Origin of the sequence: Chitinophaga rhizosphaerae, assembly GCF_003958645.1 — a bacterium.
Classification (GTDB): domain Bacteria; phylum Bacteroidota; class Bacteroidia; order Chitinophagales; family Chitinophagaceae; genus Chitinophaga; species Chitinophaga rhizosphaerae.
Window position 1 is genome coordinate 173,015 of record NZ_RXLO01000004.1, and the last position, 57,671, is coordinate 230,685.

Consider the following 57,671-nt stretch of genomic DNA (forward strand, 5'->3'; position numbering starts at 1 on the left):
GGGTCCGAACAGCCCGACTCCGGCAAAATCAACGTGGGAGACACCGTGGTTTTCGGGAACTATTCCCAGCAAGGGCTCGTCATCAAGGAAGACATGCGCGTCATCGAATTCGTGAAAAATATCGCCGAAAACTTCCCCCTGGCAGACGGGACAAAAGTTTCAGCCGCTCAATTCCTCCAACTCTTCCTCTTCCCGCCCGAAAAACAATACACCTACGTGTCCAAACTGAGCGGCGGGGAAAAAAGAAGGCTTCACCTCCTGTCCATCCTCTTCCGCAACCCCAATTTCCTCGTGCTCGACGAGCCCACCAACGACCTCGACCTCCCCACGCTGAGCATCCTGGAAGATTTCCTCCTCAATTACCAGGGCTGCATCATCATCGTAAGCCACGACCGTTATTTCATGGACAAACTGGTAGATCACCTCTTCGTTTTCGAGGGAGACGGCGTAGTGAGGGACTTCCCCGGCAACTACACCCAGTACCGCGAATGGGAAAAAGACCAGGAAAAAATCAAAACCGCTCCCCACAAACCCGCTGAAGTTGCAGCCCCTGCGCCCGCCCAACCCGCGGAACAGAAAGGGAAAAAAATGTCTTTCAAGGAGAAAAGGGAACTGGAGCTCCTCGAAAAAGAAATCGCAGCGCTGGAACAGGAGAAAAAATCGATCGACGAGAAGATGGCCACCGGGTCATTATCGTACGACCAGCTCCAGCAGGCCGCAAAACGCGTCGGCGAAGTGATCGGGCTGCTGGACGAAAAAGGGATGCGATGGCTGGAGCTTAGCGAAATGGCGGGCTAACGGTAACGTTAACGGACTAGCATTTTTCGGGATTTTGGTTTAGATTTAACGGATAAACCCGTGCCAATGAACCAAAATCAACGTTTTCTATCCTTAGATGTATTTCGCGGATTGACGGTTGCCTGTATGATCCTCGTGAACACACCGGGCAGCTGGCAGTACGTGTATGCGCCGCTCAACCACGCCAAATGGAACGGCTGTACGCCTACCGACCTGGTATTCCCGTTCTTCCTTTTTGCCGTGGGCAACGCCATGAGCTTTGCCATGAAGAAGTTTAACACCCTTAGCAATGCGCAGGTGCTGGGCAAGATCTTCAAGCGGACGGCCCTCATTTTCTTCATCGGCCTGTTCCTGAACATGTATCCGTTCGGGCGCTACGACGCGGAAGGGCATTTCAATTTCATGGACTTCAATAACCTCCGCATCCTCGGCGTGCTGCAACGCATCGCGCTGTGTTATTGCATCGGGGCATTGCTCATCCACTACCTGAAACCCAAAGGCGCCGCCATCGCTACCGTCCTGATTTTGCTGGGCTACTGGGCCGTGATGTATTTCTTCGGCGCACCCGGAGACCCTTACAGCATGACCGGCCACGCAGGCCAGGCCATCGACCTCGCCATCCTCGGGGAATCGCACATGTACCATGGCGAAGGCGTGGCTTTCGATCCCGAAGGGCTCCTGAGCACCCTGCCCGCCGTCGGGAACGTGGTGTTCGGCTACCTGGTAGGCGCTTATGTGCAGAAGAACCGCCATGCCCGCGGCATGCTCCTCAAACTGGTGATCGCCGGATCGGCCCTCATCGCCATCGCACTGCTGTGGAGCGCCGTTTTCCCCATCAACAAGAAAATCTGGACCAGCTCTTACGTGCTCTACACCGTAGGCCTGGCCACCCTCGTGCTTTCCGTCCTCATCTACCTCATTGAAATGAAAGGCTGGCAGGGCAAAGGGACCTATTTCTTCGAAGTGTTCGGGAAAAACCCGCTGTTCATTTACGTACTGTCCGGCATGCTGGTAGACACTTACACCTATTTCCGGCTCGGCCCGGACCATGAAGGGCTCTACAGCTGGATGTACCATCATATTTTCCAGCCCGCCCTCGGCGATTACCCCGGCTCCCTGGCCTTCGCGCTCTTCCACGTGCTACTGCTGTGGCTCGTGGGATGGTGGATGGATAGAAAGAAAATTTATATACGTGTGTAACGACCGATAGTTGCGAACCGCCCGGCAGATTTGTCCGGGCGGTTTCATTTTTCCCCCGCCGATACCCGGGATAATGCTATTTTTGCCGGGATAAAATCCGCCCAAACAGATGAAAAAAGCTTTAATTACGGGGATCACCGGGCAGGACGGCGCCTATTTAACGGAACTGCTCCTGAAAAAAGGGTACGAAGTGCACGGCATCAAGCGCCGCACCTCCCTGTTCAACACAGACCGGATCGATCACCTATACCAGGATCCTCATGAACCTAACGTCAACCTGAAACTGCATTACGGCGACCTTACGGACTCCACCAATATCATCCGCATTATCCAGGAAGTACAGCCAGACGAAATCTACAACCTCGGCGCCATGAGCCACGTGCAGGTAAGTTTCGAAACGCCGGAATACACCGCCGACGTGGATGGCATAGGCACCCTCCGCATCCTGGAAGCCGTGCGCCTGCTGGGATTGACGGAAAAAACCCGCATTTATCAGGCTTCTACGTCTGAATTGTACGGCCTGGTGCAGGAAATCCCCCAATCCGAAAAAACCCCGTTCTACCCCCGGTCTCCCTACGCCGTCGCTAAAATGTACGCGTACTGGATCACCGTCAACTACCGCGAAGCCTACAACATGTACGCCTGCAACGGTATCCTCTTTAACCACGAATCTCCCCTCCGCGGCGAAACTTTCGTGACCCGCAAAATCACCCGCGGCGTCGCCAAGATCGGCCTCGGCATGCAGGATAAACTCTTTATGGGCAACCTCGACGCCAAACGCGACTGGGGCCATGCCAAAGATTATGTGAAAGCAATGTGGCTCATCCTCCAGCAGGATAAACCTGAAGATTACGTGATCGCCACCGGCGAAACCAACACCGTACGCGACTTCATCCGCCTCAGCTTCGCCGAGATCGGCGTGGAACTGGAGTTCACCGGCGCCGGCGCAGAAGAAAAAGGTATCGTGAAATCCGCCACCCACCCCGATTTCCCCCTCAAACCCGGAACGGAAGTGGTAGCCGTGGACCCACGGTATTTCCGCCCCACGGAAGTGGACCTTCTCATCGGCGACCCTACCAAATCCAAAACCCAACTGGGCTGGCAACCGGAACACGACCTGTATAGCCTCGTGAAAGACATGATGCAGGCCGATATCGAACTTTTCCGCCGCGAAAAACTCCTGAAAGACGCAGGGTACAAAGTCCTGAACCAATTCGAATAACACATGCAACCGACCGACAAAATATACATCGCAGGGCACCGTGGCATGGTAGGCTCCGCCATCACGCGGAGACTGCAAAAAGCGGGCTTCCACAACTTCGTGACCCGCACCTCGGACACCCTCGACCTGCGCAACCAGGCCGCCGTTGCGGCTTTCTTCCAGGAAGAAAAACCCGATTACGTGTTCCTCGCCGCCGCCAAAGTGGGCGGCATCGTGGCCAACAACACCTATCGCGCGGAATTCCTGTACGATAACCTCATGATCCAGAACAACGTGATCCATCATGCCCATCTCAACGGTGTGAAAAAACTCATGTTCCTCGGATCGTCGTGCATCTATCCCAAACTGGCGCCACAACCCCTGAAGGAAGAATACCTCCTCACCGGTACGCTGGAACCGACCAATGAGCCGTACGCCATCGCCAAGATCGCCGGCATCAAACTGTGCGACGCTTACCGCAGCCAGTACGGTTCGCAGTTCATTTCCGTGATGCCGACCAATCTCTACGGCCCCAACGATAACTATGATCTGCAGAACTCCCACGTGCTGCCCGCCCTCCTCCGCAAATTCCACGACGCGAAAACCAATGCGCAAAGCGAAGTGGTGATCTGGGGAACGGGATCGCCCCTCCGCGAATTCCTCCATGCAGACGATATGGCCGATGCCTGTTTCTTCCTCATGCAGGGCTACAACGAGCCCGGCCCGATCAATATCGGCGTGGGAGAAGACCTTAGCATCGCCGACCTGGCGCGGATGGTACAGAAAATCGTGGGATACGAAGGGAAACTGGTGTTCGACACCACCAAACCCGACGGCACGCCCCGCAAACTGATGGACGTTTCCCGCCTCCACAGCCTCGGCTGGAAAGCGCAAATCCCGCTGGAACAGGGGATCAGGCAGGTGTACGAAGAAAAATTCCTGCAAAAGGCTTAACAGGACAGCCTTTGCTGAAAATACGACGGGGGAGACAGCTTACTGTCTCCCCCGTTTTTTATCTCCGGCGGATGGATGATCAATCTTCTCCCGGTCCGCCGTCGGCCATGCGGACGATCTTCGGAAGGAAAGATCCTACCACGTCTACCAGCGGCTTTTGTGCGGCCATCACGGCGCGGATGTCTTTGTAGGCACCCGGCGCTTCGTCCAGCCCGCCGCCAACGAGTGTTACGCCTTTATCGCGCAGCAGGCGGCTCAGTTCGTGCATCGTAAAGGTTTGCGTGGCCTTGGAGCGGCTCATCTGCCGGCCCGCGCCGTGCGAAGCCGAATCCAGCGAAGCTTCGAAGCCCCGTCCGCGTACGATGAATCCCGGTTCGGTCATGGATCCGGGGATCACGCCGAGTGCGCCTTTACCCGCAGGAGTGGCGCCTTTCCGGTGAACGATAAGGTCTTCCCCACCATGATTCTCTTTCCAGGCGAAGTTGTGGTGGTTTTCCACCCTTGCCAGCAAAGTAGCGCCCATGGCCTTGATCAGCCGGCGGTGGATGTGGTGGTGATTCGCGGAAGCATAATCTCCGGCGAGGTTCATCGCCATCCAGTATTCCCGTCCGTTATCGGAATCCATATCCAGCCAGGCGAGGTGTTGTACTTCCCGCGGAAGCTGGCAAACTTCACGCGCCACTTTGGTGTAATGCCCGGCGATCTGGGCGCCCAGGCCTCTTGAGCCGGAATGCGACAGCAAACCCAGGTACGTTCCCGGTTCCAGGTTCCATTCGTTCGCGGGGTCGGAGATCGTTACTTCGCCCCATTCCACGAAGTGGTTGCCGGAGCCGGAAGTGCTCAGCTGTGCGGCAGCTTTATCGTGCAGGTGTTTCAGGAGTCCGATTTCTTCGAACGCAGGATTTTCCAGCACGGGATCGTCTTCCCGCTTTTTCCACGGCGTTCCGGCGCCGAAAGCCGTTTGTGCGATCAGTTCCCGTTTGAACTGCGACGCGTTTTTCTCGAGGTTCGCAACGGGAATATCGAGGATGGACAGGCACATCCGGCAGCCGATGTCTACGCCAACGGCGTAAGGGATCACGGCATTGCGGACACCGAGCACGCCGCCGATGGGCAGTCCGTATCCGTGGTGGGCATCCGGCATCAGTGCGCCGGCGGCGGTTACCGGCAAGCGCATGGCGTAGTTCATTTGCCGGAGCGCGCTTTCGTCGATGAATGCTTCCCCGAAAACCTGGTAAGGCAGCGCGGCTTCGAGAATCGGGATTTCCGTGGGTTCTTCCACGATGAGCTTTTCGGCGATTTTGCCGAGATGCTCGTCTGCCGCGAAAGCGGCGGGGTCTTGCAGCACCTGCGAAAGCAGGGCCAGCGCGGCGTCTTGCGAGTGATGCTTGTAATGCTTCTCCATGACACCGATCGCGACGCTGATCACGGGAGATTCGGGGTAACCGATAGCCCGGAGGTCTTTGCCGCGAAGTTTGAGTTTTGACATATAGATGAATTAAAACGTCTGTCTGTTGACAGACAAGTTAACGATACCGCGGCATCTTTTATGCCACGGTACCGGGTAGGGATAAAAATTATAAAAATTCTTTTGCGGCTGATTCCAGCCAGTAAGCCATACGGTGCCGTTCTCTCGGGAACTTGCCGGTTTCCTTGCAATTGTACCTCGTTACCCGCCAACCTTTCATTCTTTGGATCTTGCACCACAGGTGGCGGCCGTCGAGGTAATTGTCGATTTCTTTCAACCGGGATTCGATCAAGACACTGTTTATCTTCCGCTTATCCACCCAATGAGGCCGGATGCACAAAACAAAACGCCAGGGTTCCCGGAAGCGGTAATACCAGGCGGGGGTCAGATTGTCTTTAAAATAGAACGGATACAGCTCGAAGCAGGCAGTTTCCTTTTCGCTGAATGCAAGCTGCTGAAACGATTGGGGGCAGGGTTCGCGAAGCTGATGATCGATAGGGACATATACCTTTTTTCCCTTTTGCCGTTTCTTCTCTTTAAAATGACGGTAGGGATGATACTGTTTCGTATTGATCCTGTCGAGGATGTTCTGGTAAAATTGGCTATCAGCCGATTTCGCCACGTCTTCACGCAAGGCGAACGACCGCTCGAATCCCCGCTGGATGGGTGGGTCCAGCGGTTCGAAGCCGAGCTTGTCATTTATTTCGTCCAGCCTGTTGATTTCACGTCTTAGTTTAATCAATCGTTTTTCCCGGTCTTCCCGCACGGCGCGCTTTCGGGAGCGCGGGCACCGTATGCGGAAGGAGAGCAAGGAGCAGCTTTCCTCCGCCGTCGTCGTATAGTCCATCATACCTGATGTTATAGTTTGTGGATAGGATCGCTACGCGGTCCGGTTTGAGGTTTTGGTATGTGGATGTATGATTCTTTCTCATTGTTGGCATTTTTAAGTGTTAAAAAAAGCTCCCGCAAAAGCGGGAGCCGGGGTTGACTCTTTTCTTTTGCTTTGTATAGATAGTTCAGATCATTACCGCACTTTCTTCGAACTGGTCGCGCAGTTCGTGTAACTGAGCGATGTGGCGTTCGATGTGTTTGGTGAGGAAGAAGATATATTGATAGATATCCAGTTTCCCCAGGTTATTGACGGTCATCATCGTTTTGACGAGTTTTCCTTCTCCGTTTTTGAGCAGGCTGAGATTATACATGCACTGCGCAAATTGTTGTTTGAGGAGGATGCGGATTTCATCGAGGTCCCTGGTGCCGGAGGGCTCCAGGTGAGCGGGGTTTACCCATCCGAAGGATTTGCTGCTCACGACTTCGATCTGCCGGAATTTATCTTCATAATCCGATCCCGGCATGATGTGCAACCCGTCAACCTTGCGTTCCAGCGCGCGGCGGGTGCTTTTATTGATGGTCAGGAGCAGAAAATAGTTGGTAAGGCATATATGTTCAATCACTTCCCGCGCATTCCAGGTGTCGCGTTCCGGTTTAAAATGCAGTAATACCGAATCTTCCTGGAACCATTGGTCCAATTCCCGGAAATTGTTGATCAGGGCCTCTCTTACAAATTGTACAACGTTTCTCATTGGGTCTCGTTTTGGGGCAAATCACTTTTTCTCTAAAAAGCACTTACCATGTTATAATGTATGTTCGTTTCCGTTTCGGGGCTTCAAATAAAAAGCCCGGTCGGCTATGGGTGGCGGACCGGGCTATGAATAACGTTCGTAATAATTACGTTCACATCAATGCATAACGGTCCCACCAGGAGGGTACCATGAAAGGCACATCCAGCACGCCATTGCCCGGCGTCGCACTTGCGCGATTGTTTTGTTCAGTTGTATGTCCATCAGCACTAAAAAAAAGGTCCCGCATTTTCTGCGGGACCCTTCTGTTATATCTTTCGGATAACTTCTTGCTTTGTTACCTGCTATAACCTGCCCGCATATAGCCACCCGCCTGCTTCTGCATGCGTTTTGCGACCTTCATCTTAAATGTACAATTGCGTGACATTGTTATTTAGCGTTTGTTTACGTCAACAAAGATAGAAAATAATTTTTTTTCTTTCGCAATATTTTTTATTAAAAAATTGTTTCCTTGAAAATTTCTTTTTGTCACCCCGCTTTTCTGAGGAGTATCTTCTGGTCTTTGAAGGCTTCCGCCGCATCGATCATTTCCAGCAGCTGCGGCCATTTTGCGGCTGCGGCGTGGGCCGTCTTATATGTTTTCGTGATCTGCAACCGGAGCTTCCCGTCATTTTGTTCCGCTATCACGATGAAGCTTCCGCATTCGTTGTCTACCTGCCTGGGGAGTTTTTCTATTCCCTCGGCCACATACCCTTCAGGGATGTCGAATTCGATGTCATATGCGAACGACCGGGCGAAAGACATATAAATATCCGCGGTGCGCTTGCGCTGGGAGGGCTTCACGGCGATCTGCCCGCCGATGAGCCGGCCGGCGTCGAGGATATAGTCTGCCCCGGCTTTTTTGACCAGCCCATCCAGCGAAAAGCGGGTATTGTAGACCAGGTCGGGGGTTTCGGTGCGCAGGCCCATCGCCTTGATCCCGAAAGTGTCGAGCGTGAGGGTTGCGTCTTGGAACTGCTGCTGCACTTCTTCCCGGAAATAGTCTTTCACGGCGCGGCGCGCCCTGTCGAAGGCGTTCAGGTATTCATCGTGCAGGGCGCGGGTATTCCGGCTTTTTTTGAAATCGTCCATGAACGAGGTTTCTATCCCCAGGAGCTTCCTTTCCTCGGTGTAATAATCTTCGAATAACAAAAGCTGTTGCTGGGTGCGCTTCCGGAAATGGCCGGTAACCGTCGTTTCGCGGTCGATCTCCAGTTGCTGGAGGTTGTCTTTCGCGAAGCCGATCTTCATCAGGTTGGTCTGCCGGTTCTGGCCTGCGGGGCTTTCGGGGATGTCCCACTGTCCGTCTACATGTGCACTGCTTCGCGGCAGCAGCGATCCTTTCTGGCCCTCGAATTCGGCCGGAATGTGGTCTGTAGTCGCGAAAAGGCCGTCAACGCTTATATAAACGGGCTTGTCGCCCGTAGTGCGCAACATCATCCGGAAATCGTCCGAATCGAATACGTCCGTCAGCGCCGGGCCGTCTTTCCTTGTGGTGAACACGAATTCTGCGGGCACATCGAATTTATCGAGTACATAATTCACATAGAGCAGGAAATTCTCTTCGCGCAGCGCGTTGAAATTGCGGCGGCGGTCCACCACGATGGGATCGTTGGGCCAAATGTGGTAAACGACCGCATACCGCACTACGTGGTAAATGAATTCCGCCAGCTGGGCCTGCGATGCGTTGGGGTTTTCCTTTTTGAAACGTTTCACCCGTTCTGTCACTTCTGCGTACGAGGGCAGGGTGGTCACGGCCTTCAGGTTTCGGAGCGGCGCGATGTTCATGACGGCTTCGTCGCGGATCTTTGTGGCATTGGGGTTGGCGTAGATCATCCCTTCCTTCCTGCGGCCGGCTTTTTCGTTACGGGCACCGGGCCGGAGGTGCACCCGCACCATGGGTAATTGCCGGAAAGGGTTCATCCAGAGGTTGACGGGTTGGGGCGGGATGTTGCGCACGAGCATGTCCAGGTGAATGAGGTGATCGTCGTACCGTTCCTTGAAATTGGGCGCGCCGTTCATCGACCGGTATTCCATCGAAAACCATTCATTGAACGCACCGACGTGGATCGCATATTCCAGTACCGGCTCTTCCTCCCCAAACACGAAAAGCTCGCGCGAAAAGTTGTTGGCGCCGGTCACAAAAGATTCTTCCCGGAAATAATAATCCACGAGATCGCCCACTTGCAGGTCGGGAATGGCGAGCTTGCGGGATTTGTAGCGGTTGCGCACCAGGTCGGTCACAACGGCTTCATCTCCGTAGATTTCCTTCGTGGAGCCGTCTTTTTTATAAATCCGGACGCCGAGGTACACAACTTTCGTGATTTTATCGAACGGCTCCAGCTGGTAGCTGTCGTTGTAGTTTTCGTATTGTTTGAACTCGAAGTCGGAGTACCGTTCCAGCGCTGCCTTATCATTGATAGCCACGAGGTTGCGCTCCGTTCGATGGAGTTTCACGGCTTTCTGCGGCGTCATAAGATCTACGTACCGGGCCAGGATCACGGTGGATTCGTTCGCATATTCCGGAGGTACGGTCCGGTTGCGGAATCCGGCCTGTTTGATGTTCCAGACTTCCTCCTTCACTTCCTCCTGCCGTTTTTTATACTTTTTTTCCGCCTGCACGTCCCAGGATTCGGGCTTCCGCTCCTGGGCTACCATACCGGTGATGAACAGCAACAGGCAGATAATGATGGCAATGGTGGTCCTCATCGGTGAATTATTTTTTGGTAAGGGAGATTTGTTCGAGATAGGATTGGCGTAGTTTTTTGATGTCGGCGTTCCAGGCTGCGAAGTCTTTGCGTTGCAGGCGCGTATTGCGGATGATGATTTCTTTCCGGTAGATGACCTGTCCGTTTTGCTGTTCGTATGCCGCTTTGAAGGCGTAGTTGGGCTGGTTTACCTCGAGCGCTGGCGGGAGGGATTTCACCTTGTAGCCATCCGGCAGGACAAGCACCGTTTCCTGCACCAGTTGCCGTTTGTAGGGCAACCAGAAGTCGTGGCGGCGACGGGCGGTATCGATGCCGGCGTCGTCCATTTCCTTGCGGAAGTCCAATTCCACGAAGAGCTCGTCGCCGAAGGCGCTCACGGCGTCGTGATGGGTGATGTCGTATTCGATGACGAGGTCGGTATTCCAGTTGTGGAGGTCGGAAGTGCGCATGTTGGCGATGCGGTATTGACTGTTCTGTTTGGACAGGTATTCCTGCAGTGCTTCGTCGAGTTTCGTTTTGCGGATTTGATGGATGCTGGACAGGATGTTTTCGATGCATTCGCCCGTAAGCCGGTGAGAGGCGGTGCCGGTGAGTTTCGCCCCCTCGATGCGGAGTACCCTTTTTTCGGTCTGGCGGTTCTGCACGAAGGTGCGCTCGGGAATGCGGGACAGCTCGAATATGTCGCCGTTGCCGATGAGCACCTGCCGGCCCTGGATGCGTTCGGCGTATTGGTCGAAGCCGATGTAGGTTTCGGTGGCATCGAGGAACCAGGTTTTGCCGTCCAGCAAAACCGCGCAGATCATGTGGTTATCCACGGCGAGGGTGGGCAGGGAATAGTCGTAGGCGATGTGGCGCGTCCCGATCCAGCAGAGCCTGGCGTCGAAACCGAGGGAGGCGAGCATTTCGCGGGTGAGGTTGGCCATTCCTTTACAGTCGCCGTACTTTTTGGCCAGTACATCCTGTGCGCTGGCGGGTTTGAAGCCTGCTATGCCGTTTTCGAAGGCGATGTACCGGATGTTTTCCTGCATCCAGGTGTAGATGGCTTTGATTGTATCGAGGTCTGAGGATTTGTCTTTCACGATGGCGGCCGCGGTGGATTTGACGGCATCGCGGTCGTTATCGACGGCGGCCACGAGGCTGTGGTACCAGGCGTAGAGGTTTTGCAGGTTGCCGAAGTAAGTAGCGCTGCCTGCGGGGGAATCTGCGCTGTGGCTGAAGATCAGCAGGTGTGGATAGAGGTAGCTGGGGCCCGGGGCTCCGGGCTCGCTTTTGCCGGGTTGAATTTGCGTGGCGGTGTAGGTGAAAACGTCGGCGTCGAGTTTTTTATCGTAGGATTTGACGAGTTGGATGCCGTGCCCATCGAAGTTCATTTCTTTTATTTCCGTTTTCATCCAGCGGGGTATAACGATGGTGACTTCTTTGGATTCGACGAGATAGTCTTCCTGGAAATATACAGTGTTGAAATACCGGGGATCGATGGTGATTTTTTCGATTTCGGTGCGGCTTTCCGTTCCTTTCTTTTTGAACGGGAGCATGAACCCGCAGATCCTGGCGTCTGCGTAGAAAATATCCTCGATGGCGTGGTAGCGGTGTTCGGGTTTTACTTTGAAGCGGTCGCCGTCTACCCAGGCTTTTACTGCTTCCACGCGGCTGTAATCGTTATAGAAGGTGACGATGGGGATGGATTCGCGAAATTCGTTGCAGCGGTATGTGGTGCCGGAGGTTTCCTTTACCCAAACGGGGTTCGGTTTATCGCCACGGGTGAATTCATAGCGTTCTTTCTTTTCCCGGATAACGAAGTTGGTGTTCTCCTCCGCCGGTGCCGTTGGGCCGGATGCGTGGGTGCGGGCATGCGCGGGAGGGGGCATCCAGCAGCACAATAAAGCACTGAGGCACAGGGAAGTAAGTGCGGTTCGCATGTTATTTTACAGGTATGAGGGGATTAAAGATAGTAAAAATATCTATATATTAAACCCTCATCCGCACTTCGCAGCGGGTTATTGCTTTAGGAATAACGTATAATTCCGACTTGAAGGACCATGCGCTGCAGCATTGGCTCGCCATTGCAATTCATGCCACTTCTTCCTGACCTTGATATCCTGTTACTGAAGTCAATTTTGGCTGGATAAAAAAGCGCAGGCAAGTTCTTATATCAAACTAATAACACGATCCTTTCTATATCAAACTGATGGATACAGAGCCGCCGATACAACAATCTCACTGTCTAAAACGGCCTGCTGATTTCTGCATCAAACTGATCGATACCGAGTCGCCGATATGGATCCTTGCAATTCGAACGCAAACTTTCGATTTACATGGATAATTGCTCAAGAGTACCTATCGAGCGACCTTCCCTCAAAACAGCTTCAACTGGTTCGTAGGCCGGGCGAACAGGCTCGTGTTGAACTCGAACTTCTCCTGGTTCATGCCCAGGCGCTTCGTTTGCACCCTGAACTGCTGGCGGATGATGTCTGCCAGGTTCCCGTCGCCACGCATCCTGCGGCCAAACTGGCTATCATTCACTTCGCCGCCGTGAAGCCCTTCGATCATGTGCCACACTTTTTCCGACCGGTCGGGGAAATTCTTCTGCAGCCAATCCTTGAATATGATCTTCACGGCATCGTTCAGGCGCACCACCGTGTACCCCGCGTATTTCGCGCCATTCTCCGCCGCCTGTTCCAGTAACCGGGGGATCTCGTGATCGTTCAGTCCCGGAATGATGGGCGCCGTCATCACCCCCACCGGAACCCCCAGTTCCGACAACTCCCGGATCACCTTCAGGCGCTGCACGGCCGTGGCCGTCCGCGGTTCCATCTTCTGGCGAAGGTCTTCCTGCAACGTCGTCAGGCTCACGTACACACAAATCAGCTGATGCTCCGCCATTTTCTGCAGGATGTACTTATCCCGCAACACCAGCGCATTTTTCGTGATGATCCCCACCGGCTGGCGATATTCCCAGGCCACTTCCAGGCACTGCCGCGTCAGCCACATTTTCCGCTCCAGCGGCTGGTAACAGTCCGTATTCCCCGAAAGGGACAACGGCCTGGGGACCCAGTTTTTATTATTGAGGAACTTGCGGAGCAACTCCGGCGCATTCGTTTTGGCGACGATCTTCCGCTCGAAATCCAGCCCGGCACTGAACCCCCAGAACTGGTGCGAATTCCGGGCATAACAGTAAATGCAGCCGTGCTCGCAGCCCTGGTAAGGGTTCATGGAGTACCACATGCCCACATCGGGACTGTCGACCTTATTCACGAGCGTTTTCGCGTTTTCTTCGAAGATCTGCGTGGGAACGTCCGCCTGCCACCAGTCGTCGATGCCTTCCGGATGTTCCTGCGCGTATTCTTCCGCCAGGTATTTGTTCTTAGGGTTCACCTGGGCGCCGCGGCCTTTATAGTATGGGAATGAAGCGGGTGTATCGCTGAACGGGAGCGTCATATACACTAATAATTTTAGTAAAAATACTAATTTTATTAGTGCAACAAAAATTTATATGATCCCCATCTGCCGCATGAGGAAAGTGGCGTTTTTATTCCGCGCGATGCCCGGCCGCATCGTATAGTCGAAGTGCAGTTTTCCGTTATCGAGACTGCTTTCGAAACAGTAGTTGCGCACCTGCCCGGGGCACTCCGCTTCCAGCGCGCCCAGCTCCAGGTCGTGCGTGGCGATCATCCCCGCGCAGCGGAACTGCAGGAAATGCTTCACCAGCTCGCGGGAGCCCGTCAGCTTATCTTCGGAATTCGTGCCTTTGAGGATTTCGTCGAGGATGATGAACACTTCCTCCCCGCTTTTCAATACATCGATGATGCGTTGCAGCCGCTGCAGCTCGGCCTGGAAATAAGAAGTATGCCGCGCGATGGAATCCCTGATCCGCATAGACGTCATGATCCGCACCGGGTGGCACCGGAACCGTACCGCACAAACCGGCGCGCCGGTCATCGCCAGCAGCCAGTTCACGCCCACGCTCCGCAGGAAAGTACTTTTCCCGCTCATGTTCGACCCCGTCACGATGTGGCATTGTTCTTTTCCGGCGATGCTCCAGTCGTTTTTCACGCATTCGTTTTCGGGGATCAGCGGATGACCGATCCCTTCTCCACCGGTACCACTCATCCCTCCACCCACTTCGGGGAAAATATAATCGGGGTGGTTGAAGGCAAAAGTGGCCAAACTGTTCGCCGTTTCCATGAGCGCGATCGCGTCCAGCCATTCGTCCATATCGCCGCGATGCCTTTCCTTCCATCGTTCCAGGCGGAACATGCAGTGAATGTCGTACAGCATGATGGAATTCAGTACGATCCCCACCAGCAGGTTCATCCGCTGGTCGAGCGCGTTGCTCACCCGCGCAAGGGCATGGAGCGAACGGTCGGCATCCGTGGCCGTACGCTTCTGCGCTTCCAGCCAGGGCACGCCTTTCCAGTCTTCCGCGCCGATCATCCGCAGCAACACCGCAAATTTCGCCAGTACCTTTTCCTTATTCGACACCAGGATGTGCTGGGCATTCACTTTCTTGACGTTCATCAGCAAAATCCCCCAGTTCACGAACAGCGCCAGCAACATCCAGACATACGTGCCGGTGAAACCATAATACACCATACCGCCCAATACAAGCGCCGGCATCGCGTACGCCGCGATCCGCAATCCCTTCCGGTGCACAAACTCCATGGGCGCGGATTTCCACAGGCGGATCTCCTCCATGTCGCGCGGAGACTCGTTCGCCAGCCGGGCATGCGCCGCAAAATCCTGCCGGAACCCTATCCGGGGGCTTAACTCCCTTACGGCAGCCTGCATGTCGCGGATCGCACCGGCAGATTGCAGGGGAGATTTCAGCCAGTTGGCCAGCCGCGTCTTGCCCGACAGCGTGCCGGTGCGGTTGATATGCTGATACAGCGACGAGGGGCCGAACACGTCCAGGTCGCCGGAAAAATCATGCTGATCGTCGATAAACGCTTCGCCATCCTCAAAATCCGCGCCGCCGCCGGTCACCAGTTTCCGTTCTTTTTCATTGAGGGAAAGGAGTTCTTTCAGGTAAGCCTGGTGGTCTTTCCCTTTCTGGTACCGCGCCAGGCTCCAGACGAACCCGCAAACGAGCACGAATGCGCCCGCCAGCCAGGGCCAATGGAAATCCTGCCGGAAATACTGGATCGCCGTGAAAAGGATGCCCACAAAAGCCAGCAGCCGTATGAAACTGAGCTGTTTAAGCCGTGCATCCGTTTGGCGGAGGCGTTGGGAGATTTCGTCTATCCTTTGCTGGTAAGTGGTGGCGGTTTGCATGCCGGAAAGATACGATAGAAGGAAATGAAATCCAGAAGCGATCAAAACAAAAAGCACGACCCTATCCGTCGTGCTTTTCTTATGATTTGATATTTCCGGCTACATATTCCTGCGATACTGGCCGCCCACTTCGTACAGCGCATGCGTGATCTGCCCGAGGGTGCAGTATTTCACGGTTTCCATAAGTTGCGCGAACAGGTTGCCGTTCTGCACCGCCACGTCCTGCAGTTTTTTCAGCTGCGTTTCTCCGTCGGCTGAATGCCGCTCCTGGAACGCGTTGAGCGCATTGATCTGGTATTCTTTTTCCTCCGTGGTGGAACGGATCACTTCCGCCGGAATGATCGTGGGCGAGCCGTTTTTATTGAGGAAGGTATTAACACCGATGATGGGAAACTCGCCGGAATGTTTCAACGATTCGTAATACAGGCTTTCTTCCTGGATCTTGTTGCGCTGGTACATCCTTTCCATGGCGCCTAGCACGCCGCCGCGCTCGGTGATGCGGTTGAATTCCGCCAGCACGGCCTCTTCCACGAGGTCCGTCAGTTCTTCCACGAAAAAGCTACCCTGGTTGGGGTTTTCGTTCTTCGCCGTTCCCAGTTCCCGGTTGATGATGAGCTGAATGGCCATCGCACGGCGCACACTTTCTTCGGTGGGCGTGGTGATGGCTTCGTCGTACGCGTTGGTGTGGAGGGAATTGCAGTTGTCGTATATGGCGTAGAGCGCCTGCAGCGTGGTACGGATATCGTTGAAGTCGATCTCCTGCGCGTGCAAACTGCGGCCCGAGGTCTGGATGTGATATTTCAGTTTCTGCGAGCGGTCGTTCCCTTTGTATTTATACTTGATGGCCTTTGCCCAGATGCGCCGGGCCACACGGCCGATCACGGCGTATTCGGGGTCCATGCCGTTGCTGAAGAAGAAAGACAGGTTCGGCGCAAAATCGTCGATGTTCATGCCGCGGCTCAGGTAATATTCCACGTACGTGAAACCGTTGGCCAGTGTGAACGCGAGCTGTGTGATGGGATTGGCGCCGGCTTCGGCAATGTGGTACCCCGAAATGCTCACCGAATAGAAGTTGCGGACTTTCTCACGGATGAAATACTCCTGCACGTCGCCCATCAGCTTCAGCGCGAATTCGGTCGAGAAGATGCAGGTATTCTGCGCCTGGTCTTCCTTCAAAATATCGGCCTGCACCGTTCCGCGAACGGTGCTGAGCGCATAGGCTTTGATCTTCGCGTATACTTCCGGCTCCAGCACATCGCTGCCCGAAATCCCCAGCAAGCGCAGGCCCAGCCCATCGTTACCATGGGGCAGTTCGCCATTGTACCTGGGAAGCGGGTGATCTTTGAATTTCTTCCGGATGATGGCATCCACCTTTTCCTGGAGCCCCTCTTTCACGATGTATTTTTCACATTCCTGGTCGATGGCGGCGTTCATGAAAAAGGCGAGCAATATCGGTGCGGGCCCGTTGATGGTCATGGACACGGAGGTCTTGGGGTCGCAGAGGTCGAAGCCGGAATAGAGTTTTTTGGCATCGTCTACGGAAGCGATGCTCACGCCGCTGTTCCCGATCTTCCCGTAAATATCCGGGCGATAGGCGGGGTCTTCGCCGTAAAGCGTTACGCTGTCGAACGCGGTAGACAGGCGTTTGGCCGGCTGATCCACCGAAACGTAGTGAAACCTTTTATTGGTGCGCTCGGGCCCGCCTTCGCCGGCGAACATCCGCGTGGGGTCTTCGCCTTCGCGTTTCAGCGGGAACACGCCCGCTGCGTAAGGGAATTCTCCGGGGAGGTTTTCGGTGAGCTGCCAGCGGAGGATATCTCCCCAGTCGTTGTAATTCGGCAGCGACACTTTCGGGATGCGGGTATGGCTGAGGCTTTCGCTGAAAAGCGGCAGTTTGATGACTTTGTCGCGCACCTGGAATTCATAGTAATCGGCTTTGAACTTCGCTACCAGCGCGGGCCAGCCGTTGATGAGGGCTTTGCATTCCGGCGCGATCTTTTGCTGTACGTGCCGGCTGATTTCCTCCAGTTCGGCGGCATGTTTGAGCCCGGGCGTTTTGAGGACGCCATCTAGCTGGTACCACTGTGTGGCGAGGGCGCATTGTTCCGTCACCCATTCGTTATACTCCGCGTTCGCCGTCGCGATTTCGGACAGGTAGCGGACGCGGGCGGGCGGGATGATGAGGGATTTGGTGGATGTGGCGGTCACGGGTTTATCGGGCTTGTCTTCCCCGAAGTGCGTGCCGGTTTTTTCCACGATCCGGTGCATGAGCCGGCCAAAGAGCTGGTTCACGCCTGGGTCGTTGAATTGCGAAGCGATGGTGCCTACTACCGGGAGGACTTCGTCTTTCGCGTCCCACAAACCATTGTTGCGCTTATATTGCTTGCGCACGTCGTGCAGGGCATCGAGCGCGCCGGCTTTATCGAATTTATTGATACAGATGAGATCGGCGTAATCCAGCATGTTGATCTTTTCCAGCTGGGAAGCGGCGCCGTATTCGGGGGTCATCACATACAACGGTACATCGCAGTAATCGACGATGGCGGTGTCGCTCTGGCCGATGCCGGAGGTTTCGAGGATGATAAAATCGAATGCGGCGGCTTTGCAGATATCGATGGCTTCCTGGATGTGGAGGCTGATCGCTTTATCGCTTTCGCGCGTGGCGAGCGAACGCATGTAGGCGCGGGGGTGGTGGATGGAGTTCATCCGGATGCGGTCTCCCAGCAGTGCGCCGCCCGTTTTCTTTTTGGACGGGTCTACGGAAATAACGGCGATGGTTTTATCGGTGTACGTCCGCAGGAAGCGACGAACTAATTCGTCCGTAACGCTGGATTTACCGGCGCCGCCCGTTCCGGTGATACCGAGTACGGGCACGGTGCGGGAGGCCATGATCTTGAGGTCTTCCTGCTGCCCGTTCAGCGCGAAATTTTCCGCGTAAGTGATGGCTTTTGCGATTTCCGGGGAGTCGAAATGCCGGAGTTTCGCGGCGTCCAGTTTCCATTTACCTTTTTCCACCGTTTCGAAATCGCACTGGCGGATAACGTCTTCGATCATGCCGGCGAGCCCGAACTTCCGGCCATCGTCCGGACTATAAATCCTGGCGATGCCGTATGCGTGCAGCTCATCGATTTCGGAGGGGAGGATGGTGCCGCCGCCGCCGCCGAAGATGCGGATGTGGCCGCAGCCTTTTTCCTTCAGCAGGTCGTACATGTACTTGAAGAACTCGATGTGCCCGCCCTGGTACGACGTTACCGCGATGCCCTGCGCATCTTCCTGGATGGCGCAGTCCACGATTTCGGCGGCGGAGCGGTTATGCCCGAGGTGGATCACTTCGGCGCCGGTGCCCTGCATGATGCGGCGCATAATGTTGATGGCCGCGTCGTGCCCGTCGAACAGGGCCGCTGCGGTTACAATCCTGATTTTGTTGTTCGGTGTATAAGTCATGTTTGACAAATCTTCTTATGCCTGGCGCGGCTAACGCCCGGGGGAAACATGCAAGTTACGAAAATAGCGGCTGCGGCTGCGGAGGAGAAGGAATTTGGAACATTGAAAGGCATATCCACCTTTCATTAAAAAATTTTCAACTGCAACCCCTTGCAACTGAATTTTTCACAGCGTTGAACGGCGGGCCGGCAACACACAAACAAGTAGGTAAAATGAAAACAGGCTGTCCGGGATGGAACAGCCTGCTTAATGAAAGACATATTTGTCCTGCATCACAACGTGGAATTTGATAAAATGCAATATAATCAGATGATAAACGCCCCATGAAGGCGCTGAATGGCTTGATGGCTTTCGCTCGGGTTCTCCTGAAATATCGTCTGTTGATTAAATATCTGGATTCAGAAATTGGTAGCTATTTAGGTCGATTACACCCTTCTCCGTTATAGTGTGTATATCGTACACAATCTTAATTAAAACTTTGTTAAAAAACAATTTTTTCGCCCGAATTCTGAAAAATATACACTTTTATGGGTGTCCCGGGTACATGGGAATCCCTCCATCAAACGCTTTACCATAAAGGATTTGAAGCCAGCTAAAATTTTTACCTCGAAGGTTAAAATCCTATCAAAAACCGAGATTCTTTTTGTGGTGCAGGTTGTATTTATCGTGATTGAACTTGTAGAGCCTTGCCGGGCGGTGGCGCACGTCCTTTTCCTCCTCGTTCAGATCTACCAGGTAATCCATCGCGAAGAACTTTTTCCGGAAATTCCGGCGGTCGAGCTTCACGTCGAGGATGGCTTCGTACAGGTTCTGCAAATCGCGCAGGGAGAATTTCTTGGGTAGCAGGTTGAAGCCTACCGGCTGATCGATCACCTTGGCCTGGAGGCGCTGGTAGCAGGTATCGAGGATGTCTTTATGATCGAAAGCCATGTCCGTAATATCTTTCATGGAATGCCAGTGCAGCTCGTTCTCCTGCGTCTTCAGTTCCGAATGCTGGATGTTGACGAGCGAGTAGAACGCAATGGTAACCACGCGCCCGGCAGGATGGCGGTTGATCCCCCCGAAAGCCTGCACCTGTTCCATATACACGTTCTCCAGCCCGGTACGGTCGCGCAATACGCGGTAGGCTGCGGTTTCAAGGTCTTCGTCGGGATGCACGATGTCGCCCAGCAAAGACGGTTTGCCTTTGTACTCCTTCAGGTCGGATTTGATGAGCAATACTTTTAACTCGTCTTCGTCGAACCCGAAAATCACGCAGTCCACCGAAATGGCCGCCATGAAATAATCCCGGATCTCGATGCGATGGGTGTTGATGTTTTTGGTGTGCATACTTACATAATCGTGGAATGGTCAATAATCGCGGCGCATTCACTGCGGCGCCTTGTAACGTGGCTTACCATTGATAAATGTAGCTAAAATCCTCGTGGTGAGTATCTGGTCTTCCTTTGCTTTCATTATATCCTGGCTGAGGATAACGAAATCCGCCACTTTCCCGGGGGTAAGGCTCCCTTTCGTCCCTTCTTCGAACGAGCCCTGCGCCGCCCAGAGGGTCATGCCTCTCAGGGCTTCCTGCCGGCTGAGCGCATTCTCCATCTGGAACCCTCCGGCCGGGTAACCCGCCGTATCTTTCCGCGCCACCGCCGCATAGAACGTCCGCAGCGGATCGATCTTTTCTACGGGAAAGTCCGTCCCCAGCGGCATCCAGGTCACCTGGTTCAGCAAATCCTTCAACGCGTACGCCGTTTTCACCCGCGTAGCCCCCAATCTCGCCTCCGCCCAATACATGTCTGACGTGGCATGGGTCGGCTGCACGGATGGAATAATGCTGTAATCCCCGAAATACCGCCGGTCGATGGAATCCACCACCTGCGCGTGCTCGATGCGCCAACGCTTGTCGTTCCGGCCTTTCAGCACGTTCGCGTACACCTGCAAAATTACCTTGTTCGCCGAATCCCCGATCGCGTGGGTACACATCTGGATATCCGACCCGGCCAGCAATCCGGCCATGGCGGCGAAATACGCGGAATCTTTCCGTAAAAAGCCCTTCCATCCCGGCTTGTCGGCATAATCATGTTTCAGGCAGGCGCCCCGCGAACCGAGCGCACCGTCTCCATAGAATTTCACGCTGCGCACAAGGAGGTTGCCCTTTTCATACGGGCCATACTTCAATATCCAGTCGATATTTTCTTCGGAATCGCTCAGCATCACGTTCAGTTTGAGGCTCAGGCGATGGGTGGTGATGAGTTTTTCGAGGAGGCGCATTTCGGGGAGCGACAATCCGCAGTCGGTAATGCTGGTGATCCCCGCGGCCAGGCAATTCCGCTCCGCCGCAAGGATCGATGCGATCACGGTGGCGGTATCGGCTTCCGGGATCAATTTCGATACGCCGGAAATGGCATTGTCGATGAGGATGCCCGTCATGGCGCCGTTCTTCACTTCCACGGAACCACCGCCGTCGGTAGACGCGGGCGTGATACCGGCGAGCTTGATGGCGGCCTGGTTCACCAGCACGGCATGCCCGTCTACCCGCTCCAGGTACACAGGGCGGTCGGGAAACATGCGGTCGAGGGCCGATTTATCGGGATACACTTTCACGGGCCAGTCGTTCTGGTCCCATCCCCGGCCGATGATCCAGCCTTTGGGATTTTTGGCGGCGAAGTCGCGCACCCGCGCCAGGGCCTCGTCCCAGCTTCTGGCGCCGGTCAGGTCTACCGTCCGCAATGAAGCAGCGTATCCGAGAAAATGGGCGTGCGCGTCGTTAAACCCGGGAACGATGGTGCCTCCTTTGGCATCCAGCGCTTCTTTCGCGGAGAATCTTGCCATCAATTCCTTTTCCGGCCCCGTGGCCACGATCTTGCCATTGGTAACGGCCATGGCCTGCATCACGCGAAAACCGGTATCCACCGTGTAGATGACGGCGTTGTGGACGAGGAGGTCCGCCGGTTCCTTACTTTTACAGGCAAAAAGGATAAAAGCCAGTGCTACTAGACTGCTGTGTTTCATGGCAAGAATTTATTCGCGCGTGGTAACTAAAGTTTAAATTTACGGCAGACTTTTGATTTATCCAGATACATCATGTACGCGAAAGACATTGAAATAGCCCTCGCCTCGGAAGCGAAGGCGCTGCTGTCCGGCAAATCGGGCACTCCACAGGAACTGGCCGACGCGCTGCGGCAGGTGATCCGCCATAGCGACTGGCGATATTATGTGCAGGACGATCCCGTGTTGAGCGACGAAGAGTACGACCGCCTGTTTTCCATGCTGAAAAAGCTGGAAAAAGACAACCCGGAACTGCAAACCCCGGATTCCCCCACGCAACGCGTGGCGCAGGGGCTCACGAAGAACTTCCCCACGGTGCAGCACCTCGTGCCCATGCTTAGTTTGGAGAATTCGTACAATGCAGACGACCTGCTGGACTGGGACCGCAAGAACCGGGAAGCTTCCGGGCTGCAGGAAATCGAATATTGCGTGGAACCGAAGTTCGACGGCGCCAGCATTTCCCTCATTTACGAAAACGATATGCTGGCCCGCGGCGCCACGCGGGGCGACGGCGTGCAGGGCGACGAAATTACGGTCAACATCCGCCAGATCCGTTCCATTCCGCTTTCCGCCAACTTTTCGCGGTACGGCATCCAGCAGATAGAACTGCGGGGCGAAGTGCTCATCAATAAAAAGACATTTGCGCGGCTGAACGAACATCGTAGCGCAGACAACCTTCCGCCGCTGGCCAACCCGCGCAATGCCGCATCCGGCTCGCTGCGCATCGTGGACCCGAATGAAGTGGCGAAACGCGGGCTGGAAGCGTTCCTCTATCACATGAGTTTCCATACGATGCAGGACGGGATGGAAGAACCGCCCGCCATCCAGACCCACAGCAATACCCTCGATATGCTCTGGCAGCTGGGCTTCCGGAGCCCTGCGAAGGAAATGAAAGTAGTGAAAGGGATCGACGCCGTGATCGCGTATTGCGCCGAATCCGAGGCGCACCGCGACGATCTGCCTTACGAGATCGACGGGATGGTGATCAAGGTGAACGATTACCAGTTGCAGGACAAACTGGGCATGACCACGCACCATCCACGCTGGGCCATGGCCTATAAATTCAAGGCGCGGCAGGCAACGAGCATCCTGCGGGACGTGGAGTTCCAGGTGGGCAGGACGGGCTCCATCACGCCCGTGGCCAAGATCGACCCCGTGCCCATCGGAGGCGTAACCGTGGCTTCCGTGAGCCTTTTCAATGAAGACGTCATCCGAGAAAAAGACCTCAAGATCGGGGATCGCGTGCTGGTGGAAAGAGCCGGCGACGTAATCCCGTACATCGTGAAATCCGTAGCCGACCTGCGCGACGGCACCGAAACCGATATCGTGTTCCCCAAGGAATGCCCGGTGTGCCACGATCCGCTGTTCAAGCCGGAAGGCGAAAGCGTGTGGCGCTGCGTGAACATCAATTGCGAAGCGCAGGTGGTGGAACGGATGATCCATTTCGTGAGCAAGGATGCGATGGACATCCGGAGCCTCGGCGAAAGCAATGTTCGCAAGTTTTACGGACTTGGCCTGCTCAAAGATGTGCCCGGCATTTACGCGCTCGATTTCGACGCCATCGGCAAACTGGAAGGCTTCGGGCCGAAATCCGTCTCCAACCTGCAGACGGCCATCGAAGCCTCGCGGGCGCAGCCGCTGCACCGGTTGATCTTCGGGCTGGGGATCCGGTATGTCGGCGAAACTACTGCCAAAACCCTCGCCAATGCGGTATCTCACCTGCTCGATTTGGCGTCGTATACGGAAGAACAGCTCCTGGCGCTGGAAGACATCGGGCCGAAAGTTGCCGGCAGCGTACGGCAGTTTTTCCTCAACGAGGATAACATCCACATGTTGCAAAAACTCGGATCGCTCGGCCTGAACCTCGCCAGCAGCAAGGGTTCGAGATCGGAAGAGGGAACCCTTGGCGGACAAACCTTCCTGTTTACCGGCACGCTTCACAAACTGAAGCGCAGCGATGCTGAAGCAATGGTGGAGGCCCAGGGCGGGAAGATCCTCAGCGGCGTGAGCAGCAAACTCAATTACCTGATCGTGGGCGAAGATGCCGGCAGCAAACTGGAAAAAGCGAAAAAGATCAATACCGTCAAAATCCTGACGGAAGATGAATTCATAAATATGGTACAATGACGGACGAGCATTTCATGCGCCAGGCCCTGAAAGAAGCGCGCCTGGCCGAAGAGAAGGGAGAAGTGCCCATTGGCGCGGTGGTGGTGATGAACGGGCAGGTGATCGGCCGGGGCCATAACCAGGTGGAGATGCTGACCGATTGTACGGCGCACGCGGAAATGATCGCGCTGACGTCGGCCTTCAATTACCTCGGTGCCAAATACCTCATGGAAGCTACGCTCTACGTAACTTTGGAACCATGCGTAATGTGCGCCGGCGCGTTGTACTGGAGCAAGATCGGGCGCATCGTGTACGCAGCGCCGGATGAAAAGAACGGCTACCGCCGGGTGACGGACGGCAAATCGCCCTTTCATCCGAAAACGAAAGTGGAAACGGGTTTACTGGGGGAAGAGAGTTTACGGATGGTGAAGGATTTCTTCCAGAAACGCAGAAAATAAGGAACGGCGGCCTTTTCGGGCCGCCGTTTTTTCATCATCAAAACGTGCGCCGGATCATCGCCTGTGCACTTACCTTGCGCGGAACCTGCCTTCCGCGTTTTTCGTTTATGGATACCGGTGTGTTCCGGAATGGAAATTATGCCTGCGAAGGCGGGAATTCAACGGGAAGCCGGTGAAGTACAGGAACGGGAAGCCGGGATGGCGGAGCGGCGGGATGTAGTGAAAAAACGAAAGCGGCCCGCCGGGGGCCGCTTTCGTGCTATAAAAAATGCGCTGTTATTTCTTGAACTGCATGTTTTCGGGGGCCATCATCTGGTTGAGGCCCATGAGCTGCTTCATGGTTTTTTCCATGCCTTCGGAAGAGCCGTCGAGGAAGATGACGTTGCCTTTGCCGTTTTCGGCGAAATTCTTGATGCCTTCTACCCACATGGAAAACAGGATCACGGAAGTGTCCATGTTGGCCTGTTGCATTTCGCGGGCGGCGAGGCTCATACCCTTGGCCACTTCTTCCCGGAAGAGGGCCACGCCTTTACCGCGGAGCTGGGCGGCCTGGCGCTCGGCTTCCGCGGCGATCTTGATGGCGTTACCATCGGCTTCGGCGGCTTTGGTTTTGGTGATGAGGAGGGCCTGGCCTTCGTTCTCGGCGGCAGCTTTCAGGTTGTTGGACGCTACTACCTGCGCCATGGAGCGCATGATGGCTTCGTCGAACGTAATATCGTTCATCTGGAGATCGAGGAGGTGGAAGCCCCACTGTTCCAGGGTTTGATCGATCTGTTCTTTCACGTGCTCGGTGATGTCGCGGCGGAGGCCGAGTACTTCAGACTGGCGTTTGGTGGCTACGAACCCGCGGATGGAGCCTTCGATGGTGCGCACGAGCGCCTGCATGAAAGAGCGTTCGTCCATGAATTTGAAGGCTACGTTCTTGACCGTCTCTTCTTCCTGGTTATACACGGAATACAGGAGCATGGCCTTGAAGTATACATTGGCCTGGTCTATGGTAATGGCCTGGAATTCCAGCTCCACGGAGCGGTTCTGGATGGAGATGCGTTTGAAGACCTTTTCGATGATGGGGATCTTGAAATTGAGGCCCGGGGTGAGGAGGCGGTTGTACTTGCCGAAAATGGTGGTTACGCCCACCGTTCCCTGTTGCACCGTAACGAACGATGACAGCACGACGAGGACCGCCAGGGCAATGAGCACATACAAAATAATGTTATCCATAGTATAAAGGAATTGAGGACCTGAAGGTAATCAAATTCCTTTACCGGAGCATCATGATGCTGTATAAGTGGGTTTTCAAACAGGAGGATGCAAGACCGGGTGCAAGGGCTTTTGTAAGCTAACAAACAATGAATGCGCCCACAACGCCGAGCTTTCGGCGAAGCAGGAATATATATCTTGATTATATTTTCTGAACGTTCCGGAAAAAAATGAACACATCATCCAGTTCTATCTGCTTAAGCTGGTATGCCAACTGGGTTTTCAGGTCGGCCGTCTCTTCTTTGATTTTCCTGTACTGGTCCTTTAATGTCTGATATCTGGCAATTATCTCCTCGGGTGTGGCGGAATTGTCCAGGGCCAGGATATCATACGCCTTCTCTTCGGTTATCATAGCGATAAGTATTACCTCTCAAAAAACTATCCAAATGAACTCCGGTATCTCTGAATCTCTCTTTTCAGGCTACTAAATTAGTGGAGTTTGCAACGCCGGAAAATACCCAAGCTTGGGTATTTTTACCCGCCGAAGCCCCGTCCGCACTTGCGTTGTAGCGATTTTATAAATTACGAATTGAACTTATGTAAGTTGATAATCATGTATGGGTCAGGGGGTTATTGTACGCCGATTTGCCTGGCGAGGGCCACGAGCTCGGGCGTATTCCTGACTTTTAATTTTAACCGGATATTTTTCCGGTGGGTTTCAACAGTATACCGGCTCAGGTTCAGCCGTTCCGCAATTTCCTTGTTATTGAAGCCGCGCGCGGCCAGCATGAAAATGTCCTTTTCCCGGGCGGTCAGCTTGTTCAATACGTCTTCGTTCCGGCGGCGCAGCACTACGCGGAGCGCCTCCGAGATCTGGTTACCCGTGTCCAAAGCGTTCGAAAAATCGAGGAATACGCAAATCACGTCCACCACATTCCCATGCGCGTCGAACGTGAACGGCAAACCCAGCCCCACCACCCAGAACCAGTCCGGGTCGTGCTTCCGGCGCACGCGCATCACCCCGCCGAACATCGTCTTCTTTTCCGAAAACTTCTGCTGCGAAATGGCCAGGATGCTCATATCGTCCGGGTGGGTTACCTGCCGGAAAAAATCCGTGCCCAGCGATAAAATTTCGTCACGACTGTACCCCAGCGTGTCTGTCAGTTGAACGTTGCACCAGTTCACTGCCTTTTTGGAGTTGTTGGACGTGTACAGCATCGCCGGAACCTTGTCTATAATGGCTTCCAGATGCTCCAGCCGGCTCCTCAATTGCGCATTCTCCGATAACAGTGCATCATGAGAATCGCGACTTTCTGTGCCCATGTCCTGCATTATGAATGTTTTAAACAAACAATAGTGAAAACTAACGATGAATACTATACGAATATAAAAATTCGCACTGCAAATGTTATAACACCTTGATGTAAATATAAAATAAAAAGCCATATATCCAAACGCAACTCCACATGGTCTCCCAGGGCTTAACAAAGGGTATAACAACAAGAGCGATAAAGGGTTTGACAATTCCGGAATCCGGCCGTAAATTTGATGCTCTAATACAACTCAATTTCTTCACCCATAAAAATTGGATTATGGCTTTTACCCTTCCTGCATTACCGTATGCGTCCGATGCGCTGGAACCGCACTTCGATAAAATGACGATGGAAATCCATCACGGTAAGCACCACCAGGCTTATGTAGACAATCTGAACAAGGCTATCGCAGGCACCGAGAACGAAAATAAATCCCTCGATGAGCTGGTTGCCAAAGCCGGCAGCATCAGCCCCGCAGTACGCAACAACGGCGGTGGCCACTGGAACCACTCCTTCTTCTGGGAATCCCTCGCCCCCAACGCCGGCGGCACGCCCAGCGGCGCCCTGGCAGACGCGATCAACAGCACTTTCGGCTCTTTCGACGCCTTCAAAGAGAAATTCAACGCCGCTGGCGTTGCCCGCTTCGGCTCCGGCTGGGCCTGGCTGATCCTCAAAGACGGCAAACTCGAAATCTCTTCCACCCCTAACCAGGACAATCCCCTGATGGACGTGGCAGAAGTGAAAGGCACTCCCATCCTGGGCGTAGACGTGTGGGAACACGCTTACTACCTCAAATACCAGAACCGCCGCGCAGAGTACCTCGCCGCTTTCTGGAACGTGGTAAACTGGGACGCAGTGAGCAAACGCTTCAAATAAGCGCACCCTCCGCATAAAAAAAGCCGGTCGTCACCAGACGACCGGCTTCTTATTTCGTTAGCCATCCTTACAGCGGCTTGATCTTCACGTTCCTGAACCAGATTTCGCTGCCGTGGTCCTGCAGGCAGATATGGCCCTTTTTCGCAGTGCCGTACCCTTTGTAGTCTTTCCACTTTCCGGTAGCTTTCTCCTTTTCCCATTCCGGCGTCCACATCTGCGTATCCACCACTTTTTCGCCGTTCAGCCAATGTTCCACATGGCCCTTGTTCACAACGATCCGGGCGTGGTTCCATTCGCCGATGGGCTTCGCCGCCAGTTTCGCGGGCGGGTTCATGGCGTAGTTGGCGCCTGATTTCTGCCAGTCTTCGAGCTTTTCGGGAAAGTTGTTGTCGTCGATGATCTGGTATTCCGGGCCGCTCATGTACGGCGCGTCGAACGCCTCGGTCACCAGGTAGAGGATGCCGCTATTGCCCTGTGGCGCCAGCTTCCAGTCTGCCTCCAGCTCGAAATTTTCGTACTGGTCGGTGGAGATGAGGTCTCCGCGCATATCGCTTTTATCGGTAGTGCTGCCGGTACAATGAAGCGTACCATCGAGGGCGCTCCACGTTTTGCCGTCTTTCCCCTTATAAACGCGCCATCCGTCGAGGTTCTGGCCGTTGAACAGGAGTTTCCAGCCGGCGGATCTCTCGTCGTCAGACAAAGCGTTTGCGGCAACGGGAGCCGCGGCCACATTTTCGTTGCCTGCCGATACCGAGTCTTTCTTTTCACCCTCAGCAGCGCCGCTGCCGCAGGAGGCAAGCCCCAGCGCGGCTACCGCAAACGCGGGTACGATCCCTCTCTTCAACATACCGATACGATTTTATTTGTTAACGACTTTGAGCGCTTTCGGGTCCCAATGCATGATCCTGTTCTGGAAGTAACTGTCGTTGCACAGCAGCGCAGGTGCCGCGGCACGGAAGCCGAACATGGCATCTTCCGCCACTTTACCTTTGGTACGCATGGCGTTGAACAGGTTGTAGAAGTGGTCGAAATGCGCGCCTTTGTAGCCTTCTTCCGCTTCGTAGACCAGCTTGTCGGGGTCCATCATGTGCTTTCTTTCGTATACGAACTGCTTACCGTTGTCGCGGGCGTTTTTGCCGGCAGACAGCGGGTCGGAAGCATCGGATGCATTTTTATTGCGGTATACGGTCACGCGGTCCCACTCAACGGTCATGGAGCCTTCGCTACCTACCATGCGCAGGTAGTTGGTGCCGCCGGTCCCGTCTACGAAGTTTACGCGGAGCGACAGGTTGAATGCGGGATGGATCTCGGTTTGCGGATAGTCGAACATGCCGAGCATCACGTCGGGTACTTCGCGGCCGTCTTTCCAGTAACGGAGACCGCCGGTAGCCATGATTTTCTCGGGCCCGATGGAGCCGGTCACCAGGTGGAGGCTGCTGAACAGGTGCACGAACAGGTCTCCGGAAACGCCGGTACCATAGTCGCGGTAGTTCCTCCAGCGGAAGAAGCGCAGCGGATCGAAGTCGCGTTTTTTGTTGTTGGAGAGGAACGCGTCCCAACCCACGGTAGCGGGGGAAGCGTCTGCCGGGATGGGGTATTGCCATGCACCGAAGGCAGACATACGCGCCCAGAAGCCTTCTGCGTAGTTAAGCTCGCCGATGGCGCCGTCTTTCAGCAGCTGGCGGGCTTTTTCGTTACCGAGCGAGCTAACGCCCTGGCTGCCTACCTGGTAAACCACGCCTTTATTGCGGTTTTGCGCGTCCACTACGGCGGAACCTTCGCTCACGTCATGTACCATGGGTTTTTCGCAATACACGCTCTTGCCGGCGTTCATGGCGGCAACGGAGATGTCTTTGTGCCAGGAGTCGGGCGTAGCGATGATCACGGCATCGATATCTTTCCTTTGCAGGATTTCCTTATAATCACGGGTTGTATAAATGTCGCTGCCCCATTTCTTCTTCGCGTCTGCCAGGCGGCCGTCGTACAGGTCGCAGGCGGCTACCAGTTTCACACCGGGCACCTTGATGGCTGTGTTCGCGTCTTCGGTGCCCATGCCGCCGGCGCCGATGAGTGCGATCTGGATATTGTCGTTGGCGCTGTAATGATCTTTCTGGCGCGCCAGCTGCTGAAGGCTTTTCTGGCGGTCGGCAGCGGTGATGATATTCGGGATCAGCGAAGCTCCCACAACTCCTTTCGCCAGCTTGTTGATAAAGCCACGGCGGGAATTGTTTTTGTTCTTGTCGGTCATGAGTAGATACTTTTATAGATTTTACGTGTACGTGTGGTTGCTCGATTGTTCAATTTAGTTAATTATTTCAGCAAATACAATGGCAACTAGAATGCAGGTTGCAAGACGGATTTGACGGGAAGATGGTCGGAAGCGTAAGTTTCCTTTATCACTTCATGGCTGATCACCGAAAATTTCCCTTTCGAATAGGCGATGAAATCGATACAGCGGCGCGGTCTCTCCACGGGGATCGTAGGGGCGCAATCGCTGCAGGTACGGCTGAAATGCGCGTCCAGCTGCCGGATGACGGGCCCTCCGGCGGAGGCGTTCATATCTCCCGCCAAAATTACCGGGTATGGTTGTTTCGACAAAATCTCCGTCACTTCGCGCATCTGTACGATGCGGTTACTGTCGTTCCGCTGTGCATCGAGGTGTGTGCAGGCCATCAACACCCTTTTGCCGCCGGGCAATTCCACCAGCATGGTGGCCATCGCGCGGGGCTCTCCGCCCGTTCCCGCCAGCGTCGTCAATGCATAACGTTTGGTCTCGATCACCGGGTATTTCGACAACACGGCGATGCCGTATTCCCCGCCCGCATAGTCGATCCCCTTCGCGAAGAAAGCCTTCATCCCGGCCCGCTCCGCCAGTTCTTCCGCCTGGTGCAACCCGCTGCCGGAGCGCGTTGTATGGACGTCCACTTCCTGCAAAGCCACCAGGTCGGGCTTCGCATCGGCGATCACCCGGGCAATGGCGTCGATGTCGATTTTGCCTTCGGCCGAAGGCGGATTGGCGTGATGGATGTTGTAGCTCAGCACGCTGACGGGCGTAGATGTGGCCGTGCGGGCACGCTTTCCGGCCGTACAGGCCGCGAGCGAAAATAAAGCGATGAATGCTGCGAAATACCGATGGTTACTCATATGTAGAGGATACAATTGCGTCGCTATAAAAGAACGAAAAACAATTTAGCCATGCAACAAATCGTGCATGGCTAAACTATTTTTATGATAAACGGCTGGCGGATCGTTACTTACGGGTCAGCAGCTGCTGGTATTTCTGTGGGCTCTGCAACAGGGTCACGGCCTCGTCCACGTCTTTATCCCACGCCAGCGACCGTTCGATGCGCCCGGCCTGGGGGAAGTACCTGTTGGCGATTTCTTCTTCGAGCAACTGGCGTATTTCATCTTTGTTACGGAGCAGGTCCTGCTTTTTGTCGTGCTTCATTTTCGCCTGGAGCGCCTCGAATTCCTTGGTGAGCCCGTCGTAATATTTCTCGCGGGACGCGGTGGTCCTGAAATTGTCCAATGCTTCTTCACTGCGGGTTTTGTAGCTGTAATCCTTGCCGTCCAGGAACTTCAGGAATTCATCGAAAATGCCGTCGGTTACGAAATCCGCGCTGGTGGCGGGAACTTGGGGATGTGCGTAATAGTACCGGGTGGCATAGTCGAAGATGAACTGTTTGCGCAGGAGGGTGATGGCAATCTGGCTGAGCACAGTGCTTTCCACGCGCGCATCCGGCTCGATGCCGCCGCCGTCTTTCACGGGCCTTCCGGCCGCGGTGGTGAACGATTTGCGGAGGGAATCCGGCACATAGTCCGCTTCGCCTTCTTCATTCCTGTGCGCATAATCGATCGCCTGGATGCAACGGCCGCTGGGCGTGTAATAGCGCGCGGTCGTCACTTTCAGCTTGGCGTTGTAGGGGAGCGGACGGGTGGTTTGCACGAGCCCCTTGCCGTAGGAACGCTGTCCTACCACAAGCCCCCGGTCCAGGTCCTGTACCGCGCCCGCCACGATCTCCGATGCGGAGGCGGAAGAGCGGCTGGTGAGCACTGCGAGGGGAATATGGTTATCGATGGGCGACAGGCTGGTCTTGTATTCCCGGTCCCAGCTCTTCACTTTCCCGCGGGTGGAAACGATGAGTTTGCCTTTGTCGATAAAAATGTTGGAGAGGGAAACGGCTTCTTCGAGGAGGCCGCCGGGGTTGCCGCGCAGGTCGAGCACCACGCCGGCGAGGCCGGGATGTTGTTTCCTGAGCGATTCGAATGCCTGTTGTACCTGTTCGGCGCTGCCTTCGGTAAACTGGGTCATTTTGATGTACCCGATATTTTTGCGGATCACGCCGCTGAAGCTCACGGGTTTCACGTTGATGTCTTCGCGGATGATGCGGTATGTTTTTTCGGTGTTGTTGAGGGGATGGCGGAGCACGATGTTGAGGGGGGTGCCGGCCGTTCCCTTGAGGTAACGGCTGACCTCTTCCTGTTCCATGTTCCTGGCGCTTTTGCCGTCGAGCGAAACGATGACGTCTCCTGCTTTTACGCCGGCTTTGTCCATGGGGCTGCCTTCGTATACGTCTGTGATGGAGGTCCAGTCTCCTTCGGTGTAAATGGAAGCGCCAACGCCGCCGTATTTGCCGGTGGCCATGAACCGGAGCTCATCGAGCTCTTCTTCGGGGACGAAGTCGGTGTAGGGGTCCGTTTCTTCGAGCATGGCTTCGATGCCGGTTTGCATGAGTTTATCGGGCGGGAGGTCTTCTACGTAATAGGTATTGAGCTCGCGGTAGAACGCGGCGAAGATGTCTAGGTTTTTGGCGATGAGGAAGTATTTGTCGCTGCTGCGGAAGGCGAGTGCCAGACCGGCGATGCCAATGAGCGCGAACAATATGATTTTCCTGGATTTCCGCATGCGAGTCAGTGTTTCGGGATGATTGAATCAGGGCACGGGGTCGTAACCGTGACCGCCCCAGGGGTTGCAACTGAGGATTCTTTTGGCGGCGAGCCATCCTCCTTTGAAAAGGCCGTGTTTCTTTAGTGCTTCGAGGCCGTATTGCGAGCAAGTGGGGGTGTACCTGCACTTGGCGCCCAGCAGCGGGCTGATGCACCACTGATAGATCTTGATCAACAAAATAAACGGGATACTCAAAATTTGCATCAATCGCTTCATGGCTGTTCTTTTCTACCGGCTTCCCTGGCGAGTTTCTCTAAAATTACCGAAAATTTGGGCTGGAGGGAAGCGAAATCGGGGATTTTTTTGTCGACGTAGATAAAAAAAACGGCCATCTGGCGGGAGTTGGCGAGGAGTGCGTCGTACAAAACCTGTTTTTGGAGGCGGTACGTTTCGCGGCCGAGGCGTTTGATGCGGTTGCGGTCTACCGCATGGGGGAACTTGCGTGCCGACACGCTGAAGCCGGCCTGAACGGGGAATTTGTCCGTTGTGAGGCTGGCGGGCATGTAGATCACGCGCCAGGGGAAAATAGAAAACGCTTTTCCTTCACGAAAAAGCGTTTCAATCATTTTCCTGCTCTTTAACTTCTCTTCTCTGTTAAAAGAATAAGTTTTTATGGCAATATGAGTTAATGACGGAATTATTTCAGCTTGCGCTCGTCAGATACGGTCAGCTTTTTGCGACCTTTAGCTCTGCGGGATGCCAATACTTTACGGCCGTTGGCAGTTTCCATTCTCTTTCTGAAACCGTGTACGCTCTTTCTGCGTCTGTTGTGCGGTTGAAAAGTACGTTTCATCGTTTTTAATATTTTCTACTTGTACTTAAAACTGTTTACCCATCCGTTTTTCGGGCGGGCAGACTGTGATCAGCCCCGTTTAAAACGGAAGGCAAAGGTAGGTTTTTTTATCTAAAAATGAAATGGAATGGATAGAAAAATCTAAGCTCCGTTAGTGTGATTGATTAATCTATTGATTTTCAGCAATGTACAATCCTGAAAAACTTGGAAAAATCCAAGGTAATTGTCCTTTCCGTTCATTTTCTCCTCTGATATTCAATGCATTAAAAAGGCCCGGCAAGATACCGGGCCTTTTCTTAATAGCTTTCAGCTTATTTAGCGGCTGCGGGAGCTGCGGTTGCGGGTACGCCCAGTTTGGTTTTCACCGGGGCGAGGATGTCGTCGGCAGCGGGGGAAACCAGGAGGGATCCGCCGGAGTTGTCGATCACATAAGCATAACCTTTCTCCTTGGCAACGTCTTCGATCGCTTTGCGGGCTTTATCGTATACGGGCTTCAGCAGTTCGTTCTGTTTGTTCTGGATTCTTTCGCGGGCGATTTGCTCGTAATCCTGGATTCTCTTCTGGATGTCCTGGATGTCTTTGATTTGAGCGGCTTTCATCACTTCGCTCTGGTCTTTAGGCGCTTTTTCGAGGGCAGCAACCTTGTTGTTGTACTCGGCGATCAGCGCCTGGCTCTCTTTCTCGAGGGTACCAGCATAGGTCTCGATTTCAGTTTGTGCTTTTTTATAATCGGGCATCGCTTCGATCAAAGCCTGGGTGTTGATGTGCGCGATTTTGGTCTGTGCATTGGCCTTCACGCTGCAAAACCCGGTGAACGCGACAATAGCGATGATTACTAACTTCTTCATGATGATGTTGTCTTGTTGATTAAAAGAATGTAGAATGTTTAATTTTTATAGGTCTGATGTCTCAAGGGATCATTTTTTCACGCCCAGCGCCTTCAGGATCTCTTCGCTCTTGTCCAGTTTCGGATCGGCGAAGATGACCGTGATACCGCCGGATTTATCAAGCACGAAGTCGTACATCCTGCTGGCAGCCAGCTTCTGAACAGCATTGTAGATCTTGTCCTGGATGGGTTTCACCAGTTCTTCGCGTTTCTTGAACAGGTCGCCCTCATAACCGAATCTTTTCTTCTGCAGGTCTTTCGCTTCTTTTTCACGGGCGATGATCTCATCTTCCCGCTTTCTTTTCAGATCGTCTGTCAACATCACCGATTCGGCCTGGTAGGATTTGTACATTTTATCTACCTCCTGGAATTTGGCGTCGATTTCCTTCTGCCATTGTTCCGCTACGGCGTCGAGCTTTTTTTGCGCGTCTTTGTAGTCAGGAATGCTTTCCAGGATATATTTCGTATCAATTACACAATACCGCTGTGCGAAGGCGCCGCCGAAGGCACCGAGCACCAAAATCATGGTAATTAAGATTCTTTTCATCGGTCGTAATTTTTTTATGCGAAAATCAGGCTTCGCAATATATAATAATTTTCTTATTCCGGCTCAAAGCCCAGCATGAAGGTGAATTTACCTGCATTTTTGAGCCCGCCTCCGGGTGTTAATCTATCCAAACCTATGCCATAGTCGAAACCGAGCAGACCGAACATGGGGAGATAGAACCGCGCACCCAGGCCAACGGAGCGGCGCAGGCGGAACGGATCGTATTCCTTGATATCGCGGTAACCGTTCGCTGCTTCCAGGAACATGAGGCCGAAGATCGTGGAGCTCGGGTTCAGGCTGAAGGGATAGCGCAGTTCCACGACATATTTATTGAACATCGTGAAGCCGGAGTACCCGTTCGGGGGAGAACCGCTTTCGGGGTTGAGTTTCGGGTTAGACGTATAATATACAGGATAACCGCGTTGCGAAATGATGTCGCGGTCATACACCGCAAAGTTGCTCAGACCGTCGCCACCCAGTTCGAAACGGCCGAAAGGCGAAAGCGTGGTGCGGCCGTTGTAGGCAGCTACATAACCGAACTTGGCGGCCACTTTCAGTACCAGCGACTTGTTGTCGGTACCGCGCGGGCGCGACAGCGGCACGTACCATTCGGCGTTCATGCGGTATTTCTGGTACTCGATGAATTTGAACTGGTCTGCGATCGGCTGGGATTTATAATCCTTGTCGGGATTGAAAACGGAATACGGCGGTGTGAACTGGCCGAACAGCATGAAGCTGGAACCGCTGCGCGGGAAGATCTGCTGGTCTACCGAAGAGCGCGCGAGGGTAATACGGAGCGACAGGTTATTGGCCGTACCGTTATCGAAGCCGGCGAGGCCGAAGTAGTTGAAATCTTTCAGTTTATAACGCTGATAGTTCACCGCGTACATAATGGAGAAGAAGTCGTCTGGCCATTTCAGCTGTTTACCGATGGAAACGGAACCGCCGAGTACCCGGAAGTATGCGCCTTTGTTGGCAACGGGCATATTATAATATTCCGCGAAGGCGTTCGGGTTCTGGTATGTGCTGTAGAAGTTTACGGAGAAGGGGTTCCGTTTCTTCCCGCCGAGCCAGGGCTCGGTGAAGGAGAAGTTGTAGGAACGGTAAGCCTTACCGTTGGAGGATATACGAACGCTGAGTTTCTGACCGTCGCCGGAAGGTAACGGGTCCCAGGTTTCCTTTTTAAAGATGTTGCGCAGCGAGAAGTTGTTGAACGTTACGCCGAGGGTACCGGTGAGGCCGATGTACCCGCCCCAGCCTGCAGACAGTTCCAGCTGGTCGTTCGCTCTTTCTTCCACTTTATAATCGATGTCCACGGTGCCTTCCTGTACGTTGGGAACGGGGTTGATGCCGATGGTTTCGGGGTTGAAGAAGCCGAGCTGGGAAATTTCGCGTTGGGAGCGGATGAGGTTCTGGCGGCTGAACTTATCGCCGGGCATGGTCCTCAGTTCGCGGCGGACAACGTGTTCGTTGGTTTTTTCGTTACCGGCGATGCGGATGTCCTTGATGGTGGCCTGGGGCCCTTCCTGCATGCGGATCTCGAAATCGATGGTGTCTCCCCGGATACCGATCTCCACGGGGTCGATCTGGAAGAAGAGGTAACCATCGTCCATATACAGCGAGCTGATGTCTCCGCCTTCGGGGCCGGGAGGCGTTCCGAGTCGTTTGTTCAGCAGTTCGAGGTTATACACGTCACCTTTCTGGATGCCCATGGCGCGGGAAAGGATGGTGTCGCTATACACGGTGTTCCCTCTCCAGGTGATATTCCCGAAATAATATTTCTTGCCTTCGTCCACCTTCATTTCGATGTTCAGGTTTCCTTTGGCGTTGTTATACAGGGTATCGTCGACGATCTGGAAATCGCGGTGGCCTTTGGAGTTGTAGTAGGCTACGATTTTTTCCTTGTCTTCCTCGTACTTGGCGTCGTTGAATTTCGCGGAAGCGAAGAGCTTGAAGCGGAAGTAAGGGTCCAGCTGCTGAAGGGTGCGGGTCGGCGAGAGCCATCCCATATCCTGCCAGTAGGTGTCGGTGGTGGCCATGCTGTCGATCCAGGCGTTGGCCAAATCGGGGTAAAGGGTGAAGTGGCTCAATTCCTTGGTGCCCTTCATTTTCTTCTTGATCGTGTTTTCGGCGACGTTATAGTTGCCGACCACGTTGATATCGTTCACTTTCACCTTGCGGCCCTTGTCCACGAAGAAATACACGGTAGCAGAATTCACGGCCGGCGGGGGATCCTTGCGGATGTCCATTCTCATGGACACGTTACGGAAACCTTTATCGGCGTAGTATTTACGGATAACGTTGTAAGTGTTTTGCTGCATGGCTTCGGTAACAACGCTTCCCTTGCGGATACCGGCCTTGGTGGTCAGCTCGTCGCCATCCGATTTTTTAATCCCTTTCCAGAAGAAGTTGGACATACGGGGTTTTTCCACGAGGGAAATTTCCAGCCAGATTTTTTCTCCTTCGATTTTGATGATATAGATGGCGATGTTGGAAAAAAGTCGTTGTCCCCAGAGTGCCTGGATGGCCTTGGCGAAGTGGTCGCCGGGCAGCACTACTTTATCGCCCACGTTAAGGCCGGAGAGGGACAGGAGGAGGGATTTGTCGAGGAACTCGGTGCCTGAAACGGCGATATCGGCTATCTCGTACTGTTGTGGGTTGCCCAGGGACCAGGGGCTGATTCCCGCCGGAGGGTTCGGCAGGGGTACCGTATCCCTTTGTTGGGCACGCACAGTTAACCCCGCGCTGCAACATAAAACTACGGCCAGTAGGCTTTTAGGAAACAATTTCTTCATTCTGCTGTATTTGTTCGCTTGTTTTGCCGAATCTACGTTCTCTGTTTTGATAATTGAGGATGGCTTCGTAAAGGTTTTCCTTGCGGAAATCTGGCCAGCGGGTATTGGTGAAATACAGTTCCGCGTAGGCGATCTGGTATAAAAGGAAATTGCTGATGCGGTGTTCCCCTGAGGTCCTGATCATCAGCTCGGGATCGGGCAGTTGGGAAGTACTGAGATATTTTGACCAGCTTTCGTGGTTGATATCTTCCGGATTGATTTTTCCTTCTTTCGCGTCCCGTGCGATGGCGCGCACGGCTTCGAGAATTTCCCAGCGGGAGCTGTAGCTGAGGGCCATCACGAGGTTCAGGCCTCCGTTATGGGAGGTGATTTCCCGTGCTTCCTCCAGTTCGCGCTGGCAATGGGGGGGCAACATGTTCATGTCTCCAATCACATGCAGCCGGATATTATTTCGGTTGAGGGTGTCTACTTCCTTGCGGATGGTAGTCACCAGCAGCTCCATAATGCCGTTGACTTCATAAACCGGGCGGTCCCAGTTTTCGGTAGAAAAGGCGTACAATGTCAGGTATTCGACGCCCAATTCGGCGCAACCTTCCACTATATCCCGCACACTTTCCACTCCCTGATGATGCCCGTACAGCCGGTCCTGACCCCGCTCCTTGGCCCATCGGCCATTACCGTCCATGATGATGGCGATGTGTCGGGGCAGTCGTTGCAGGTCTAATTGATCCTTCAAACTCATGACTAGTTCAGGCGTATTAATACAGATTTACTAAAAGTGTGCAAAGATACAAAAATAACTTTATGGCCTTTCCTGCAAAGGGGGGCGGGCCGTTTTAACGTAGTTTTAACGGGAATGGCCGTCCGCAGCGGCTTAGCGGGTTAAAATTTACAGCGGTAGGAAGTGAAAAGGATGCCCAAAGTGATCTCGATGGTGGCAAACTGGTCTTTATCGCGGCTATTGCCCCGCTGGCGGCCCACCTCGCCGATGGGCGGGTTGGAGGTGACGGTAGACCGGTCCTGCAAAATAGCAGCGATGGTACTGCTGCCGTCCGGCTTGTTGGGGAAGGCAGAAAGCCCCGCGTAGGTGGTACTTACGTCATCCAGATAGTCTGTCTGCGCGAAACGGTACAACACCTCCAGCCCCAGGTTCAAACGCCGGTTCAGGCTGTATTTCAGCCCTCCGCCGATCAAAAACGCGAAATTATAGAGAGAATATGGCTTCCTGTCGGGAAAAAGACCGGAATGCTGCCCCTCCGTCCCCAAAGGCTGCAGGTAATACTTACGGTCCTGGTAATATGCATACGGGTTAAAATGGAACGCCGATGCCCCCACCGTCAAATACGGCGAAAAACGATAATCCTGGCTCCCCGGCTCAAACCGGAAAAAATTAAAATCCCCCTGCACCGCCAACTCAAATATGTTTGAGTTGAAGCTCAGGTTCCGGCGGCGCTGGAAGTCGTTGGAGCTGTATACGTCCGAATATCCCACGTTCATGAACCTGAAATGCGCACGGGCCCCGATATAATCGTTGAAATACTTTCGGTAGAAAATGCCGATCGCCGGCTTGGGCGCCTTCAGCCCGCCGTGCGTGTTGAGATCGCCGAAATAATGGGCTGCCCCGGCCGTAAAGCCCAGTTCCCCCACATAGCTCAGCTCGTTCTGCGCCATGGCGGGATTGAGCCACCCGGCACACAAAACCGCCGCTATCCCGGCTGTCTTGCATAAAATTCGCGTAATCAGCATAAATATGACTAAAACGTAATTTAGGGCATTTTCGTATGACAAAAAAAGTGCGCCACAGTTATTTCCCCCGCGCATTTCGCGTGTCGATCCCCCACAACAGCTTGTCTCTCAACGTATGCAGGAAATTACTTTCGTTCAGGCGCAAGAGTTGAATGGTAAAATCCTCCTTCTTCACGGCCAGTTGCACCCGGTTATCGATCACCTCCATCCGCGAGTCGAGCGTGCAGATGAACTGGTCTGACCGGCCTTCCACTTCGAACGAGATCACGTTATCGTCGGGCACCACGATGGGCCTAACATTCAGGTTGTGGGGCGCCACGGGCGTGATGACGAAGTTCGCGGCTTCGGGGAACACGATCGGCCCGCCGCAGCTGAGGGAATAGCCGGTAGAACCGGTAGGCGTGGCCACGATGAGCCCGTCTGCCCAATAAGTGTTCAGAAACTCGCCGTTCAGGTAGGTGTGGATTTTCACCATGGCAGAGGTATCCTTTTTGTGGATCGTGAATTCGTTGAGCGCGTAGGGCACATCGCCGAAAAGGGGCGTGCTGGCGTCGAGATGGAGGAGCGTCCGCTTGTCTACCACATAGCTCCGGCTCACGAGAGAATCCACCACTTCATGCACGGCATTGCGGCCAATGCCGGCGAGGAACCCCAGGCGGCCGAAGTTCACGCCCATCACGGGGATGTTTTTATCGCGGATGAAGCTCACCGTATCGAGCAGGGTGCCGTCTCCCCCGAGGCTCACGAGGAATTCGATGCGGCCGTCGAGGTCTTCGGCGCAGGAGAACGTATCGGTTTGAGGGAAAAACTGGATGTGCGCGCAGAGCTCCTTGTAGAGGGGCTCATACACGACGGGCACTATTTCCTGCCTTGCCAGTTCGTTCAGCAACAGTTGAATATCTTCCAGGTCTTCCTTGACAAAGCCGCGGCTGTAAAGGGCTACATGCATTTTACATATCCAGTTTAGCGTGTAAAAATAGTCCTTTTTCTCCCAATTGGTTGATACTGTATTCGAAGCGGACACAGGTGTCGTAAAAAGATACCACGTCGATCCCCATGCCGGCCGTGTACAGCATGCGGTTGCTCAAGCGCCCGTTGAGGCCGTGCCTGGAATATCCATATCCCATATCGCCATAAGCTTTCGCCAGCACGCGGATGGGCAGGTTGCTGAATTTTTTCGGGACGATGGGAAGCTTCATCCTGAAGTTAAGCAATTCCCGCCGCAGGGTATTTTTCAGGATGAAGAACGCCGTGCCGTCCACCACATAATATTCCAGCCCGCGGAGGTAATCTTCCTGGTACCCCATGGCCCGGGAAGCCGCATATGGCAGCTCGTCCGTGAATTTCGCCTGGCCCAGCAGGCTCACGGCACCGTATGTTTTGGGGGCATATTGCCAGTATTTGGCCCCCTTCAGCCGGATTTTTACGTAATGAATGTCGTTCACCGGCCCAAATCCGGCTTTGGATATCTCGCCGCGGAACGAATGCCCCACCAGCGGATACTGCCAGCTGTCTGCCCGGATATAATCCAGCCGGTACAAAAGTTCCGCATAATGTACGCCGTTCCGCCCCTTGCCGAGATAATCCGGGTTGAGTACGGCCACGGAATCGGCCACCTGTTCGCTGAAATAGGTCAGAAAGGCCTGGTGGCGGGTGGAAATCGCTTTTCGATAGGTATAACTTACGCCGAAAGCCATCTGCCGGCGGAGGAAATCATCCTGCCGGAAAAATTGCTGCTTGTTGTTTTCCGAAATATAATTGATCTCGCGGTTGCGGCTGAATGAAGCCGAAAACCCTATGCCATGGCGCAATTTGCGGTCTATGTAGGGAAGGGTGTACCCGAGCACGAACTTCTGCGTGTACCCGAAAGAAATATCGGTATACAGCTCGTCGTTGCGCCCGGTCAGGTTATCCTGCCAGGCTTTCACGCCTACGTTCACGCGGCGGAGGCTTTTCTTCTGTTCCACCCACCATTGGTTGAAGTTCCGGTCGGCCAGTTTGAAAACGGGGAATGCGAGGAGGTACCACCGTTCCCAGACGTCGAACACGATGTTGGCTTCATTCCCCTGCCAGTCTTTGACATTGTACAAAACATTGAGGAACAGCGAAGTATTGAGCAATTGTTTCCGGTTGGCTTCGAGGGTGGTGTTGAGGTTGCGGAGGCGGATGGTGTCTCCGGGTTTGATGCCGATTTCGCGGAGGATGATGGATCGGCGGGTGCGTTTGTTGCCGGCCACAACGATATCCCGTACGATAATGTACGACGTATCCTGCAAAACGGTCAACTGCTGCGGCACTGGACTGGCGGCGGAGTCAACGACCTGTGCGCGGGCGGGCAGTGCGGCGAGGAGGCAGAGCCACAGGCCGGATATGTTAAAAACAGAGCGCAAACAGTTGCATTTTCGAAAACTACATGCTGATGTAGTTCATGAGCAGATCATAGTTCTTTTTGAGGAGATCTTCTTCCTGCTCTTCACTGAACATGTATTTGATGGTGTAATTAAATCTTTCGAAGGTGGCGATGAGCCCCTGCATTTCCTGGCGGTTCGTTTTGAGCACCACTTCCAGTTTGGCGGTGGCGGGATTGGTGAGGGTATTTACGCTCAGGAGGGAGACTTCGTTGCTTTCGGCGATCCGCGCGATTTCGCTGAGGCTATAGTCGCGCGGTTCCATTTCGAGCACTACCACGCCGCCTGGCTCTTTGACGCCATTATACATGGCGAGGGCGGCGAGGAGGTTTTCGCGGGTGATGACGCCGAGATATTCACCTTCCCGCGAAATGACGGGGAGGGCAGACAGTTTGAAATCGTAAAACACTTTCAGGGCTTCATAAAAGTGCGCGCCTTCGGGCACTGCGGGCCTGAGGGGGCCTGGCGGAACGGTTTCCAGCAGCTGGTCGGGGTCTTCCCAGTCCAGCACCTGGTCTTCTTCCACGAGGTAGGTGTACTTGTTATCCACCACCAACGGCAAATGCGTCAGATGAAATTCATTCATGAGCCGCAGCGCCTTGGCACCGGTATCCTGCGGCAGCAGCACCGGTACAACGGGTGATATAAGTTCCTGCACCAACATAGAGATCGTGTTTCTTTTACAATAATAGCAAAGAATATTCCAATAGCCAGCGGATGCGCTATTAAAAATTACGGAATCGCGGAGCAATGGCGCAGCAGCGATGACGGGCGGTTGTCAGGCTCCGGCGACGGTTTTGTTGTTGAGGCGCTGAAGATAGTCGTGCATGATCCGGTTGAATTCGTCGGGCACTTCCATCATGGGCGCGTGGCCGCATTTGTCGATAAAATGCAGTTCGGAATTGGGGATCAGCTTATGGAACTCCTCGCCTACCATGGGCGGCGTCACTGTATCGTTGAGGCCCCAGATGAGGAGCGTCGGGGTTTTGATGGTGGTGAGCTCTTCGCCGAGATTGTGGCGTATGGCGGATTTGGCGAGGGTAATGATCTTGATGACTTTCAGGCGGTTGCTGGTAATTTCGAATACTTCGTCTACCAGTTCCTTCGTTGCCATGGCAGGATCATAGAACGTGAGCGCGGTCTTGTTGCGGATATATTCGTAATCGCCGCGTTTGGGATATGTTTCGCCCATTCCGTTCTCGAACAGCCCGGAGCTACCGGTGAGGATGAGGGATTTGACCCTTTCGGGGTGTTTGAGGATGTAAACGAGGGCCACATGACCACCCAGGGAGTTGCCCATGAGGTGGAAATTATTATAGTCGAGGGCTTCGATGAATTTGTGCACGTATTTGGCCAGGCCGCCTACGGAGGTTTCCAGGATATTCAGGTCAAACAAGGGCAGCATGGGGATCACCACTTTATTGAACTGCTTGAAATACTCGATCGTTCCACTGAAATTACTCAGGGCACCGAACAGTCCGTGCAAAAGTATTACCGGCTCTCCTTCCCCTTCTTCGATGAACTTGAATTTGCCCTGTGTTTTGATTTCGTAATTCATTACCGTTGCTTGAGTCAATTTTGCGCTAAAATAATTCTTTTTCTTAATTCAAATAACCTCCGTTATCAGGGGTTTTGTGCGGGTATTTTGCCGGCGGCCCGTTCAAAAAAGGCTTCCAGTTCCGCAAAAACGTCCCTGAAAAGGGGGATTATCTTCCCGAGGCGGTCCATCACCCACGGCCCTACGGGTTCAATATAGGGATACACAACGGATTGGAGTTTCGTCTCCGGATTCAGCAGGTACAGTTGATTGGCGAGCCATAGGAGCACGCTGTAGACGATGGTGAAGATGGCGGCATACAGCAGGATACCTGCCAGTTTGTTCACCCATCCCAGCATCGACCATTCCACCACCTTTTCGAGTGCTGCCGCGCCCAGGCGTATCAGCACCACCACGGCCAGGAATATGGCGATGAAGCACACAACAGGCCACCAACGGCCGTCCATCCCCGATTTCCCCAGCCATGCGGCCAATACGGCAGACAGCTTCAAAGCCGCCGCCAGTCCTATCACACAGGCTACCAGCGAGAAAACCGCGGCGATGCATCCCCGCACGAATCCCCGGTACAGCGCGAACGCCATGAGGATGGCGAAAACGACATCTATCGCCAATTTGGATTATTTGGTCAGTAATTCCTTCACCAGTGCGGAAATCGCCTTCCCGTCGGCCTTGCCCGCCAGCTGTTTGGTAGCGGCACCCATCACCTTGCCCATATCTGCCGGTCCGGAAGCCCCTGTTGCCGCGATAATGCCCGAAAGCTCGGCGCGCAGTTCTTCTTCAGACAGCTGTTTGGGCAGGTAACGCTCGATCACGGCCAGTTCTTCTTCTTCTTTCACCGCCAGGTCTACCCGGTTCTGCTGCCGGAAGATCTCGATGGAGTCTTTCCGCTGCTTGGCCAATTTCTGTAATATTTTCTGCTCGTCGGCCTCGCTCAGCTCACCAGTGGCGCCTTCCGCGGTTTTTGCCACCAGCACGGCGGCCTTGATGGCGCGCAGGGCACGGAGTTCAGCTTCAGCTTTAGCCAGCATGGCGGTTTTCATGGCGGCATTGATCGTTTGCTCTAAAGACATATGGGGAGTGTTACTGGTTTTGATTTTTGAGTTTTTCTTCGAATTTCTTGTAGAAATCGGCGGCAAAGGCGCGCATATCGTTCGCCTGATCGGCCCAGGGCGTAGCGCGCTGGTAAGTATCGGCCATGGTCATGAGGGTCTGGTAGAAGAAATCCGCCATCTCGTCCACCATCATTTCCTTCGTCCACAGGTCGATGCGGAGGGCCGTACGGTCGGTACCGTCCCAAAAAGCCACCATCATGGCCTTGGCTTTGTTCATGCGGTCGGCCGTGCTGTCGGTAGCCGTCCACTCGATAGATTCCGGCACTTTCTGCTCATCGAGCGCAACCTGTATCTGGATGGTAGATTTTTTCGTCATGTATCTTTTTGGTGTTTGAGTCGCAAAAATAAGCAATTACCCGGCAAAGTCAGGAAGTGACGATCTGCCCGAGGGTTTCGGCCGCATCGTCCCAGCTCGGAACGCGGGCCATATGGTTGAGGAGCCTGCTGCGCAGCATTTCGTCCTTGTACAGGGCGCTCATCTTTTCAGACAGGTCGGCTACATCGTCCGGCACGGAATTCAGCGCCGCGTCGCGCCCTGCTTCGGGAGACGCGCCGGCGTACAGCGCCACGGCCGGCACCTGGCACTTCTGCCCCGCCAGGATCGGCACCGCCAGCCCGTCGGCCCCCGCGGTGTGCACGATGGCATAAGCTCCGCCCGTCAGCCGGGCCAGCGTGGCCTGGTCTGCATCCTGCACCCAAATTACGTCCTGACGGAACTTATAGGTCTGCAAAGCCTGCACGATGTCTTCCCCCTCCGGCGTTGCCCGTCCTGCCAATACCAGCTTGATGCTCGACCGGAGGCGCTTCTTCAGCATGGAAAAAGCCTTCAGCAGGGGAATGATATTATTGGCAGGATCGATGCTGCCCACGGCGAGGTAATATTCCATCCCGTCGGCGTATTCCCGCTTTACTTCTTCCCTTTCTTCCCAATTGAGCGGTATATAAGCCTCACTCCCGCCCGGCGTCAGGAATTCGATCCGGTCTGCCAGCCGCGGGAAGCGGTTGGTCAGCTGCTCCTTCACGAAATCGGAGAACACGAACACTTTTTTGAACCGGCGGATGTTCTCGTCGGTCGTAGCGCCGAAAGGCAAAATACCCGTCCTCGACATGACGAGATAAGACTCCACATCGAAGGGAATCGGCAATATATCGTTGAAATACAATACCTTATCAGCTTTCAACTTTTTCACCATTTTCGGCCATTGATACCGGCGCCAGATAAACCGGCCGGTTTTGCCTTTGATGAAAGGTTTTAACACCGCCACCTGTACATTCAGCGGCAGGGGATCGGCGGGCAGCCAGGCCTGGTTGGCGATGAGCACAAATTCCACGTCGGGGTGCAGCCTGGCCAGGCGGACCAGCATTTCTGTAGACACATTCCCGGTATCGGCTGGAGAATCCTCGATAAGGGGAAGCGCATTCACGGCTATTCGCATGAAAATCTATTGAATCAGTGTACAAACCTAAATAAAAAAAGGGTGTTCCCGGCCGGGAATCGCCCTTTTACTTTATGGCAGCGGATTTTAAACGGTTTTGTTCATGACGCCGAAACGGTAGGTTTTCGTATTGCCCGGCTTGTTGTTGGACGTAACGGTCACCACGATATCCGCCACCTGGCGTTTCGGCAAACCTATGATCGTCCATTGAATCGTTCCTTCCTTCGTCGTCACTTTCGCGTTTTGCGGGATCGCTTCGCCGGCGGGGTTCGTAGCGGTGACGGTGATGGACACGCCATCCGGCGGCAAAGGATTGGAAATCAGCTTGATAGTAAAATCCAACGTAGCGCCCTGCGCGGCGTTATCGTCGCGATTGAGGTGAATGCCGGGGATATCCACCTGCAATTCCGCTTCTTCCCCGGGCTTGGGCACGGGATCGCCGCTTTTTTTCTTTTTACAGCCCGGAGCTACCAGGGCGAAGGCGCAGAGCAGCAGGAGCAGGGTTTTCTTCAGATACATCGGTGATCTTATTAAATATCTTAAAATTAAAAATAAATCTAATGCCCGTCAAATTTTTCCGCGAACGTCGAGCGCATCACGGAGGCCGTTGCCCAGGAGGTTGAACGCCAGTACCAGGAGCATGATGGCGAGGCCGGGGGCGAGCGCCAGCAAGGGATTGTGGGTGATGATGAAATTATAGTTCTCCTTGATCATGAGGCCCCAGGACGGCTGCGGCGGCTGAACCCCCACGCCAAGGAAACTCAGTCCCGCCTCTACCACTATGGCCGTGGCGAAATTACCGGCCGCCACCACCATCACGGGTCCGAGGATATTGGGCAGGATATGCTTGACGATGGTGCGGGCATGCCCGTACCCCAATGCCCGGGTGGCTTCCACGAACTGCAGCTCCCGCAATGCCATGACCTGCCCGCGGATAATGCGCGCCACGCTCACCCACATCGTGAGCCCCACGGCAATGAAAACCTGCCAGAAACCTTTTCCCAGCGCCAGCGTGATGGCGAAAACGAGCAGCAAGGTAGGCATGCTCCAGATCACATTGATGAGCCACATCACGGCTTCATCGGCCGCACCGCGGAAATACCCGGCGATGGCGCCAAGCAGAATCCCGATCGTCAGCGAAATCAGCACCGCGATGCAGCCTACGCTAAGGCTCACGCGGGTGCCTACCAGCAGTCGGCTTAAAATATCCCGCCCGAATTTATCGGTACCGAGCCGGAATGTTTTTTGGCGGAGATGCTCTTTTTCCACCAGGGCCTGTGCCGCACGGGGATCGGCGATGGCTGAATCCTTTCCGTACAGCACCTGGGCCAGCGAATAACGCTCCGGGGCCGTGGTGGCCTCGTCCACATATTTATCGACAAGAACGGAATCGTTGGAAAAACGCCAGCTTTTCACCGGGACCATCACGTCCGCAGCCGTTTCGCCGTAGATGAGGCGATGGAAGAAACCTTCTTTTTCCGGCGCGTGCGATTGTTGCAAAGACAGCATATGCACGGAGAAACCCGGCCTTTGCCCCCCGATTTCCAGGACCATCCGGTTGGCGAACGAGGTACCGTCGGGCGCGAGGACGTACGCGAACACGGCGATGACCAGCGCCATCGAAATGACGGCCAATCCGGCCACGGCGCCCTTGTTCCGGCGCAGCCGTTTCCATGCCTGTTGGGTAAATGCGTCCATGCGGTTACCAAAATAGCGTAAATACAAGACATTTCGGAAAAATTGCGTGCACGTTTTTCTTCATTTATGGCGATCGGCCATATATAATACCATCGGCGTCACGACCTCTTTTGAGATCACACGAAAATCAACTTGCGGGCTTTGGTCCGTACAATAGCAGGGAATGCAAATTGCGTAATTTCTTTGTTGAGATGCCAACGTTAACATGCATGCCAACGTAATCATAGCTGACAGACAAACAGTGATTTTTATGGCTTAAGACGAGACACAGAATATATCCTCCCAAAATTCAACACACATCAAGGAACTATACCCTGATTCGAGATCGATTTAGCTAAAAATCCCGTCAGTAACCGATTTATCATTCATCATTAAACGATACAGTTTATGCAAACACTCCAATTGCCGCAGATTTTCTGCCCGTTCCCTTCTATGCTCAACCCCTTCGCCAAGGAAGCCGAAAAACACACCGCAGAATGGGCTGCGCGGTATGAGCTGGTAAAATCCGAAAAAGCCCGCGAACGCTTTAACCGCGCACGTTTTGCCATGCTTTCCTCGCGGGCGTTCCCCACAGCAGGCCGTTTCGAATTGTGCATCGCCGCAGAATTCAACACCTGGCTGTTTTTGCTGGACGACAAGAACGACGAGTCCATGTTCGGCAAGCTCGATTATCTCCAGATGGTGCATTCGTTCGTGAGCCAGATCCTGCGCAACAGCTCGGTGGTGGCCCCAGAAGAAGGGATGGCGCTGGCCGGTGGATTCGCCGATCTGTGGAAGCGGATGCGCCGCCTCGGCAGCCCTGCCTGGCAGCAACGTTTCGTAAAAAGCATGACCGATTACCTGGACGCATGCCTCTGGGAAGTGGAAAACAGGATCGCCCACAAAGCCCCGTCTGTAGCCGATTACATCGAAAAGCGCCCTTACACCGGCGCACTGTACGCAGACATAGAACTGATCGAGATCCTGGAAAACATCTACCTGCCCGACGAAGTGCGCAATCACGACATCGTGCAACAACTTTCCCTCGCCTGCAACAACGTGGTGTGTTGGGCCAACGATCTTTTCTCGTTCGACAAGGAGCGCCGCCAGGGCGATGTGCATAACCTGGTGATGGTATTGAAGGAAGAGCGTTCCCTTTCGCTGGAAGCTGCCGTGGCGGAGGCCGCGCGCATGCACGACGAAGAAGTCCGCCGGTTCATCACCCTAAGTGAATCCATTCCGAACTTCGGGGAAGAAGTGAACGACGAGCTGCTGCGCTATGTGAGTGTCCTCAAAGCCTGGATGCGCGCCAATCTGGACTGGAGCTTCGGCGACACGGCCCGCTACCGCATGCACATCCGCGAAACCGCCAGCGGGAACTGGCTCATCTCACGGATATGACAACACGAAAAAGAAAGGGCGGCTATTGTACCTGCCGCCCTTTCCATTCGTAAGATCCGAATTTGCCCAGCCATCCGGCGAGCACTACATAAATAATATGGAACGGCTGCCCGGGAATGAACCACGGGAGCAGGGAACGTTTGCCGAAAAACGACGCTACCGGCAAGAGGAACAGCAGCTCCAGCACGATTTTGTACCCCATGAGCCACAGCAGCCACATGCGCAGCGCCGGTGTGAAAATGGCCACGATGGCCATAAGCAGGAGCATGACGTTCCAGAGGTACACGATCACCAGCACGCGGGTAATGCGCTTGTCTTCGTATTTATCGGCTTTGGACGACCAGCGGATGCGCTGGTTCATGAAGCCTTTCACGGTGTCTACCGGTAACGTGCGCACGATAGCCTCGCGCGATTTGAGGTAGTGGATGCTGCCGGGATAGGCGTGGTAAATTTTGTACATGAGCAGCATATCGTCTCCCGAAGCGATCATGTCGATGCCCGTAAATCCGCCCACTTCTTCGAAAGCCTGCTTTTCGTAGGCGAGGTTGGCGCCGTTGCACATGGTGCCCGATTGCAGGTAGGCCACGGAACCGGTGATGCCTTGCATGGTCATGAAGTCGAGCGACTGGAGTTTCTTGAAGAAGGCATTCTCTTTATGGTACGATACGGGAGCGGCGATGAACCTGGGTTTGTGGGTTTCGTAGCATTTCACGATGGCTTCCAGCCACTTGGGCCCCATAACGCAATCGGCGTCGGTGGTCACGATGAGGTGGCCGGTGGCCGCGGCGATGGCCGTTTCGATCGCCTTTTTCTTGTAGGAATTGAGGCGTTCTTCCGGGCTGAAAACATCGGCCATGCGGAGGAGGCGGACGTTGGAGGCGGGGAAATAGCGGACGGCATCGGCCGTTCCATCCGTCGAGAAATCGTCTACCACGATCACTTCGAACAGGTTGGCGGGGTAGCTTTGCTGCTGGAGGGCTTCCAGGAGCTGGGGGATGTTACTTTCCTCGTTCCGTGCGGGTATGATGACAGAAACCTTCGTGTCGAAAGTGTAGGCGTGGGCGGCAGGGTCGAAACTTTTCAACCGGGCCCACCCATAAAGATACGACAGCATTAAAATACCGTACAGTAAAGCAAGTCCGAGCGTGATGATCAATAAGGCAGTCATTTCCTACTTTGTCGAAATGTTATTTCTGATGATAAAACCCAAAGATTCCGTGATGAGCTGATGTCCTTTATCGATTACCAGGAGCTTGCACGGAAAGGAGCCGTCGTCGAACCTTTCGCCGATGACGGGCGGGATAACACGGTCGTACCTGCCGAAAATCAGCAGGGTGTCTATCCCGGATTGCGCCATGAGGCGCTTGCACATTTGCTTGCGGGGCAGCATCCGCCGCATGATGGTCCATACATTATAGACCAGCTGCCGCTTGTCCAGCCGGTCCATCCGGTGGAGGGCAAATTTGTAGACGCTTTCGTTCAAAAGGCCGAATCGCCGCCAGAGTTTCAGCAGCCGGAAGAATAGCGCAGGATTGCGGGTATTATACGAAAAGATCCGGTTTCCCAATATGGTCCTGGTGGCAAACATATGCCATGGATTGTTCTTCAACCCGTCGGGCGCCGCCAGTACCAGGTGCCTGATCCGGTCCGCCATTCGCTCAACGATGCAAAGGGCCAATCTTCCGCCCATACTATAACCCAGGAGGGAGAAGGTTTGTTTGCCGGAGCGTTCCAATATTTTTTCCGTCAAGGCCACGAGGTCCTTTTTTTCCATAGGCCGGCCTTCTTTCCAGACCGTATTCCCGTGAAAGGGCATATCTAACGCAACGATAGTGAAAATATTGCCCAAACCCGCTTCCATATAACGAAAGTGCGAGGCGCTCTCCCCGAAACCATGGAAACAGATCAGCAGATCGGGGCCGTCGCCGGTTTTTATACCGGTGAAAGTACTGTCGAGATATGTAAGATTGAACTCCATGGGGCGTTTTCCGGGATTGCGAATTTATAACATTATGCTACGTAATCATAATTTGTCAATTGCCATAAACTCGGTAAATTACGAGTAGACTAAAAAATCATGCAAAATGGATACCGCGGTTAATAGCAAAGCAGCCCTGAAAGGGGCGGAGTTCCTGGTGAAAGACGCATCCCCCGCAGACGTTTTCATCCCTGAAGATTTTTCGGAAGAGCAGCTGATGATCAAGGAAATGGCCGAAACCTTCATTGCCAGGGAGGTTACGCCGGTGCTGGACAGGCTGGACAAACTGGAGGAAGGCCTCATGCCGTCGCTGCTGGACAAGGCCGGCGAGCAGGGCTTGCTGGGAGCGGCTTTCCCGGAAGAACTGGGGGGCCTGGGCAAGGATTTCATTACCGCAACCCTTATCAATGAAGCCCTTGGCGCAGGGCATTCCTTTTCCGTAGCCATGGCCGCCCACACGGGGATCGGATCGCTGCCCATCCTTTACTTCGGCACCGAAGCACAGCAACAAAAATACATCCCCAAACTCGCCACCGGCGAAATGAAAGGCGCATACGCACTCACCGAGCCCAACTCCGGATCGGACGCGCTGAGCGCCAAAACCACCGCCAGGCTGACGGACGACGGGAAGCATTATATCCTCAACGGCCAGAAAATCTGGATCACCAACTCCGGCTTCGCCGATGTTTTCACCGTTTTCGCGAAAGTCGACGGCGAACTGTTCACCGCCTTCATCGTGGAAAAAGGCACGCCAGGCTTCACGCTCGGGCCGGAAGAACATAAAATGGGCATCAAAGGCTCCTCCACCCGGCAGATTTATTTCCAGGACGCCAAAATCCCCGCAGAAAACGTGCTGGGGCAAATCGGCAAAGGCCACCTCATCGCCTTCAACATCCTCAACATCGGCCGCCTCAAACTCTGCGCCGCCACCCAGGGAGGCGCCAAAGGCAGCATCAACATCGCCATCCAGTACGCCAAAACACGCGAACAATTCAAACAGCCCATCGCCAACTTCGGCGCCATCAAACATAAACTCGCCGAAATGGCCATCCGCATCTGGACCTGCGATTCGGCCCTTTACCGCACGGCAGACCTCATCAACCAGCAGGAACACGAATTGCTCGCCGCCGGCAAATCATTCAGCGAAGCGCTACTCGGCGCCGCGGAAGAATATGCCGTAGAATGCGCCATACTGAAGGTGCTCGGCTCCGAAGTGCTCGACTTCGTGGTGGACGAAGGCGTGCAGATCCACGGCGGGAACGGCTTCAGCGACGAATACGTTATCTCCAAAGCCTACCGTGATTCGCGCATCAACCGCATTTTCGAAGGCACCAACGAGATCAACCGCCTCCTCACGCTCGACATGACCCTCAAACGCGCCATGAAAGGCAAGATCGACCTCATGACGCCCGCCATGAACGTGCAAAAGGAACTCATGAGCATCCCCGATTTCGGGAACGACGATGAAAGCACCTACGCCGCGGAAAAGAAAGTGATCGCCAACCTGAAAAAGGCCATCCTCCTCGCCGCCGGCGCCGCCGCTCAGAAACTCATGATGAAACTGGAATCCGAACAGGAAATCCTCATGAACATCGCAGACATGGCCATCGAAACATTCGCCTGCGAAAGCGCGCTGCTCCGCCTCATCAAACTCACCGAACAAAAAGGTGAAGCCGCCGTTGCACTGCAGGCCGATATGGTGAAAACTTTTATTACAGACGCGGCAGACCGGGTGCATAAATCAGGAAGAGACGCCATCAACGGCTTCGCCGAAGGGGATGAACAACGCATGATGCTCCTCGGCCTGAAACGCTTCACCAAAACGGAACCGTTCAATACCAAAGACGCCCGTCGCCGTATAGCCGACAAGCTTATTAGCGACGGCAGATATACTTTTTGACGAGCGGCCCGTCATTAACACCTGAAATAGATAACTTTACAAGGAACAGGCAAACTACCTGTTCCTTGTTTTTTTTTGGATAATAACCAGCGCGCTATGTCGAAATGGAAAATCGGGATCCTGTTGATGGCGGCCTGTATCGCCACCCCATCCCTGGCCCAGGAGAAAAGTTTTTTGCGCCTTACCCAGCCAGGTAAACTGAACAACAGCGTATCCACCGCCCGGCAGTTTCTCGTGGGCTCCACCTGCAAATCCTGCCAGGTGTTCGTGAACGATGCGCCCCAGAAAGTGTATCCCACCGGCGCTTTCGCCATAGAAGTGACCCTCACGGAAGGTGGCAACGAATTCGTGGTGAAATCGAAAGGCCCCTCGGGCGACAGCTCCTCGCGTTCCATCTGGTTTACCTACAATATGCCGCAGGCGCCCCAGCCGGTTACCACTGTCAACATCGCATCCATACAAACTTTCCCCGAAGGCAATCTCACCGTGGCCCCTGGCGATATCATCCAGATCCGCGTGAAAGCGATCACCGGCGGTACCGTAAAAGTCGGCGACGCGCTCACGCTGCGGGAATTGCCGGTTGGCGGCTCCCAGCAAATGAGGGGCATTTACCAGGGAACCTATACCGTGCAATGCGCCGATCCTCTCATCCAGGGCCGCCAATTGCCCGTTACGCTCGAACATGAAGGACAGCAGGTACGCCGGTTTACCCCGAATACCTTCACCCTCCGCGATCCGCAGGCGCAACCGCTCGTCGGTAAAACTACCGGCGACGATCCCATTCTCAAATACGGCCTCGGCGACGATCGCCTCGGCGGTGCGCGCATGGGCAGCCTGGATACCGGTGTGGTGCTCAACATCACCGGAAAGGCCGACGGCGATTACCGTGTGCGGTTGTCCAAAACCCTCAGCGCCTGGATACCCCAGGAATTCGTGAAACTACAGCCGCAGGGAACATTTCCGCCATCGTCGCTCACCGGCTCGTGGCGGGTTTGGGGCGATGAAAAGTTCGATTACGTATCGGTGGCCCTGAATACCAAACTGCCGTACCGCACCATCCAGCAAACCGATCCTTCCCGGATCGTGATCGATATTTTCGGCGCCACCTCCAACACCAACTGGATCACGCAGCTGGAGAATACGAAAGCAATCAAGAACGTTTATTATGAACAGCCGGAAGACGATATGCTCCGGGTCGTCATCGAACTGAAGCACACCCAGCACTGGGGGCACCAGGTATATTATAACGGCAACATGCTGACGGTTAAGGTGAAACGCCCGCCTGCGAAACCCGGCCTGGGCGATCTTACCATCGCCGTAGACGCCGGTCATGGCGGCAGGAATCTCGGTGCCCAGGGGCCCACGGGCGTCTACGAAAAGGAAATGGCGCTGGCCGTGGCCGTGGCCCTGCAGCAGGCGCTCCAGCGCGAAGGGGCCCGCGTCATCATGACCCGCGTCAACGATTCCTATGTCGACAACGGCTACCGCGTGGTTTCTTACCGCGACAAAGACCCCGATCTCCTCGTGAGCATTCACCTCAATTCATCGGCTGACCCTATCCGGATCCAGGGCACGAGCACTTATTACAAGCATATCGGGTTCCGGCCGCTGAGCCAGCATATCTATAAACGGCTGCTGGAACTGGGTTTGAAGGAATTCGGGAACGTGGGCAGCTTCAACTTCGCGCTGAACGGGCCTACGGAATACCCCAATGTGCTGGTGGAAACGCTGTTCCTGAGCAATCCGGAAGATGAAATGCGGGTGCTGGACCCGGAGTTCCGGCGGGAAATGGCAGGAAAGATCGTGGCAGGGATCAAGGAATTTGTGGCGGAGGGCTATGCCAAGGCCCAATAAGGCCGGGATGGAACAGAAATGGCTCCCGCAGAGGGAGCCATGTAATACCGGTGAAGGTATTTCCATATCCAGAACGATTCTTTAGCGCGGGTTGCAAAGTGAAAGTCAACACGTATGCATCCTCGCCGTAAGGCGGTTAATATCTCATGTCCTTGTTAACGGTGAAACCGGGAAATTGGGGCCGAAAACCAGGCCCGAACTGATCCGGCGCCACAGTGCAAAGTTGCCCATTTGACAGCTGGCAGCAAATACCCACAAGTGAGTATTTTTAAAGTTTCCAATACCCTACCATCTTAGTAGATTAATGATTATCTTTGTCGGACGGCTGACAAGGGTATATTTCGTATCTTTAACGTTATCCGTTGATAAATACAATCTTATGGGCCAACTGGTAGAAGAGTTCGATGCTTACCGGAGCAAAATGAACGAAGTGATCCTGGGAAAACAGAACCTGGTGCTGGGCCGGCTGTTCAACCTCGATACGAATACATACGCCGAAGGGGCGCTGTCCATGAAAACGAAGGAATTGCTGGGGCTCGTGGCCTCCATGGTGCTGCGTTGCGACGATTGCATCAAATATCATCTCGGGAAATGCCATGAACAGGGAGTTACCACCGCCGAACTGTATGAAGTTTTCGCCGTGGCCAATATCGTGGGCGGCACCATCGTGATCCCCCACACCCGCAGGGCAGCCGAATATTGGGAAGAACTGATCAATTCGTAATTTTACATTTCAAACTTTATATATATACATCAATGTCAACAGCTACCGCTTCTCCGCAGCCTTTAACGGCCAAAGATTTTGCAACCGACCAGGAAGTCCGCTGGTGCCCGGGTTGCGGAGACTACTCCATATTGAAACAGGTGCAAACCATCATGCCCGGACTTGGCATTCCCCGTGAAAACATCGTGATCGTATCCGGTATCGGATGTTCTTCGCGCTTTCCTTATTACATGAACACATACGGCATGCACTCGATCCACGGGCGCGCCACGGCCATCGCTTCCGGGTTGAAGGCTACGCGCCCCGAGCTGAGCGTTTGGATCGTAACGGGCGACGGCGACGGGCTTTCCATCGGCGGCAACCACACCATCCACCTGCTGCGCCGTAATTTCGACGTGAATATCATGTTGTTCAACAACCAGATTTATGGTTTGACGAAAGGACAATATTCCCCGACTTCGGAAACCAATAAAGTGACCAAGAGCACGCCCTACGGCAGTATCGACCATCCGTTCAACCCGATGGCGCTGGCTATGGGCGCGGATGCGACGTTCGTGGCGCGCAGTATGGACCGCGATCCCAAGCACCTCCAGGAGATGCTGAAACGCAGCCATGCGCACAAGGGCGCTTCGTTCCTGGAGATTTACCAGAACTGCAACATCTTCAACGATGGCGCGTTCGAAGTATTCACCGAAAAATCGAGCAAGGCCGACAACACGATCTTCGTAGAACAGGGCCAGCCACTGGTGTTTGGTGCACAGAAGAACCTGGGAGTCCGCCTGGACGGGCATAAGCCGGTGGTGGTGGATCTGAACGACGGTCAGTTCAGCGCTTCCGACTTGTGGATCCACGACGAGCAGGATTTCGGCAAGGCGCAGATCCTTACCCGCATGTTCGACGACGCGCGGATCGAAGGGCACCTGCCCCGTCCGTTCGGCGTGTTCTACCAGATTTTCCGCCCTACTTACGAAGAGATCATGGGCGCCCAGCTCGAAGAAGCGAAGGCAAAACGTGGTCCCGGCAGCCTGGACAAGCTCCTGGCGGGCAACGAGACCTGGACCATCGCATAAGCAGCAAGCCACAAAACATACTAAGGCCGCATACATTGCGGCCTTTTTTTATATCCGGAATTCGGAGGTGGCTACATCCCGGATCCTTCGGGCATTTCAGCTAACTCAATGTCTTCAATATCAGTTTTCACCTCCGGTTTTTCGGGGAATGTTCCGGGAGATGATTGCCGGGGTTCGTTTAAATCGTGCCCCGGGTATTTTTACCTGATTTTCTCGATCACCCTTTTTTTAAGCGAAAACTGGAAGTTGCGGTGGCACAACATGCAACATGCCCTCCGAGGGATAGAAAAGCTGATTGATTAATTGAAGAGTGGAGATTGGGCCAGCGTGCTGCTGCAAAAAGGGAGGGTACTGCCTGTCAATGCGAAAAATCCCCTCCGCCCAGGAGCACCTGGTACAGCAGGGCCAACCCGAAGATGATCATACAAACACCTGCCACCCGGTTCAACCAAAGCACGTTGGTCAAAGTCAGCTTATGACGGATTTTATCGGAAACGAAAACCTTGAGGATGTCGGCAGACAATACGAATAACAAACACACCGAATACATCATGATGCGATAACTCACATCCAACGGCGCATTCGCCACGCAAACGCCCAGCCAGAAAATGATCACCCCGGGGTTTAGGGTATTCATCAGGAACCCGCCCAGCCAGATCTTCGCATAGTCTCGCGTCCGGAACATTTCCGGACGCTCGTCTCCCGTAGTAATACGCACTTTTTTGAATAACAGGCCGTAAACGCCCATTGCAATAAGCAGAATGCCGCCGGAAATCCCGATCAACCGGGTATGGGAACCAAGGCTTCCGACGAACGACGATGCCAGGTTCCCCAGCAACACAAACATGATATCACTCACGGAAACGCCCAGGGCAAAACTGATCCCCGCACGCCAGCCGTTGCTGATGCTATACTTGATAATGGCGAAAATCACCGGTCCCACAGAAACCGATAAAAACACGCCCAATCCCAATCCTGCGATAATGGCGGCAGTCATTCCCGATAAAACACTTAGGCTTTCACGCCTGCTTTGGTGATGAGGAATTGTTCCCAGTCTTTGAGCTTTTCGCCCTTCAATACACGCGGAAACTTGTTCATGGCCCCTTCCTTACCTTTGCAACGCAGGTAATCGAGGAAAACCTGGTTCGGCATGATCTCCACGAAAATCTCCTTCAGCGCCGAC

General features: G+C 54.2%; 52 protein-coding genes (2 of these 52 running past the window's edge). 13 read left to right on the top strand and 39 right to left on the bottom strand.

Features of this window, described 5'->3' with window-relative positions:
* The 4 genes from EJ361_RS11230 to fcl form a co-directional block, all read left to right on the top strand.
* A protein-coding gene (locus EJ361_RS11230; RefSeq protein ID WP_126245713.1) for an ABC-F family ATP-binding cassette domain-containing protein crosses the window boundary here: on the top strand, window positions 1-798 show its 3' end. It extends 1,101 nt beyond the left edge of the window; 798 of the gene's 1,899 nt are visible here — the last part of the coding sequence; the start codon falls outside the window, past its left edge; it ends in the stop codon at window positions 796-798.
* Between the two features lie 66 nt (window positions 799-864).
* Window positions 865-1,998 carry an acyltransferase family protein gene (locus EJ361_RS11235; protein WP_126245714.1) on the top strand — a complete coding sequence of 378 codons (1,134 nt, stop codon included), beginning with the start codon at window positions 865-867 and terminating at the stop codon, window positions 1,996-1,998.
* A gap of 109 nt (window positions 1,999-2,107) precedes the next feature.
* The gene (gmd, locus tag EJ361_RS11240; protein WP_126245715.1) at window positions 2,108-3,220 is read left to right on the top strand and encodes a GDP-mannose 4,6-dehydratase; all 1,113 of its coding nucleotides are present in this window, start codon (window positions 2,108-2,110) and stop codon (window positions 3,218-3,220) included.
* Window positions 3,221-3,223: 3 nt separating this feature from the next.
* A complete protein-coding gene (gene fcl / locus EJ361_RS11245) occupies window positions 3,224-4,153 on the top strand; it encodes a GDP-L-fucose synthase (protein WP_126245716.1) in 930 nt (309 codons plus the stop codon).
* A 79-nt stretch (window positions 4,154-4,232) separates the two neighbouring features.
* On the opposite strand, the gene EJ361_RS11250 is transcribed toward fcl, so the two are convergent.
* From EJ361_RS11250 to EJ361_RS11285, 8 genes are all read right to left on the bottom strand, one after another.
* On the bottom strand, window positions 4,233-5,642 hold the full coding sequence (locus EJ361_RS11250) for an RtcB family protein (protein WP_126245717.1): 1,410 nt from the start codon (window positions 5,640-5,642) through the stop codon (window positions 4,233-4,235).
* Window positions 5,643-5,730: 88 nt separating this feature from the next.
* A complete protein-coding gene (locus EJ361_RS11255) occupies window positions 5,731-6,471 on the bottom strand; it encodes a hypothetical protein (protein ID WP_126245718.1) in 741 nt (246 codons plus the stop codon).
* Between the two features lie 166 nt (window positions 6,472-6,637).
* Window positions 6,638-7,204 carry a DinB family protein gene (locus EJ361_RS11260; RefSeq protein WP_126245719.1) on the bottom strand — a complete coding sequence of 189 codons (567 nt, stop codon included), beginning with the start codon at window positions 7,202-7,204 and terminating at the stop codon, window positions 6,638-6,640.
* A gap of 525 nt (window positions 7,205-7,729) precedes the next feature.
* Window positions 7,730-9,949 carry a DUF3857 domain-containing protein gene (locus EJ361_RS11265; RefSeq protein ID WP_126245720.1) on the bottom strand — a complete coding sequence of 740 codons (2,220 nt, stop codon included), beginning with the start codon at window positions 9,947-9,949 and terminating at the stop codon, window positions 7,730-7,732.
* A 7-nt stretch (window positions 9,950-9,956) separates the two neighbouring features.
* Window positions 9,957-11,867, bottom strand: a complete 1,911-nt coding sequence (locus EJ361_RS11270) for a transglutaminase-like domain-containing protein (protein WP_126245721.1) — start codon at window positions 11,865-11,867, stop codon at window positions 9,957-9,959.
* Between the two features lie 436 nt (window positions 11,868-12,303).
* Window positions 12,304-13,386 (bottom strand): PA0069 family radical SAM protein, encoded by a 1,083-nt coding sequence (locus EJ361_RS11275; RefSeq protein ID WP_126245722.1) that lies wholly within the window; start codon window positions 13,384-13,386, stop codon window positions 12,304-12,306.
* A gap of 51 nt (window positions 13,387-13,437) precedes the next feature.
* Window positions 13,438-15,219 carry a MutS-related protein gene (locus tag EJ361_RS11280; protein ID WP_126245723.1) on the bottom strand — a complete coding sequence of 594 codons (1,782 nt, stop codon included), beginning with the start codon at window positions 15,217-15,219 and terminating at the stop codon, window positions 13,438-13,440.
* Window positions 15,220-15,318: 99 nt separating this feature from the next.
* Window positions 15,319-18,663 (bottom strand): methylmalonyl-CoA mutase family protein, encoded by a 3,345-nt coding sequence (locus tag EJ361_RS11285; RefSeq protein ID WP_126245724.1) that lies wholly within the window; start codon window positions 18,661-18,663, stop codon window positions 15,319-15,321.
* 2 nt (window positions 18,664-18,665) lie between these two features.
* Here EJ361_RS11285 and EJ361_RS11290 point away from each other — a divergent pair, with 2 nt between their 5' ends.
* Entirely contained in the window at window positions 18,666-18,953 is a 288-nt protein-coding gene (locus EJ361_RS11290; RefSeq protein WP_164714194.1) for a hypothetical protein, read from the top strand.
* 334 nt (window positions 18,954-19,287) lie between these two features.
* Here the strand turns inward: EJ361_RS11290 and EJ361_RS11295 are convergent, their stop codons facing one another.
* Both EJ361_RS11295 and EJ361_RS11300 read right to left on the bottom strand, forming a co-directional pair.
* Window positions 19,288-19,992 (bottom strand): NUDIX hydrolase, encoded by a 705-nt coding sequence (locus tag EJ361_RS11295; protein WP_126245726.1) that lies wholly within the window; start codon window positions 19,990-19,992, stop codon window positions 19,288-19,290.
* Window positions 19,993-20,031: 39 nt separating this feature from the next.
* Window positions 20,032-21,666, bottom strand: a complete 1,635-nt coding sequence (locus EJ361_RS11300) for an amidohydrolase (protein WP_126245727.1) — start codon at window positions 21,664-21,666, stop codon at window positions 20,032-20,034.
* A gap of 72 nt (window positions 21,667-21,738) precedes the next feature.
* Between EJ361_RS11300 and ligA the strand changes: the two genes are divergently transcribed.
* Both ligA and EJ361_RS11310 read left to right on the top strand, forming a co-directional pair.
* The gene (ligA, locus tag EJ361_RS11305; protein WP_126245728.1) at window positions 21,739-23,829 is read left to right on the top strand and encodes an NAD-dependent DNA ligase LigA; all 2,091 of its coding nucleotides are present in this window, start codon (window positions 21,739-21,741) and stop codon (window positions 23,827-23,829) included.
* Window positions 23,826-24,266: a nucleoside deaminase gene (locus tag EJ361_RS11310; RefSeq protein WP_126245729.1), complete on the top strand. Its 441-nt coding sequence runs from the start codon at window positions 23,826-23,828 to the stop codon at window positions 24,264-24,266. Before ligA ends, EJ361_RS11310 begins: the two co-directional genes overlap by 4 nt.
* A gap of 276 nt (window positions 24,267-24,542) precedes the next feature.
* On the opposite strand, the gene EJ361_RS11315 is transcribed toward EJ361_RS11310, so the two are convergent.
* From EJ361_RS11315 to EJ361_RS11325, 3 genes are all read right to left on the bottom strand, one after another.
* Window positions 24,543-25,487 carry an SPFH domain-containing protein gene (locus EJ361_RS11315; RefSeq protein WP_126245730.1) on the bottom strand — a complete coding sequence of 315 codons (945 nt, stop codon included), beginning with the start codon at window positions 25,485-25,487 and terminating at the stop codon, window positions 24,543-24,545.
* Window positions 25,488-25,668: 181 nt separating this feature from the next.
* The gene (locus EJ361_RS11320) at window positions 25,669-25,878 is read right to left on the bottom strand and encodes a hypothetical protein (protein WP_126245731.1); all 210 of its coding nucleotides are present in this window, start codon (window positions 25,876-25,878) and stop codon (window positions 25,669-25,671) included.
* A gap of 218 nt (window positions 25,879-26,096) precedes the next feature.
* A complete protein-coding gene (locus EJ361_RS11325) occupies window positions 26,097-26,789 on the bottom strand; it encodes a LuxR C-terminal-related transcriptional regulator (protein ID WP_164714195.1) in 693 nt (230 codons plus the stop codon).
* Between the two features lie 269 nt (window positions 26,790-27,058).
* Between EJ361_RS11325 and EJ361_RS11330 the strand changes: the two genes are divergently transcribed.
* Window positions 27,059-27,655, top strand: coding sequence for a superoxide dismutase (locus tag EJ361_RS11330; protein ID WP_126245733.1), 597 nt, complete (start codon window positions 27,059-27,061; stop codon window positions 27,653-27,655).
* Window positions 27,656-27,722: 67 nt separating this feature from the next.
* Here the strand turns inward: EJ361_RS11330 and EJ361_RS11335 are convergent, their stop codons facing one another.
* The 22 genes from EJ361_RS11335 to EJ361_RS11440 all read right to left on the bottom strand — a co-directional run bounded on the left by EJ361_RS11335 (window position 27,723) and on the right by EJ361_RS11440 (window position 47,582).
* On the bottom strand, window positions 27,723-28,502 hold the full coding sequence (locus EJ361_RS11335; RefSeq protein WP_126245734.1) for a 3-keto-disaccharide hydrolase: 780 nt from the start codon (window positions 28,500-28,502) through the stop codon (window positions 27,723-27,725).
* 12 nt (window positions 28,503-28,514) lie between these two features.
* Entirely contained in the window at window positions 28,515-29,903 is a 1,389-nt protein-coding gene (locus EJ361_RS11340; protein WP_126245735.1) for a Gfo/Idh/MocA family protein, read from the bottom strand.
* A gap of 86 nt (window positions 29,904-29,989) precedes the next feature.
* The gene (locus tag EJ361_RS11345; protein ID WP_126245736.1) at window positions 29,990-30,799 is read right to left on the bottom strand and encodes an endonuclease/exonuclease/phosphatase family protein; all 810 of its coding nucleotides are present in this window, start codon (window positions 30,797-30,799) and stop codon (window positions 29,990-29,992) included.
* A 106-nt stretch (window positions 30,800-30,905) separates the two neighbouring features.
* A complete protein-coding gene (locus EJ361_RS11350; RefSeq protein WP_126245737.1) occupies window positions 30,906-32,561 on the bottom strand; it encodes a S41 family peptidase in 1,656 nt (551 codons plus the stop codon).
* A 27-nt stretch (window positions 32,562-32,588) separates the two neighbouring features.
* Window positions 32,589-32,819 carry a membrane protein insertion efficiency factor YidD gene (gene yidD, locus EJ361_RS11355; RefSeq protein WP_126245738.1) on the bottom strand — a complete coding sequence of 77 codons (231 nt, stop codon included), beginning with the start codon at window positions 32,817-32,819 and terminating at the stop codon, window positions 32,589-32,591.
* Window positions 32,816-33,244: a ribonuclease P protein component gene (locus EJ361_RS11360; RefSeq protein WP_317126933.1), complete on the bottom strand. Its 429-nt coding sequence runs from the start codon at window positions 33,242-33,244 to the stop codon at window positions 32,816-32,818. The genes yidD and EJ361_RS11360 overlap by 4 nt, the downstream gene beginning before the upstream one ends.
* Entirely contained in the window at window positions 33,241-33,396 is a 156-nt protein-coding gene (rpmH, locus tag EJ361_RS11365; protein ID WP_012788729.1) for a 50S ribosomal protein L34, read from the bottom strand. The genes EJ361_RS11360 and rpmH overlap by 4 nt, the downstream gene beginning before the upstream one ends.
* 311 nt (window positions 33,397-33,707) lie before the next feature.
* Window positions 33,708-34,244, bottom strand: a complete 537-nt coding sequence (locus EJ361_RS11370) for an OmpH family outer membrane protein (RefSeq protein WP_126245740.1) — start codon at window positions 34,242-34,244, stop codon at window positions 33,708-33,710.
* Between the two features lie 69 nt (window positions 34,245-34,313).
* Window positions 34,314-34,829 (bottom strand): OmpH family outer membrane protein, encoded by a 516-nt coding sequence (locus tag EJ361_RS11375; protein ID WP_126245741.1) that lies wholly within the window; start codon window positions 34,827-34,829, stop codon window positions 34,314-34,316.
* Window positions 34,830-34,882: 53 nt separating this feature from the next.
* On the bottom strand, window positions 34,883-37,561 hold the full coding sequence (locus EJ361_RS11380) for a BamA/OMP85 family outer membrane protein (protein WP_240646609.1): 2,679 nt from the start codon (window positions 37,559-37,561) through the stop codon (window positions 34,883-34,885).
* A gap of 43 nt (window positions 37,562-37,604) precedes the next feature.
* Window positions 37,605-38,366, bottom strand: coding sequence for an isoprenyl transferase (locus EJ361_RS11385; protein WP_126245743.1), 762 nt, complete (start codon window positions 38,364-38,366; stop codon window positions 37,605-37,607).
* Window positions 38,367-38,506: 140 nt separating this feature from the next.
* A complete protein-coding gene (porG, locus tag EJ361_RS11390; RefSeq protein WP_240646610.1) occupies window positions 38,507-39,295 on the bottom strand; it encodes a type IX secretion system protein PorG in 789 nt (262 codons plus the stop codon).
* A 133-nt stretch (window positions 39,296-39,428) separates the two neighbouring features.
* Complete coding sequence (locus EJ361_RS11395; protein WP_126245745.1) at window positions 39,429-40,319, bottom strand: NAD kinase; 891 nt, start codon at window positions 40,317-40,319, stop codon at window positions 39,429-39,431.
* A gap of 1 nt (window position 40,320) precedes the next feature.
* The gene (locus tag EJ361_RS11400; protein WP_126245746.1) at window positions 40,321-41,760 is read right to left on the bottom strand and encodes a POTRA domain-containing protein; all 1,440 of its coding nucleotides are present in this window, start codon (window positions 41,758-41,760) and stop codon (window positions 40,321-40,323) included.
* A 19-nt stretch (window positions 41,761-41,779) separates the two neighbouring features.
* Window positions 41,780-42,442: a CBS domain-containing protein gene (locus tag EJ361_RS11405; RefSeq protein WP_126245747.1), complete on the bottom strand. Its 663-nt coding sequence runs from the start codon at window positions 42,440-42,442 to the stop codon at window positions 41,780-41,782.
* A gap of 114 nt (window positions 42,443-42,556) precedes the next feature.
* A complete protein-coding gene (locus EJ361_RS11410; RefSeq protein ID WP_126245748.1) occupies window positions 42,557-43,336 on the bottom strand; it encodes an alpha/beta fold hydrolase in 780 nt (259 codons plus the stop codon).
* A 65-nt stretch (window positions 43,337-43,401) separates the two neighbouring features.
* Window positions 43,402-43,947, bottom strand: a complete 546-nt coding sequence (locus EJ361_RS11415) for a CvpA family protein (protein WP_126245749.1) — start codon at window positions 43,945-43,947, stop codon at window positions 43,402-43,404.
* Between the two features lie 6 nt (window positions 43,948-43,953).
* Window positions 43,954-44,406, bottom strand: a complete 453-nt coding sequence (locus EJ361_RS11420) for a GatB/YqeY domain-containing protein (RefSeq protein ID WP_126245750.1) — start codon at window positions 44,404-44,406, stop codon at window positions 43,954-43,956.
* 10 nt (window positions 44,407-44,416) lie between these two features.
* Complete coding sequence (gene gldC / locus EJ361_RS11425; protein ID WP_126245751.1) at window positions 44,417-44,764, bottom strand: gliding motility protein GldC; 348 nt, start codon at window positions 44,762-44,764, stop codon at window positions 44,417-44,419.
* A 49-nt stretch (window positions 44,765-44,813) separates the two neighbouring features.
* Window positions 44,814-45,884 carry a glycosyltransferase gene (locus EJ361_RS11430; RefSeq protein WP_126245752.1) on the bottom strand — a complete coding sequence of 357 codons (1,071 nt, stop codon included), beginning with the start codon at window positions 45,882-45,884 and terminating at the stop codon, window positions 44,814-44,816.
* Window positions 45,885-45,971: 87 nt separating this feature from the next.
* Window positions 45,972-46,403, bottom strand: coding sequence for a putative Ig domain-containing protein (locus tag EJ361_RS11435; RefSeq protein WP_126245753.1), 432 nt, complete (start codon window positions 46,401-46,403; stop codon window positions 45,972-45,974).
* Window positions 46,404-46,451: 48 nt separating this feature from the next.
* Window positions 46,452-47,582, bottom strand: a complete 1,131-nt coding sequence (locus EJ361_RS11440) for an ABC transporter permease (protein ID WP_126245754.1) — start codon at window positions 47,580-47,582, stop codon at window positions 46,452-46,454.
* Window positions 47,583-47,969: 387 nt separating this feature from the next.
* Between EJ361_RS11440 and EJ361_RS11445 the strand changes: the two genes are divergently transcribed.
* Window positions 47,970-48,962, top strand: a complete 993-nt coding sequence (locus tag EJ361_RS11445) for a terpene synthase family protein (protein WP_126245755.1) — start codon at window positions 47,970-47,972, stop codon at window positions 48,960-48,962.
* Between the two features lie 22 nt (window positions 48,963-48,984).
* Here EJ361_RS11445 and EJ361_RS11450 read toward each other — a convergent pair whose 3' ends face one another.
* Window positions 48,985-50,130 (bottom strand): glycosyltransferase, encoded by a 1,146-nt coding sequence (locus EJ361_RS11450; protein WP_126245756.1) that lies wholly within the window; start codon window positions 50,128-50,130, stop codon window positions 48,985-48,987.
* Between the two features lie 3 nt (window positions 50,131-50,133).
* Window positions 50,134-50,940 carry an alpha/beta fold hydrolase gene (locus tag EJ361_RS11455; RefSeq protein ID WP_126245757.1) on the bottom strand — a complete coding sequence of 269 codons (807 nt, stop codon included), beginning with the start codon at window positions 50,938-50,940 and terminating at the stop codon, window positions 50,134-50,136.
* 106 nt (window positions 50,941-51,046) lie between these two features.
* On the opposite strand from EJ361_RS11455, the gene EJ361_RS11460 reads away from it, so the two are divergent.
* The 4 genes from EJ361_RS11460 (at window position 51,047) to EJ361_RS11475 (ending at window position 56,488) form a co-directional block, all read left to right on the top strand.
* Window positions 51,047-52,840 carry an acyl-CoA dehydrogenase family protein gene (locus EJ361_RS11460; protein ID WP_126245758.1) on the top strand — a complete coding sequence of 598 codons (1,794 nt, stop codon included), beginning with the start codon at window positions 51,047-51,049 and terminating at the stop codon, window positions 52,838-52,840.
* A gap of 96 nt (window positions 52,841-52,936) precedes the next feature.
* A complete protein-coding gene (locus tag EJ361_RS11465) occupies window positions 52,937-54,694 on the top strand; it encodes an N-acetylmuramoyl-L-alanine amidase (protein WP_126245759.1) in 1,758 nt (585 codons plus the stop codon).
* A 379-nt stretch (window positions 54,695-55,073) separates the two neighbouring features.
* Complete coding sequence (locus EJ361_RS11470; protein WP_126245760.1) at window positions 55,074-55,418, top strand: carboxymuconolactone decarboxylase family protein; 345 nt, start codon at window positions 55,074-55,076, stop codon at window positions 55,416-55,418.
* A 32-nt stretch (window positions 55,419-55,450) separates the two neighbouring features.
* Entirely contained in the window at window positions 55,451-56,488 is a 1,038-nt protein-coding gene (locus EJ361_RS11475) for a 2-oxoacid:ferredoxin oxidoreductase subunit beta (RefSeq protein ID WP_126245761.1), read from the top strand.
* A 358-nt stretch (window positions 56,489-56,846) separates the two neighbouring features.
* Here EJ361_RS11475 and EJ361_RS11480 read toward each other — a convergent pair whose 3' ends face one another.
* Window positions 56,847-57,485: a LysE family translocator gene (locus tag EJ361_RS11480; RefSeq protein WP_126245762.1), complete on the bottom strand. Its 639-nt coding sequence runs from the start codon at window positions 57,483-57,485 to the stop codon at window positions 56,847-56,849.
* A 14-nt stretch (window positions 57,486-57,499) separates the two neighbouring features.
* Window positions 57,500-57,671 carry the end of a GH3 family domain-containing protein gene (locus EJ361_RS11485; RefSeq protein WP_126245763.1) on the bottom strand. Its footprint extends 1,370 nt past the window's final position, so 172 of the gene's 1,542 nt are visible here — the last part of the coding sequence; the start codon falls outside the window, past its right edge; its stop codon occupies window positions 57,500-57,502.

Excerpts from the sequence above, each read along its gene's own strand:
- EJ361_RS11320 (WP_126245731.1), bottom strand. The coding sequence starts at position 25,878 with ATGATAACCGAAGAGAAGGCGTATGATATCCTGGCCCTGGACAATTCC.
- EJ361_RS11285 (WP_126245724.1), bottom strand. The coding sequence starts at position 18,663 with ATGACTTATACACCGAACAACAAAATCAGGATTGTAACCGCAGCGGCC.
- EJ361_RS11330 (WP_126245733.1), top strand. The coding sequence starts at position 27,059 with ATGGCTTTTACCCTTCCTGCATTACCGTATGCGTCCGATGCGCTGGAA.
- EJ361_RS11300 (WP_126245727.1), bottom strand. The coding sequence starts at position 21,666 with ATGAAACACAGCAGTCTAGTAGCACTGGCTTTTATCCTTTTTGCCTGT.
- EJ361_RS11405 (WP_126245747.1), bottom strand. The coding sequence starts at position 42,442 with ATGTTGGTGCAGGAACTTATATCACCCGTTGTACCGGTGCTGCTGCCG.
- EJ361_RS11420 (WP_126245750.1), bottom strand. The coding sequence starts at position 44,406 with ATGTCTTTAGAGCAAACGATCAATGCCGCCATGAAAACCGCCATGCTG.
- ligA (WP_126245728.1), top strand. The coding sequence starts at position 21,739 with ATGTACGCGAAAGACATTGAAATAGCCCTCGCCTCGGAAGCGAAGGCG.
- EJ361_RS11460 (WP_126245758.1), top strand. The coding sequence starts at position 51,047 with ATGGATACCGCGGTTAATAGCAAAGCAGCCCTGAAAGGGGCGGAGTTC.
- EJ361_RS11260 (WP_126245719.1), bottom strand. The coding sequence starts at position 7,204 with ATGAGAAACGTTGTACAATTTGTAAGAGAGGCCCTGATCAACAATTTC.
- EJ361_RS11480 (WP_126245762.1), bottom strand. The coding sequence starts at position 57,485 with ATGACTGCCGCCATTATCGCAGGATTGGGATTGGGCGTGTTTTTATCG.
- EJ361_RS11345 (WP_126245736.1), bottom strand. The coding sequence starts at position 30,799 with ATGAGTAACCATCGGTATTTCGCAGCATTCATCGCTTTATTTTCGCTC.
- EJ361_RS11350 (WP_126245737.1), bottom strand. The coding sequence starts at position 32,561 with ATGCGGAAATCCAGGAAAATCATATTGTTCGCGCTCATTGGCATCGCC.
- gmd (WP_126245715.1), top strand. The coding sequence starts at position 2,108 with ATGAAAAAAGCTTTAATTACGGGGATCACCGGGCAGGACGGCGCCTAT.
- EJ361_RS11410 (WP_126245748.1), bottom strand. The coding sequence starts at position 43,336 with ATGAATTACGAAATCAAAACACAGGGCAAATTCAAGTTCATCGAAGAA.
- EJ361_RS11465 (WP_126245759.1), top strand. The coding sequence starts at position 52,937 with ATGTCGAAATGGAAAATCGGGATCCTGTTGATGGCGGCCTGTATCGCC.
- EJ361_RS11255 (WP_126245718.1), bottom strand. The coding sequence starts at position 6,471 with ATGATGGACTATACGACGACGGCGGAGGAAAGCTGCTCCTTGCTCTCC.
- EJ361_RS11430 (WP_126245752.1), bottom strand. The coding sequence starts at position 45,884 with ATGCGAATAGCCGTGAATGCGCTTCCCCTTATCGAGGATTCTCCAGCC.
- EJ361_RS11315 (WP_126245730.1), bottom strand. The coding sequence starts at position 25,487 with ATGGATAACATTATTTTGTATGTGCTCATTGCCCTGGCGGTCCTCGTC.
- EJ361_RS11395 (WP_126245745.1), bottom strand. The coding sequence starts at position 40,319 with ATGCATGTAGCCCTTTACAGCCGCGGCTTTGTCAAGGAAGACCTGGAA.
- rpmH (WP_012788729.1), bottom strand. The coding sequence starts at position 33,396 with ATGAAACGTACTTTTCAACCGCACAACAGACGCAGAAAGAGCGTACAC.
- EJ361_RS11370 (WP_126245740.1), bottom strand. The coding sequence starts at position 34,244 with ATGAAGAAGTTAGTAATCATCGCTATTGTCGCGTTCACCGGGTTTTGC.
- EJ361_RS11445 (WP_126245755.1), top strand. The coding sequence starts at position 47,970 with ATGCAAACACTCCAATTGCCGCAGATTTTCTGCCCGTTCCCTTCTATG.
- EJ361_RS11265 (WP_126245720.1), bottom strand. The coding sequence starts at position 9,949 with ATGAGGACCACCATTGCCATCATTATCTGCCTGTTGCTGTTCATCACC.
- EJ361_RS11455 (WP_126245757.1), bottom strand. The coding sequence starts at position 50,940 with ATGGAGTTCAATCTTACATATCTCGACAGTACTTTCACCGGTATAAAA.
- EJ361_RS11475 (WP_126245761.1), top strand. The coding sequence starts at position 55,451 with ATGTCAACAGCTACCGCTTCTCCGCAGCCTTTAACGGCCAAAGATTTT.
- EJ361_RS11385 (WP_126245743.1), bottom strand. The coding sequence starts at position 38,366 with ATGAGTTTGAAGGATCAATTAGACCTGCAACGACTGCCCCGACACATC.
- porG (WP_240646610.1), bottom strand. The coding sequence starts at position 39,295 with ATGGCGCAGAACGAGCTGAGCTATGTGGGGGAACTGGGCTTTACGGCC.
- EJ361_RS11235 (WP_126245714.1), top strand. The coding sequence starts at position 865 with ATGAACCAAAATCAACGTTTTCTATCCTTAGATGTATTTCGCGGATTG.
- EJ361_RS11335 (WP_126245734.1), bottom strand. The coding sequence starts at position 28,502 with ATGTTGAAGAGAGGGATCGTACCCGCGTTTGCGGTAGCCGCGCTGGGG.
- gldC (WP_126245751.1), bottom strand. The coding sequence starts at position 44,764 with ATGACGAAAAAATCTACCATCCAGATACAGGTTGCGCTCGATGAGCAG.
- EJ361_RS11340 (WP_126245735.1), bottom strand. The coding sequence starts at position 29,903 with ATGACCGACAAGAACAAAAACAATTCCCGCCGTGGCTTTATCAACAAG.
- EJ361_RS11435 (WP_126245753.1), bottom strand. The coding sequence starts at position 46,403 with ATGTATCTGAAGAAAACCCTGCTCCTGCTGCTCTGCGCCTTCGCCCTG.
- EJ361_RS11295 (WP_126245726.1), bottom strand. The coding sequence starts at position 19,992 with ATGCACACCAAAAACATCAACACCCATCGCATCGAGATCCGGGATTAT.
- EJ361_RS11470 (WP_126245760.1), top strand. The coding sequence starts at position 55,074 with ATGGGCCAACTGGTAGAAGAGTTCGATGCTTACCGGAGCAAAATGAAC.
- EJ361_RS11325 (WP_164714195.1), bottom strand. The coding sequence starts at position 26,789 with ATGGGCACAGAAAGTCGCGATTCTCATGATGCACTGTTATCGGAGAAT.
- EJ361_RS11440 (WP_126245754.1), bottom strand. The coding sequence starts at position 47,582 with ATGGACGCATTTACCCAACAGGCATGGAAACGGCTGCGCCGGAACAAG.
- EJ361_RS11375 (WP_126245741.1), bottom strand. The coding sequence starts at position 34,829 with ATGAAAAGAATCTTAATTACCATGATTTTGGTGCTCGGTGCCTTCGGC.
- EJ361_RS11270 (WP_126245721.1), bottom strand. The coding sequence starts at position 11,867 with ATGCGAACCGCACTTACTTCCCTGTGCCTCAGTGCTTTATTGTGCTGC.
- EJ361_RS11280 (WP_126245723.1), bottom strand. The coding sequence starts at position 15,219 with ATGCAAACCGCCACCACTTACCAGCAAAGGATAGACGAAATCTCCCAA.
- EJ361_RS11275 (WP_126245722.1), bottom strand. The coding sequence starts at position 13,386 with ATGACGCTCCCGTTCAGCGATACACCCGCTTCATTCCCATACTATAAA.
- EJ361_RS11250 (WP_126245717.1), bottom strand. The coding sequence starts at position 5,642 with ATGTCAAAACTCAAACTTCGCGGCAAAGACCTCCGGGCTATCGGTTAC.
- yidD (WP_126245738.1), bottom strand. The coding sequence starts at position 32,819 with ATGAAGCGATTGATGCAAATTTTGAGTATCCCGTTTATTTTGTTGATC.
- EJ361_RS11450 (WP_126245756.1), bottom strand. The coding sequence starts at position 50,130 with ATGACTGCCTTATTGATCATCACGCTCGGACTTGCTTTACTGTACGGT.
- EJ361_RS11310 (WP_126245729.1), top strand. The coding sequence starts at position 23,826 with ATGACGGACGAGCATTTCATGCGCCAGGCCCTGAAAGAAGCGCGCCTG.
- fcl (WP_126245716.1), top strand. The coding sequence starts at position 3,224 with ATGCAACCGACCGACAAAATATACATCGCAGGGCACCGTGGCATGGTA.